Below are 54,667 nucleotides of genomic sequence, written 5' to 3'. Positions count from 1 at the left end.
CGCGCACGGCGGCCTGGTCGGTCAGGTCCAGCTCGGCGCGGGTGCGCGTCACGAGGTTGGCGTGGCCCTCCGCGGCGAGCTGCCGGAGGATCGCCGATCCCACCAGCCCGCGGTGCCCGGCGACGAAGATGCGGCTGTCCTGATGCATGGTCATGGTGTGGTTTCCTGAATCCTTCCTCGCCGTCGCTTGCCCCCACCCCCGACCCCTCCCCCGCTTCGCAAGGGAGGGGAGAGCGTCAGACCCCCTCCCCTGCGAAGCGGGGGAGGGATGGGGTGGGGGCAATGCTCGCTCACTACTCCGCCGCCCGCAGCGGCGCGTCGCCGGCGATGCGCTGGGCGTACCAGTCGACGACGCCCGGCAAGCCCTCCGCCAGCGGGACGCGCGGGCGGTAGCCGAGACGCTCCAGGCGGCCGATGTCCGGGCAGCGGCGGCCGGTGCCGCCGGGGGCGGGCGGGCCGGCGATGACCTCCGCCTCGCGGCCGAAGCAGGCCACCACCCGGCGGGCGAGGTCGCCGACGCTGACCTCCTCCGGATTGCCGACGTGGTAGACGCCGAGGTGCTCGCCTTTGTCGATCACCGTGACGATGCCGTCCACCGCGTCGTCGATGTGCACGAAGGCGCGCGTCTGCGTGCCGTCGCCCTGGATCGGGAAGGCCACCGGGCCGCGCGGCGGACTGAGGGCCATGGCGGCGACGGCGCGGCGCACGAACTCCGGCACCACGTGCTCCCACCCCATGTCGGGGCCGTAGACGTTGTGCGGGCGGAAGATGGCGACGCGGTCGAAGCCGGTGCGTCCCCAGTTCACCGCCAGCAGCTCGGAGATCAGCTTCGACCCGCCGTAGGAATAGCGGGGGTTCAGCACGTCCGGCACCACCAGCGGCACGTCCTCCGGCGTCGGCACCACCGGCGGCGTCTGGTACGCCTCCGACGACGAGGCGAGGACGAGGGTGCCCACGCCCCCGGCCCGGCAGGCGTCCAGCACGTTCAGCATGCCGCGCACGCCGACGTCCAGCACCACCTCCGGCTTCTCGTAGAAGTGCCGGGTGCCGTTGACGGCGGCGAGGTGCAGCACCGCGTCGGTGCCGCGCACCGCGGTGCGCACGGTGTCGGCGTCGCGGATGTCGCCGCCGATGAACTCGACGCTGTCGGCGATGCCGGCGAGCCGGCCCATGTGGCCGCGCGAGTTGTCGTCGAGCACGCGGACGCGGTGCCCGTCGTTCAGCAGGCGGCGGACCAGCGCGGCGCCGATGAAGCCGCTGCCGCCGGTGACGAGATAGTGCGTCATCGCCCCCTCACCCCGCGTGCGCGAAGCGCACCGCCCCGTGGCCGCCCAGCGCGATGTACGCGGTGCCCTCGGGGAGATCGACCTCGCGGCTGTTGAAGTTGTTCCAGAAGTCGTAGATGAAGCCCGGCCGGTCCATGCGGCTCGCCAGATCGGGCAGCGGCATGCTGGTGAAGACCGGGTGGTTGTTGAGGATCACCGCCAGGTTGGCGCCGCGCACGGCGCCGTCCATGCTCGCCGCCGGCTCCAGGCCGAAGGCGCGGATCTGCTCCGGCGCCACCACCGCGTCGAAGCCGCGCCAGCGCGCGGCCGGGAAGCGGGCGCGCAGCTCGTCGAACACCGGCTTCGCCATGGTGCCGCGCAGGTCGTCCGTCTCCGGCCGGCCCTTGAAGGCGAGGCCCATCAGGCTGATCGTCGGCTCCCTGGGGAAGCCCTGCATGGAGTTGGCGAGGCTGTGCAGGAAGCCCGCGACCTCATGCGGCTGGGCCTCGTTGACGTGGCGGCCGGCGGCGGTGATCTCCAGCTCGACGCCGTGCTCGCGGGCGCCCTCGATCAGGATGTGCGGGTCCTTCTCCAGGCACGGGCCGCCGACCGGGCCGGGCAGCGGCAGGTTGGTGCGCGGGTAGCCCAGCTTGCCGGCCCGCACCACCTCCGCCGCGCTGATCTCCAGGCTGTTGCACAGCCGGGCGATCTCGTTGGAGAAGGCGAAGGTGACGTCGCGGTAGGTGTTGTCCACCAGCTTGATCAGCTCCGCCGTCTCCGGCGTCGAGACCTTGACCGTGGTCGGCGTCAGGAAGCCGAAGATCTGCGAGGCGCGCGCCGCCACGTCCATGCTCTCGGCGCCGATGATCTGCGGCAGCTGCTCCAGCTCGACCAGCGCCTGGCCTTCCAGCGTGCGCTCCGGGCAGAAGGCGATGTCGAAGCGCTTGCCCGACGCGTCGAGGATCGGCTTCACGACGCCGCGCGTGGTGCCGAGCTTCACCGTGGAGCGCAGGATGACCATGTCGCCGTCGTTCAGGCATTCGGCCACCTGCCGGGTCGCCGCCTCGATCATGTCGGTGCGCACGCGGCCCATCCGGTCCAGCGGGGTGCCGACCGTGATGATGTAGACGCTGTGCCGGTGCTCGCACTCCGGCGTCCGGCCGAAGCTGAAGCGGCCGCGGCCCAGCACGTGGCGCAGCCGTTCGGCGAGGCCCGGCTCGTGGAAGTGGGGCAGGCCATGGGCCAGCTTGTCCAGGATGTCGCCGCGGATCTCCACGCCGTGCACCTGGAAACCCGCGTCGGCCATCGCCACCGCCAGCGTCATGCCGACATAGCCGAGACCCAGCACGCAGACATTGCGGTCGGGAAAGGAGTTGGGAAGCATTCGTCCGTGGCCCTGCCTAAATTGACGCCATACTCAGAAAGGCGTTGCCCATGCGTCGCCTCGTAGTGCCTCAGCTGCGAACAGCTTTTAGTAGAGGATTGTTCCCACTATTCCAATGAATTAGAAGGTGCCGAAAGAGAAGACAGTTGGATTGTGCAGCTCATTGGGTGGATGATCGACGGTGTTGCAAGAGGAATTCTGAAAATATACTTGCGGTCAAAGCGGCGCGGCCGGGCATCATCCGTCCGCGGGCTTGCCTATCCGGTTGGGATCACCCTCATGCGGAGGCTCCGACCAGCCGGCGCAGGCGCGACACCGCGACCAGCCCGGCGAGCGGCACCACCGCCGCGTAGACCATCGCCATGCAGGTTCCGCCCACCGCCAGCACCGCCAGCGGGTGGCGCGGCACCGCCTGCGGCAGCAGGTGCCCGATCAGCACCCAGCTGGCCACCGCCAGCAGCGCGCAGGCCGCCGCCCGCGCCGCGATTCCCAGGTAGAGCTGCCCGACCGCGCGCCGGTGCAGCCACGCCATGCCGGCGGTGCACACCAGCTCCGACGCCAGCGTGGCGGCGGCGGAGCCCTCCATCCCCCAGCGCGGGATGGCCCAGAGATTGAGCGCCGCGTTGACCGCGCCGCCGGTCAGGATCACCGCCATGTAGCCGGTCTGCCGGTGCCAGACCAGCAGCGGGTTGCCCAGCACCATGTTCAGGTAGATGACGCCCAGCGCCGCCATCAGCAGGCGCAGCGCGTTGACCGCCGGGGCGTAGGCCTCGCCGAAGAACAGCATCAGGATCTCCGGCGCCAGCGTCAGCCCGGTCGCCGAGGCCAGCGCGCCGACCACCAGCATGGTGGTGGCGTAGTCGTGCATGCGCACGCGCATCCGTTCATGGTCGCCATAGGCCGAGGCGAGCTGCGGCAGGAAGCTGTTCATCACGATGTGGCCGGCGGTGGAGGCCAGCATCAGCACCTTGAACGAGGCCGAGTACCAGCCGACCTGCGTCTTGTCGGCCATGAAGCCGAGCATCACCGTGTCGAGGTGCGAGAAGATCGCCCAGGCGAAGACGCTGACCGCCATCGGCGCCGCCGCGCTCAGCATGACGCGCCACGCGCCGAAGTCGAAGCGCGGGCGCGGCGCGCCGAACTCGCGGGTGTAGCGGACCACGACCAGGAGCGCGTTGAACAGCACCGACAGCGCGGTGATGCCGGCGGCGATCACCACGTCCTCCGGCCCGCGCACCAGCGCCAGCGTGGCGATCATGGTGACGACGGCGTTGCCGGCCTCGCGCCCGGCGATGACGCCCATGCGCTCGGTGCCCTGGTAGTAGAAGTCGATGATCAGCGCCTGCCCGAACAGCTGGACGATCTGCACCCACAGCACCGCCTTGACCAGCGTCGGCTTGTCCAGCGCGTGGACGATCAGCGCGTACAGCCCGCCGACCAGGACGGCGAGCAGCACGCGGATGGTCAGCACGTGGTCGACGATCCGCTTCGCCTGGCTGCGGTCGCGGGCGATCTCGCGCACCGCGTAGGTGGACAGGCCGAGATTCACGAACAGCGCGGCGTAGGCGATGAACGCGGTGCCGAAGCCGATGAAGCCGTAATGCTCCGGGCCGAGGTGGCGCGCCGTCCACGCGGTGGCGACCAGACCGAAGGCCATGGTGAGCACCTTGGCGATCGCCAGCGCCCGGATGTTCAGGAAGATGAGCCGTCCGGCGGACATGCGGGTCCTGTCGGTGGTTGAGACGAATTTCCCTCCCCCAGCGGGGCTGGGGGAGGGCTTCGAACGTCAGTTCACGTAGTACCGGCGATACCCGTGGTACCGGCCGCTGTCCGGGAACTCGTACTGGGCGTGGCGGCGGGTATCGACCTGGCTGAACAGCACGCCGACCACGTCGGCGCCGGCCTCCACCAGCTCCTTCAGGCCGGCCATGGCGGTTTCGCGCTTGGTCTTGCCCCAGCGGACGATGAACACCGTCTGGTCGGCCAGCGCGGCCAGCAGCTTGCTCTCCGACACCGCCAGCACCGGCGGCGAGTCGAGGATCACCCGGTCGTACTCCAGGGCGAGGCGCGAGATCAGCTGGTGCATGCGGGCCGAGCCCAGCATGTCCTGCGGCAGCGCCGAGCCGTGGCCGGCGGAGATGACGTGCAGCCCGGTGCGCGGGTCGGTCTGCAGCACGTCCTGCACCGCCGCCTGACCGGACAGCACCTCGTAGAGGCCGCTGCGGTTCTCCAGGCCGAGCATGCGGTGCAGGCCCTTGCGGCGCAGGTCGCAGTCGACGATCACCACCCGCTGCCCGGCGTTGGCGCAGATCCGCGCGAAGCCGCCGGCGACCGAGCTCTTGCCCTCGTCCGGCACCGAGGAGGTGAACAGCAGCACCCGCTGCCGCCCGTCCGGGTTGGCCAGCAGCAGCGTGGTGCGCAGGCTCTGCAGCGCCTCGGTGTAGGAGGACAGCGGCCGGTCGATGACGTACTCGGCCGGGCTGCCGCGCAGCCGGCCCCAGCGGCCGATCATCGGCACGATCCCAAGGCCGCGCACGCCGGTCGCCAGCTCGAACTGGTGCGGGCTGCGGAAGCCGCGCTCGAAGTACTCGACCAGCATGGCCAGCAGCACGCCGACCGCGCCCGACGCGATCAGCGCCAGGATGACGATCAGCTTCTTGTTGGGCTGGCTGGGCAGCAGCGGGATGGCCGCCTGCGAGACGACGCGGGCGTCCGGCTGCTGGATGTCGTTCTGCGAGGTGACCTCCTGGAAGCGGGTCAGCAGCGTCTCGTACATGGTCTGCGAGGTTTCGGCGTCGCGCTCCAGCGTGCGGAGCGTGACGGTGGACTTCTGCTGCTCGTCCACCTTGCCCTGCAGCTCGTCCAGGCTGGCCTTCAGCGACTTTTCGCGGCCGCGCGCCAGCTCGACCTCGTTGTTGAGGCCCTGGACGATCTTGTCGACCTCCATGCGCATCTGGCCCTGCAGGTCGCGCAGCTGGCTCTGCAGGGTCTGGATCGCCGGGTGCTTGCCGCCGTAGCGCTGGTTGGCGTCGGCCATCTGGCGCTGCAGCTCGACCTCCTGCCGGCGCAGCGACTGGATCAGGCCGTTGCCCAGCACGTCGCCGATGGTGCCGACGCTGCGCTGGTTGCGCGTCAGGTTGGTGACCTCGCGCTGCTTGGCCTCCGCCGCCTCGCGCTGGGTGCGGGCGAGGACGTAGTTGGTGTTCAGCTCGGCCAGCTGCTGGGTGCTGATGGTGCGCGCCTCGCCGGACGCGGTCAGGCCGGTGCGGGCGCGGAACGCCTCCGCCGCGTCGCCGGCCTCGCGGGCCTCCTTGCGGACCTCGGCGATGCGCTCCTCCAGCCACTGGGTGGCTCGCTTGGTGGCCTTGAACTTCTCGTCCAGCTGATCGACCAGATACATCTGGGCGATGGTGTTGACGACGGTCGACGCCTTGCGCGGGTCCTCGCTGTCGAAGGTGACGGAGAGCACGTAGGACCGCCCCTGCGGCCGGACGTTCAGGTTGTCGAGCACCGCGTTGACCACCGAGGTCCTGCGGTTCTTCGCCTTCTCCTCCTCGGTCAGCTCGAACACCGGGCGGTTGCCCTGGAGCGTGTCCCGCCACGAATCCGGGATCCAGTTGCGCGGGTTGAGGTAGACGAGCAGCGGGTTGGGCGGCGGCCGCAGGTCGGCGTTGAACTCCGGATCGTTCACCAGGTTCAGCCGGTCGACGATCTTCTCGGCGAAGGTGGGGGACTTCAGCACCGCCACCTCGCTCTGCATCACGCTCATGTCGGCGCCGAGGCCGCCGAGCACCTCCTCGAACTTCGTCACGGAGGTCTTGCGGTGCTCCAGCATCACCAGCGTCTCGGCGGTGTAGAGCGGGGTGAGCTGGAACGCGATCCCCACGGCGGCGCCGGTGCCCAGCAGCATGGTGACGCCGATCAGCAGCTTGTGCCGCCACAGCATGCCGGCGGTGCGGCGCACCGCGTTCACCGCCGCGTCGGAGATGTTGAAGCTGACGTGTCCGCCCGGCCGCCGTGCGGGGTATTCCTGTATCTCCTGCGTCGCCAAAGCCGGTCCTCCCACATCCCTCCGAGGCCGCCGGGGCGGCATAGTCCTGGGGGCATGAACACCCTGGAGAGGGTGCCGTTTCACACGTGTTGCGGTGCATCCGGACAGGCAAGCGCGCCCTTGTGGGTCATCCGTTGGAACCATCGCGCCGTCGGTATGGACCCGTGCGGGACGCTTGCCGATAATGGCCGATCTTTTTCGCGGGGGAGGCTTGGCATGGCGCTGACGGGCACGGACTGGCTGGACGCGTTTCCGGCCCTGGCGCGGCTGGAAGCCGACGCGATGGCCCTGCTGGCGGCCGAGGGCATGCGCGTGCACATGCCGCGCGGCACCGTGCTGTTCCAGGCCGGCGCGCTGTGCCAGAGCTACCTGATGATGCTGGACGGCTCGGTCCGGGTGCAGATGGTGTCGGAGTCCGGGCGCGAGATCGTGCTGTACCGGGTGGCGCGCGGCGAGACCTGCATCCTCACCACCGCCTGCCTGATGACGCGCACCGGCTACAGCGCCGAAGGCGTGGGCGAGACGGACATCGACGCGGTGGGGCTGGGCGCCGCGGGCTTCCACGCGCTGCTGGCGCGCTCGGCGGTGTTCCGCGACTTCGTCTTCGCCTCCTTCGGCAACCGGTTGACCGGCATGCTGGCCCTGGTCGAGGAGGTCGCCTTCGGCCGCGTCGACCTGCGCCTGGCGCGCTTCCTGGTGGAGCACCGGGACGCGGCCGGCGGGCTCGACACCACGCACCAGGCGCTGGCGGTGGAACTCGGCACCGCCCGCGAGGTGGTGAGCCGGCAGCTCAAGGAGTTCGAGCGGCGCGGGCTGGTCGAGCTGACGCGCGGGCGCGTGCTGGTGCGCGACGTGCGCGGGCTGGAGGGGCTGGCGGCGTAGCGTTCAAGCCCTCCCCCAGCGGGGCTGGGGGAGGGTTGGGTGGGGGCTACGGATTCTCGGGAGGCCGCGGCCCCCACCTAACCTCCCCCGCCGGGGGCGGGGGAGGGACTGGGTTCACACCCTCCGCAACGCCAGCACCGCGTTCAGCCCCCCGAACGCGAAGGAGTTCGACAGCGCCACCGTCATCGGCACCTCCCGCGCCGCGTTGGGCACGGCGTCCACCGGGCAGGCGGGGTCCGGTTCGGTGAAGTTGGCGGTTGGCGGGACGATGCTATGCGTTAGCGCCAGCACCGTTGTCACCGCCTCCAGCGCCCCCGCGGCGCCCAGCGCGTGGCCGAACATCGACTTCGACGACGACACCGGCAGCCGCGCCGCCCGCGCGCCGAACACCGCGTGGATCGCCTGCGCTTCGGCCACGTCGTTGGCGGCGGTGGCGGTGCCGTGCGCGTTGACGTAGTCCACCGCGTCGGGATCCAGCCGCGCGTCCTTGAGCGCGGCGCGCATCGCCCGCGCCGCGCCCTGCGGGTCGGGGGCGGTGATGTCGCCGGCGTCCGCGCCCAGCCCGACGCCGGCCAGCTCGGCCAACACCTCGGCGCCGCGGCGGCGGGCGTGCTCCTCGGTCTCCAGCACCAGGACCGCCGCGCCCTCGCCCAGCACCATGCCGCTGCGGTCCTTCGAGAAGGGGCGGCAGGTGTCTGGGCTGGCGATGCGCATCGCCTCCCAGCCCTTGAGCGCGCCGAAGCTCAGGCTGGCTTCGGCGCCGCCGGCCAGCACCACGTCGGCCATGCCGGCGCGCAGCAGCAGCAGCGCCATGCCCAGCGCGTGGCCGGAGGACGCGCAGGCGCTCGACGCGGCGAAGGCCGGGCCGGTGATGCCGTACTCCATGGACAGGTGGGCGGCCGGGGCGCTGAACATCAGGCGCGGGATGGTCAGCGGGTGCAGGCGGTTGGCCCCCTCGCCGTACAGGCGCAGGAAGGCGTCGTCCAGCGTGGTCATGCCGCCCACCCCGATGCCCAGCACCACCCCGGTGCGTTCGGACAGCGGGCCGGCGAAGGACAGCCCGGCCATGCCCACCGCCTCGCGCGCCGCCACCAGGGCGAACTGGCTGGTGCGGTCGAGCAGGTTCAGACGCTTGGGATCGACATGCGCCGCCGGGTCGAAACCGCGCACCTGGGCGGCGACGGGGATGGAGAGTGGCCGGTCGGGCATGCCGGCCAGCGGGCCGATGCCGCTGCGCCCGGCGAACAGCGAGTCCGCGAAGGCCGGCACGCCGATCCCGATGGGCGAGACGACGCCCAACCCCGTTATGACGGCACGCGTCACGCCGCGCGGCTCTCGCCGGCCACGGCCTTGACGGCGCGCAGGATGTCGCCGACGGTGGCGAACTCCTGCCGGGCGTCGTTGGCGTTGAAGGGGATCGCGATATCGAAGCGGTCCTCCAGCGCGAAGACGATCTCGATCACGTCCAGGGACGCGATGGCGAGGTCGGCGAGGCGGGCGTCCGGCGTCAGCCGCGCGCGGTCCACCTGCCCCTTCTCGGCGATGATCTGGAGGACGTCGTCTTCGATGTCCGCGGGGGTTGGGCTCATGCGGCGGCTCCGGCTGTGCCGCCGCAAAGGTTACCGCGATTCCAGGGCCTTGATGCGATTCTTTAGGTCTACCACGTCCGCGAAGAAGCGCTTCAGGCGGCCGAGGTTCTTGTACTGCTCGAACGCCTCGGTGCGCGGCACGGCGGGATAGCCCATCCACACCGTCTTCGGCGGGATGTCGCGCCCGACGCCGGAGTTGGCGGCGACCACCGAATCGCTGCCGATGGTCTTGTGGTCGGCGACGCCGACCTTGCCGGCCAGCACCACGCGGTCGCCGATGGTGACGCTGCCCGCCACGCCGACGTGGCCGCACAGCATGCAGTTGGTGCCGATCACCACGTTGTGGCCGATCTGCACGAGGTTGTCGATCTTGGTGCCGCTGCCGACGCGGGTCGCGGTGACCGTGCCGCGGTCGATGGTGGCGCCGGCGCCCACCTCCACGTCGTCGCCGAGGATCACCGTGCCGATGGAGTTGACGCGGCGGATCAGCACGTTGGTGGCGGTGACCCGGCCGCTGGCCTTGGCGGTCTCGACGCTGCCCGGCTCGGGCGTCACGAAGCTGAAGCCGTCGTTGCCGACCGCCGCGTTGGGATGGATGATGCAGCGCTCGCCCATCTCGACCCGCTCGCCGACCCGGGCCCCGGGGTGGAACAGGCAGTCGCGGCCGGCCACTGCCCCGGCGCCGATGGTGGCGTGCGGCATGACGATGCAGCCGGGGCCGAGCTTCGCCCCGGGGCCGACGTAGGCGAAGGGGCCGACCGACACGCCCTCGCCCAGTTCGGCGTCCGGCGCCACGTAGGCCTGGGGGTGGACGCCGGGCTCGGCGTGCACCGGCTTCTCGAACACGTCCATCAGGCCGGCCATGGCATAGCGCGGGCGCTTCACCAGGATGACGCCGGCGAGGCCGGCCGGCACCTCGACGCCCTCGGCCAGCACGGCGGCGCGCGCCTTCGTGCCGGGCAGCAGCGCCAGCAGCTCCTTGTCCATGGCGAGCGCCAGATCGCCCGGCCCCTCGGCCTCGGACGGGTGGACGGCGCGGGCGATCTCGATGGAGCCGTCGCCCTCGACACGGGCGTCCAGGGCGGCGGCGATCTCGGCGAGCTTCATGGGCGGGGCGCTTCGGGCTGGGAAAACGGTTGGCCAACCCCTAGCACGAAACGCCGGCCGTATCACTCCCCCGTCTGCAGCAGCGCGCCGCGCACGCGGGCCTGACGGAACGACCACAGGAAGCTGCCGGCGCACAGCGCCACGAACACCAGATTCAGCCCGGCCGCCCACGCCATGGACCGCCACTCCAGCGCGTTGTGGAAGACCAGCGCCCGCATGCCCTCGAACACGTGGGTGGAGGGCAGCGCCAGGGCCACCCACTGCAGCCACTCCGGCAGCACCGAGACCGGGTAGTAGACGGCGCTGACCGGCGCCAGCATGAACACCAGGATCCACGCCAACCCCTCCGCCCCCATGCCGTAGCGCAGGATCAGCGCCACCGTGAACAGGCCGAGCGACCAGCCGAACAGCAGCAGCTGCGCGAAGAACAGCCCCAGCGGCAGGCCCATGGAGAACACCGAGTAGCCGAAGAACGGCACCGCCAGCAGCGCCGCCGGCACCACGCCGATGACGGTGCGGATCAGGCTCATCACCATCAGCGAGACGACCCACTCGCCGGGCCGCAGCGGGCTGACGAACAGGTGGCCGAGGTTGCGCGACCACATCTCCTCGAGGAACGACACCGACACGCCGAGCTGCCCGCGGAACAGCACGTCCCATAGCAGCACGCCGGAGATCAGCACCCCCGCCCCCTGCGCCACCCACGAGCTGTTCTGCGCCATGAACTGGTTGATGTAGCCCCACAGGATCATCTGCATGGTCGGCCAGTAGGCCAGCTCCAGGACCCGCGGCCACGATCCGCGCAGCAGGTACCAGTAGCGCAGCACCATGGCGCCGACGCGGCGGGGGGAGAGGTCGAGGGCGTCGGTCAGGGCGTTCATTCCGCCGCCTCCGCCTTCCTGTCCCGCGCGATGTCGAGGAACACCTCCTCCAGCGACGCCCGGCCGTAGCGGGCGATCAGCGCGGCCGGCGCGCCGTGGTCGACGATGCGGCCCTGGCGCAGCATCAGCACGTCGTCGCACAGCCGCTCGACCTCCAGCATGTTGTGCGAGGCCAGCAGGATGGTGGCGCCGGACTCCGCCCGGTAGCGCTCCAGGTAGGTGCGGATCCAGTCGGCGGTGTCGGGGTCGAGCGAGGCCGTCGGCTCGTCGAGCAGCAGCAGCTCCGGCCGGTTGAGCAGCGCCTTGGCCAGCGCCACGCGGGTCTTCTGGCCGGCCGACAGGCTGCCCGACGGGCGCTCCAGGAACTTCGTCAGGTCCAATGCCTCGGCCAGCTCCTCCACCCGGGCGCGCACGCCGTGCAGGCCGTAGAGGTGGCCGTACACCGTCAGGTTCTCGCGCACGGTCAGGCGGTGCGGCAGCTCCACGTAGGGGGAGGAGAAGTTCATGCGCGGCAGCGCCGCGTGCCGATGCCGCGCCATGTCGGCGCCCAGCACCTCCACCGTGCCGGAGGTGGGCAGCAGCAGGCCCAACAGCATGGAGATGGTGGTCGTCTTGCCGGCGCCGTTGCCGCCCAGCAGGCCGGTCACCGAGCCCGGGGCCACCGTGAACGAGACGGAATCCACCGCGGTGACGTCGCCGAAGCGCTTGGTGAGGCGATCTGTCCTAATCGCGGCCTTGATGGGGGGATGGCTCATGGGCGAAGAATATGGCCGTTGATCCCGGAATCACAAACCTGCTGGCCCGCCCCATGACGCTCGCCGCCACCTCCCGCCCGTCGGACCCGTCGCCGGGCGCGCCGTCCGCGCTCCTCCTGCCGCCCGGCATCTGGTCGGCCCAGGACGGGCGGGTGACGCTGCGCACGCTCATCTTCATCCGCTGGATCGCCATTGCCGGGCAGCTCGCCACCGTGGCGATGGTGCACTGGTGGCTGGGATTCCCGTTGCCGGTCGGCCCGGTGCTGGCGGCGATCGGCGCCTCGGTGCTGCTCAACCTCGTGGCGATGGCGCAGCGCGGCGGGCGGCTGCGGCTGGCCGACCGCGACGCGGCGCTGTACCTCGCCTACGACATGCTGCAGCTGACCTTGCTGCTGTACCTGACCGGCGGCCTGTCGAACCCGTTCGCGGTGCTGCTGCTGGCGCCGATCACGGTGGGTGCGGCGATCCTGTCGCGCTACAGCGTGGTGCTGCTGACCGGGTTGGACCTGTTCTGCCTGACCGTGCTGGCGCTCTGGCACTTCCCGCTGCCGTGGGCGGAGCCGACGCCGGTGGTGGCGCCGCTGCTGGCCTTCGGCCTGTGGATGTCGCTGTCGGTGTCGGCGGTGTTCATCGCGGCCTACGTCTTCCGGGTGGCGCACGAGGCCCGCCGCTTCGCCGACGCGCTGGCCGCCACGCAGGTGGCGCTGGCGCGCGAGCAGCGGCTGTCGTCGCTGGGCGCGCTGGCGGCGGCGGCGGCGCACGAGTTGGGCACGCCGCTCGGCACCATCGCCGTGGTCGCCAAGGAGCTGTCGCGCGAGCTGCCGCCGGGCGGCGAGGCGGCGGAGGACGTGCAGCTCCTCATCAGCCAGGTGACGCGCTGCCGCGAGATCCTCGCCGACCTCGCCCGCAAGCCGGAGGCCGACGGCGGCGACCCGTTCGAGCGGCTGCCGCTGACCGCGCTGATCGGGGCGGCCGGCGCTCCGCACCACCTGGGCACCATCGACTTCGTGGTCGAGGCCGCGCCGGCTTCGGACGTCGAGGAGCCGGTGATCCGCCGCAGCCCGGAGATCATCCACGGCCTCGGCAACTTCATCCAGAACGCGCACCAGTTCGCCCAGCGCCGGGTCACCGTGCAGGCGGCGTGGGACCAGGGCAGCGTGGTGGTGGCCATCAACGACGACGGCCCCGGCTTCCCGCAGCAGGTCCTGAGCCGCATCGGCGAGCCCTACATCTCCACCCGCGCCGAGCGCGGAGGGCACATGGGGCTGGGAATTTTCATTGCGCAGACGCTTCTCGAAAAGACCGGAGCGAGCGTATCGTTCACTAATAATCGTGGCGGTGGCGCCCGAGTTGTCGTACGCTGGGAGCGTGCTATCCTAGAACCAAAGGACTAGTGGTGGATAACCCGATGACCTCGGACGAGAGTCCTGTCACGGATGTGACCAAGCTCACGTTCAGCGGCGACGTTACCCGCAGCCTGCTGATCGTCGACGACGACGCGCCGTTCCGCATCCGCCTGGCGCGGGCAATGGAGAAGCGCGGCTTCAACGTGGTTGCGGTGGATTCCGTGCAGGTCGGCATCGAGGTCGCGCAGGAATCCGCCCCGGCGTTCGCCGTGGTCGACCTGCGGCTGGCCGACGGCAGCGGTCTGGACGTGGTGAAGAGCCTGCGCGACGCGCGCCCGGACGCGCGCATCGTCATGCTGACCGGCTACGGCAACATCGCCACCGCGGTGGCGGCGGTGAAGGCGGGCGCCGTGGACTACCTGCCCAAGCCGGCGGACGCCGACGCGGTGGAACAGGCGCTGCTGGCCGACGGCCGGCCGCTGCCGGCCCCGCCGGAGAACCCGATGTCGGCCGACCGCGTGCGCTGGGAGCACATCCAGCGCGTGTTCGAGCAGTGCGACCGCAACGTGTCGGAGACGGCGCGCCGCCTGAAGATGCACCGCCGCACCCTGCAGCGCATCCTCAACAAGCACGCCCCGCGGGCCTGACCTTTCACGGACAAGCAAAAGCCCCCTTCCCGCCGGGAAGGGGGCTTTCTGCCATGCGCGCGTCAGCTTTTGGTGGCGCAGGTCTTCAGGCCGATCAGCGTGTAGGCCGGGCAGAAGCCGAGCACCGCGGTGAGCAGCGGGACCAGGCCGACCCAGCCCCACGGGGTCTGCGGGCCGACGAACACCAGGGCGATCAGGACCAGGCCGACGACGGCCCGCAGCGCGCGATCGACGCCGCCGACATTGCTGCAGAACATGGACAGGGCACTCCGCGAAGGGGTTGAACAGGGTGAGCCCTGTGTACGCCCTGCGGAGAGGGTGCGTCTGTGACGGAGTCACAGGAATGCTGTGTTCATTGCCCCCACCCCGGCCCTCCCCCGCTTCGCAGGGGAGGGGGAAAGCGGCGGAGTTCCCTCCCCTGCGAAGCGGGGGAGGGTTAGGGTGGGGGCAAATGCTGCCGTCCTACTGGAACGCCACCCTTGCGTTCTCCCCCGGGTCCGGCCGCTCGCCGGTCAGCTTGGCCTTGACGTAGCCGTAGGCCCGGACCATGGCGCCGGACGGGCTGTCCCAGTACTCGGCGGAATCCACGGTGACCTTGATCAGCGCGAGGGTCGGGGCGTCCGGCCCCTTCGGGAACCACGTGGTCATGACGTCGCGCCAGAGGTGGCGGATCTTGTCCGGATCGCGCACGATCTCCGCCACGCCGGAGACGGAAACGTAGCTCCGCGCATCCGGATCGGCGTAGGCGAGGTTGACGCGCCAGTGCCGCTCGATCTCCGATGCCTTGTCGGAGCCGACGTCGGTGAAGAACCACAGCGTGGCGTTGTCGAAGCCGGCGTGCGGCAGCGTGCCCATGGGCCGCGAATGCAGGTGCCCGGCGTCGGTCAACGTGGTCATCATGGCGGTCCGCATGCCCTTGATCATTTGCCAGAGCGTGTCGGCCGCCTCGCGTTCGGTGGCCTGTCGGGTCATGGCGAGCCCCTCCTTCGTTAGCCCCAACCGACTCCGGAAAACCGCCGCCGCGCCGCGGAAGTTCCGCTACGTCCGGCGGCGCCGGGCGCGCACGAACTCGACGAACGCGCGCAGGCCGGCCGGCACGTGGCGGCGGCTGGGGTAGTAGAGCGACGGGCCGGGGAAGCGGTCGCTCCACTCCTCCAGCACCTCGACCAGCCGGCCGGCGTCCAGCGACGGGCGCAGGAACCCCTCGAAGGTGTGGACGAAGCCGACGCCGTCCTCCGCCGCCCGCACCGCCATGTCGGCCGAGGTGGCGACCAGCGGCCCCGCGGGCGACAGCTTGACCGTCTCGCCGTCCCGGGCGAACTCCCACGGCGACAGCGCGCCGCTGAGGAAGCGGTGGCGGATGCAGGGGCGCTCCAGCAGCGCGTGCGGCGTCTCCGGCACGCCGCAGCGCGCCAGCAGGTCCGGCGACGCCGCCACCGCGAAGCGCTGCGGCGGCCCCAGCGGCACGGCGATCATGTCCTTGGCCAGCGCCTCGTCGTAGCGCACCCCGGCGTCGAAGCCGGCGGCGAACACGTCGACGAAACTGTTGTCCTCGACGATCTCCAGTCGCAGCCCCGGATGCGCCGCCAGGAACGGCGCCACCAGCGGCGCCAGCACCAGATGCGCGGCGGCCGACGGCACGTTGAGGCGCAGCGTGCCGGTCGGCGTGTCGCGGAAGCCGTTCACCGCGTCCAGCGCCTCGCCGACCTCGTCCAGCGCCGGGCCCAGGCGGTCGAGCAGGCGCTGTCCGGCCTCGGTCGGCGTCACGCTGCGCGTCGTCCGGTTGAGCAGGCGGACCCCCAGCCGCTCCTCCAGGGCGCGCACCGCGTCGCTGAGCGTGGAGGCGGAGACGCCGCGTTCCACCGCGGCGCGGCGGAAGTTGCGGTGGCGGGCGACGGCGGCGAAGGCGTCGAGGTCGGACAGGTCGGGGCGGCGCATTGTTCGGAATTCCGGACAGGTCGTTCGGCTCAATCCGGATTATCGCACGATCCGATGCGAGCCATCATCCCCTCCACGACGAACACCCCATCGGGAGAACGACCATGATCCCCACGCGCACCCTCGGTTCCACCGGCCCCGCGGTCCCGGCCCTCGGCCTCGGCTGCATGGGCATGTCCGACCTCTACGGCCCGTCCGGCCGGGCGGAGAGCATCGCCACCATCCACGCCGCGCTGGAGGCCGGCGTCACCCTGCTCGACACCGGCGACTTCTACGGCATGGGCCACAACGAGATGCTGATCGGCGAGGCGTTGAAGGGCCGGCGCCGCGAGGACGTGCAGATCAGCGTCAAGTTCGGCGCCCAGCGCGACCCGGCCGGGAATTGGATCGGCTACGACGCGCGGCCGTCGGCGGTGCGGACGGCGCTGGCCTACACGCTGCGCCGGCTCGGCGTCGAGTACATCGACGTCTACCGCCCGGCCCGCCTCGACCCGGCGGTGCCCATCGAGGAGACGGTGGGCGCCATCGCCGACATGGTGAAGGCCGGCTACGTCCGCCACATCGGCCTGTCCGAGGTCGGCGCCGAGACGATCCGCCGCGCCGCCGCCGTGCACCCCATCGTCGACCTGCAGATCGAGTACTCGCTGATCTCCCGCGGCATTGAGGACGCGATCCTGCCGGCTTGCCGCGACCTCGGCATCGGCGTCACCGCCTACGGCGTGCTGTCGCGCGGCCTGATCAGCGGCCATTGGTCGAAGGGCAAGGCGGTGCAGAAGGATTTCCGCGCCGTCAGCCCGCGCTTCCAGGGCGAAAACCTGGACCGCAATCTGGCGCTGGTGGACGCACTGCGCGGCGTGGCCGGGCGGCTGTCGGCGACGGTGGCGCAGGTCGCCATCGCCTGGGTGCTGGCACGCGGGACGGACATCGTGCCGCTGGTCGGCGCGCGCCGCCGCGACCGGCTGGCGGAATCGCTGGGCGCGCTGGACCTGACGCTGTCGGCCGGGGATCTGGCGGCCATCGAGGCGGCGGTGCCGAAGGGAGCGGCGGCCGGCGACCGCTACGCCCCGTCGCAGATGGCGCACCTGGACAGTGAGCGCGGGCACGGGTGATTCACCCCCGCTACGCGCCACGCCGGCGGATGGCCCGGCGTCGCGACGTGGTCGAGGCGGGTGAGCGACAGCGTGTCCACCTGGACGCGCAGCGCCGCCTCCGGCTCCAGGCCGAGGGCGAGGGCCAGCGCGGCGCGGACGGTGCCGGCGTGCACCACCGCCACCACGTCGCGGCCGGCGTGCGCGGCGGTCAGCCGCTCCAGGGCGGCGGACACGCGGGCCACCACGTCGGCGAAGCTCTCGCCGCCGGGCGGGCGTTCGCTGGCGGGGGCGCTCCAGAAGCGGCGCGAGGCGTCGGCGTCCACGGCGTCGTAGGTCAGGCCCTGCCAGTCGCCGAAGCTCTGCTCGGCGAGGTCCGGCTCGATCCGCGGCGCGGGGATCCCGAGCGCGGCGGCGGTCTGCCGGGTGCGGCGCAGGTGCGTCGCCAGCCAGACCGCGCCCGGCGGCAGCCCGCCCGCGGCGGTCACCCCACCCACGTCGGCCTCCAGGTCGAGCTGGCCGGTGATGAGCCCCGGCGGTGCCGCGATCGGCGCGTGGCGGACCAGCCACCAGCGGGTGACCATGGTGCTCGTGGCTGCCGTCACCGCAGCGCCACCAGGGTGAGCAGCACGGCGATCTCCACCGCCTGCTGCGCGGCGCCCAGCACGTCGCCGGTGTAGCCGCGCAGGTGCTTGAGCGCCAGCAGCCCGACCGCCGCCGCCGCCGCCAGCGAGGCCAGCGCCACGCCGAGCACCGCCGGCCCGACCGCCGCCAGCGTCACCACCGCGGCCAGCGCCAGCGCCAGCACCACCCGGCGCGACGGCGGGCAGCCGTGGCTGGCGGCGAGGCCGTCCCTGCGGGCCGGCTCCAGCGTCCAGGCGAGCGCCGGCAGCACCGCGCGCGAGCAGGCCGCCGCCGCGACCAGCGCCGCCGCGACCGCCAGCGGCGTCCCCAGCTCGGCCAGCGCCGCCACCCGCAGCGCCACCGCCAGCACCACCGCCAGCACGCCGTAGCTGCCGACCCGGCTGTCGCGCATGATCTCCAGCTTGCGCTCGCGCGTGCGGCCGCCGCCGAAGCCGTCGGCGACGTCGGCCAGCCCGTCCTCGTGCAGCCCGCCGGTGGCCCAGGCCAGCGCCGCAACCGTCAGCACCGCCGCCACCGTGGCCGGCAGGTGCGCGAGGCTCGCCAGCGCGAACACCCCGCCGCCGAACAGCCCCAGCCCGGCGCCGACCAGCGGGTACCAGCCCATGGAGCGCGGGTACAGGTCCGGCTCCGGCGCGTGGCTGAGGCGCAGCGGCAGCCGCGTCAGGAACACGGCGGCGAGCATCAGCTCGTCGAGCCAGGTGGCGCGGTGGCGGGGGCGGTGGGGCGTGGAGTCGGGCATCGGCCCTTCCTAACCCAAAGCGCCGCCATGCGCGAGCGGGTCCTGTGCATGCGCTTTGACGCCCGCGCCGATTCCTGCCAATGTCCCGGCCGCTTTTTCCCCTCAGTTCCGGTTATCCCCATGAGCAATCCGCAGCCCGCCCTGACGTTCGAGGAAATCCGCGCGCTCGTGCGCAACCTGCCCGGTCCCGACCTGGGCGCCGGCACCGCCGCCGTGCAGCGCGAACGCGAACTGACCAAGCCGCCGGGCGCGCTCGGCCGGCTGGAGGAGATCGCGGAATGGCTCGCCACCTGGCAGGGGCAGCACCCGCCGGAGGTGCGCCGGCCGCGCGTCGCGGTGTTCGCCGGCAACCACGGCGTGGCGGCGCGCGGCGTCTCCGCCTTCCCGGCGTCGGTCACCGCGCAGATGGTCGCCAACTTCCAGAACGGCGGCGCCGCGGTGAACCAGCTGTGCGACAGCGTGGACGCCGACCTGCGCGTCTATGAGCTGGACCTCGACAACCCCACCCGCGACTTCACCACCGGCCCCGCCATGGACGAGGAGGAGTGCTGCCGCGCCATGGCCTACGGCATGATGGCCGTGGAGATGGGCGTGCAACTGCTGGCGCTGGGCGAGATGGGCATCGCCAACTCGACCGCCGCCGCCGCCATCGCCTGCGCGCTGTTCGGCGGCGAGCCCGAGCAGTGGGTCGGCCGCGGCACCGGCGTGGACGACGAGGGCTTCCGCCGCAAGGTCGCCGCCGTGCAGGCCGGCCTGGAGGCCAACCCGCAGGCCCGCACCGACCCGTTCGAGGCGCTGCGCTGCCTGGGCGGCTTCGAGCTGGCGGCGATCACCGGCGCGGTGCTGGCGGCGCGCATGGGCCGGGTGCCGGTGCTGCTCGACGGCTACGCCTGCACGGTGGCCGCCGCGGTGCTGTTCAAGGCCGACCGCCGCGCGCTCGACCACTGCATGGTCGCCCACCGCTCGGTCGAGCCGGGCCACACCCGCCTGCTGGAGGCCATCGGCAAGGCGCCGCTGCTCGACCTCGGCATGCGGCTGGGCGAGGGCTCGGGCGCGGCGCTCGCCATCGCGCTGTGCAAGGCCGCCGCCGCCTGCCACGCCGGCATGGCGACCTTCGCCGAGGCGAGCGTCAGTGGAAAGACCGGCTGAACGTCATAGGCGGGTTGCCCGGGTTTTGGCGCTGGGCAATCCGCCTTTCGGCCGGTGATTTCATGGCGTTCACAGAAGCGGGTCAGTATTTATCGATTGCAATCGGAGAAATCATGTTCGCGCCCGTGGGTATTTGATTACTAGGTACGCGTTCATTCTTTCTTTTGGTGTCTGCGGCAATTTGTGCCGTCAGGATGCGGTGACATAACATGGTATTCTGGCCTTCAATCAGGGAGGCCGGCCATGCGGAACATCGGCATTCGGACAAAGTTCTTGCTGCTCTCGCTGGTGACGGTGTTCGCCTTGGTTGTGGTGGGCGCCATTCTGCTGGCGGCCCTGCGCGACGCCCAGGTGGAGGACAGCCGCGACAAGGTGCGCGCGGTGTCCGAGGTGGCGCTGGGCGTGGTGAAGGATTTCGAGGCGCGCGCCGCCCGCGGCGAGATGCCCGCCGACCGCGCCAAGGAAGCGGCGCGCAACGCGCTGCGCGCCATGCGCTACGCCGGTTCCGAATACATCTTCGCCAACGAGCTGGACGGCAACACCGTGGTGAACGGCGGCCGCCCCGACCTGGAAGGCAAGAACATGCTCGGGCTCAAGGATGCGAACGGCGTGTTCGTGATCCGCGAGCTGATCGCCGCGGCGCAGCAGGGCGGCGGCTTCGTCTCCTATCGGTGGCCGAAGCCGGGGGCCAGCGAACCCAGCCCCAAGCTGGGCTACGGCCTGCTGTCGCCGGACTGGAAGTGGATGATCGGCACCGGCGTCTACGTGGACCACATCGACGCCGACTTCCGCGAGCACGCGGTGGAGGCCGCCCTGGCCGGCGGCGCCGTCGCGGCGGCGGCGCTGGCGCTGGCCTGGCTCATCGCCCGCTCGGTCAGCGCGCCGCTGCTGCGCCTGACCGGGGTGATGCGCCGTCTGGCCGAGGACGACCTGGGCGTCGACGTGTCGGACGCCGACCGCGGCGACGAGATCGGCACCATGGCCAAGGCGGTGAGCGTCTTCAAGGACCGCGGCCTGGAGAACCGCCGCCTGCACCGGGAGCAGGAGGAGGCCGAGGCCCGCAACACCGCCGAGCGCCGCACCATGCTGATCCGCCTCGCCGACGAGTTCGAGCGCTCGGTCCGCGGCGTGGTCGAGACGGTCGCCACGTCGGCGCAGAGCATGCATGGCTCGGCCACCGCGCTGTCCTCCACCACGCAGGAGGCGAACCGCCAGGCCGCCGCCGCCGCGGTGGCCGCCGACGAGGCGTCGAGCAGCGTCAACACCGTGGCCGGTGCCACCGAGGAGCTGTCGGCCTCGATCCAGGAGATCGGCCGGCAGGTCGCCTCCTCCGGCAGCGTCGCCACCCAGGCGGTGGAGGAGGCGGAGAAGACCAACGCCCTGATGGCCGGCCTCGCCGCCGCCGCCGACGAGGTGGGCGACGTGGTCAACCTGATCAACACCATCGCCGGCCAGACCAACCTGCTGGCGCTGAACGCCACCATCGAGGCGGCGCGCGCCGGCGAGCACGGCAAGGGCTTCGCCGTGGTGGCCAGCGAGGTGAAGGGGCTGGCCACCCAGACCGCACGGGCGACCGACGAGATCCAGGCGAAGATCGCCGAGATCCAGCAGGCGACCGGCGCCGCGGTGACGGCGATTCGCGACATCACCACGGTGATCGGCCGGATGAACGCCATCTCCAGCGCCATCGCCGCCGCGATCGAGGAGCAGGGGGCGGCGACTCGCGACATCGCCGCCAACATCCAGCAGGCCGCCATGGGTGCCCGCACCGTGTCCACCAACATCAGCGGCGTGAACCGCGCCTCGGCGGAGGCTGGCACGGCGGCGGATGCGGTGCTCGGCGGGTCGGGCGAACTGGCCGACGCGGCGGAGCGGCTGCGCGGCGAGGTCGGGCGCTTCCTGTCGGGCATCCGGGCGGCGTAGGCACTCGCCTTTTGTCAAGCCACTATACCAGTGGAAACCGGTTGAATTGCGTTGGTATGCTGACCCCACGAAATATGGGGGTATCTGCCGTGAAGAGCATGAGCATCCGGGTCAAGTTTCTGCTGCTGTCGCTGGTGACGGTGCTGTCGGTGGCGGTGATGGGCGCGGTTCTGTTGCGGGGGCTGTGGGGTGCCCAGGTGCAGGACAGCCGGGTGCGGGTGCATTCGATCGTCGAGACGGCGGTCGGCATCGTGAAGGACCTGGAGGCGCGCGCCGCCAAGGGCGAGATGCCCGCCGACGCCGCCAAGGAGGCGGCCCGCCGCTCGCTGCGCGCCATGCGCTACGCCGGCGGCGAGTACATGTTCGCGCAGGACGTCGACGGCTACCTGGAGGTGAACGGCGGCCGGCCGGACCTGGAGGGCAAGAACGTCATCGACCTCAAGGACCCGACCGGCTTCATGTTCGTGCGCGCCATGATCGATCAGGCGCGCCGGGGCGGCGGCTTCGTCGAGTACGTCTGGCCGAAGCCCGGCGGCAGCCAGCCCAGCCCGAAGCTCGCCTACGCCGTGCTCTCCAACGACTGGAAGTGGGTGGTCGGCACCGGCGTCTACGTCGACAACATCGAGGCCGACTTCCGCACGCACGCGTGGGAGGCCGGCCTGATCGGCGCCCTGGTGGCGGCCGCCGGCCTGGCGCTGGCCTACGCCATCGCGCACTCGGTCAACGCGCCGATGATCCGCCTGTCCGGGGTGATGCGCCGGCTGGCCGAGGACGACCTGGGCGTCGCGGTGCCCGACACCGACCGCGGCGACGAGATCGGCACCATGGCCAAGGCGGTCGCCGTCTTCAAGGACCGCGGCGCCGAGAACCGCCGCCTGCGCCAGGAGCAGGAGGAGGCCGGGGCCCGCAACGCCGCCGAGCGCCGCGCCATGCTGATCCGGCTGGCCGACGAGTTCGAAAGCTCCGTGCGCGGGGTTGTCGAGGCGGTCGCCGCCTCGGCGCAGAGCATGCGCGGCTCGGCCACCGCGCTGTCCTCCACCACGCAGGAGGCGAACCGTCAGGCCGCCGCCGCGGCGACCGCGGCCGACGTGGCGACCAGCAGCGTCAACACCGTGGCCGGCGCCACCGAGGAGCTGTCGGCCTCGATCCAGGAGATCGGCCGGCAGGTCGCCGCCTCCGGCAGCGTCGCCACCCAGGCGGTGCAGGAGGCGGAGAAGACCAACGCCCTGATGGCCGGGCTGGCGGCGGCGGCCAACGAGGTCGGCGATGTGGTCAACCTGATCAACTCCATCGCCGGGCAGACCAACCTGCTGGCCTTGAACGCCACCATCGAGGCGGCGCGCGCCGGCGAGCACGGCAAGGGCTTCGCCGTGGTCGCCAGCGAGGTGAAGGGGCTGGCCAACCAGACCGCCAAGGCGACCGAGGAGATCCAGGCGAAGATCGCCGAGATCCAGCAGGCGACCGGCGCCGCGGTGACGGCGATCCGCGACATCACCGAGGTGATCGGCCGGATGAACGCCATCTCCGGCACCATCGCCACCGCCGTCGACCAGCAGGGCGCCGCGACCCGCGACATCGCCGTCAACATCCAGCAGGCGGCGACCGGCGCCCGCGCGGTGTCCGGCAACATCACGGGGGTGAACCGCGCCTCGGCGGAGGCCGGCACGGCGGCGGACGCGGTGCTCGGCGGCTCCGGCGAACTGGCGACCGCGGCCGAGCGGCTGCGCACCGAGGTGGCGCGCTTCCTGTCGGGCATCCGGGCGGCGTGAGGCTCCCGGTTCCCGCTATTTCGCCGCCACCTGCCCGGCGGCGGCGCGGGCGTTGCGGGCGTTGACGGTGCAGGTGTACTCGTAGCGGAAGGCGCGGCCGGGGCGGTGCTGGCCGCGCACGATGCCGGCGAGGAGTGCCGCCTGCCCGGCGCAGCGCGCCTCGGACGGGTAGGGGGTCGGGGCGCGGAGCGTCTCGCACGCGCTCCCCGCCATGCAGACGACCACGACCAGATGGAACATGGGCCCTCCCCGCGGCCTCGTTGGCGTGCCGGATGGAACGCGCGGGCAGGCGGGTGGGTTCAGCGAATCCCGATGGGCTACAGAAGATTATCCGCGAAATCGCCGATCAGGGCCGACAGGAAGAGGTCCAGCATCACCAGCCCCGCGGCGGTCGGGCCGTTCACCTCCAGCGCGGTGCGCAGCACGAACCACTGGTAGGCCATCATCGCCAGCATGACGCCGAACACCAGGGCGCTGCCCAGCCCGGCCGGCAGCAGGCCGATCTTGCTGAGCACGACGGCCGGCAGGTAGGCGCCCATCTGCACCACCGCCGCCCAGTTGTTGGCCGCGACCGCCCCGGACCAGCGCCCCGACCGGTCGAGCAGCGCCGCCACGCGGTGCAGCGCCAGCGGGAAGGCGGTCCAGTTGACGACGTAGGCGATGCCCTCGACCAGCACCACCTGCATCAGCGGCGCCTCGATCCCCTGGTCGGCCAGCCGGATCGCCAGCAGCAGCGCGTAGGCCGGCAGCACCAGGACCGCGGCGTAGAAGGACTTGAGCGCCCCCTCCGGCGTGCGGTCGATGAACTGGAGGCCGGCGGGGTCGAGGCGGGCGAGCCGGTAGGCGCCGAACACCGAGGTGGCCACGTCGCGAGCGGTCAGCGTCATGCACGCCCTATCGGGTCAGGGAAGCCGGGCGAAGACATCCCGGAGGATCGCCCCATAGATGTCGGTGAGCCCGGCCAGGTCGTCGAGGGCGACGTGCTCGTCCACCTTGTGCATGGTCTGCCCGACCAGCCCGAATTCGACAACGGGGCAATGGTCCTTGATGAAGCGCGCGTCCGAGGTGCCGCCGGTGGTCGAATACTCCGGCCGGCGGCCGGTGACCGTTTCCGCGGCCTCGGCGACCAGCTCGGTCAGCGGGCCGGGCGGCGTCAGGAAGGACTCGCCGCTGGTGCTCATCACCAGCTCGTAGGCGCCGCCCACCGAATCGAACTTGCCGCGCAGCCACGCCTCGATGGAGGCGGGGGTGTGTGCGTCGTTGAAGCGGATGTTGAAGACGGCCGCGCCCTGCGCCGGGATCACGTTGGTCGCCGGGTTGCCGACGTCCACCGTGGTCAGCGCCAGGGTCGAGGCCTGGAAGTGCTCGGTGCCCTCGTCCAGCGGCTCCCCGGTGATCGCCACCAGCATGCGGGCCAGCCGCGGCAGCGGGTTGTCGGCGAGGTGCGGGTAGGCGGTGTGGCCCTGCGCGCCGTAGACGGTCAGCCGGCCGGTGGTGCTGCCGCGCCGGCCGATCTTGATCATGTCGCCGAGCTTGGCGGGGTTCGTCGGCTCGCCGACCACGCAGGCGTCCAGGCGCTCGCCGCGCGCCTTCAGCCAGTCCAGCACCTTCTTCGTTCCGTTGACCGCCACGCCTTCCTCGTCGCCGGTGATCAGCAGGCTGACCGAGCCCTGTGGCGGGCGCCCGGCCTCCAGCTCGCGCGCCACCGCGGCGACGAAGGCGGCGACGGCGCCCTTCATGTCGGCGGCGCCGCGGCCGTACAGCTTGCCGTTCAGAACGGCGCCGCCGAACGGGTCCACCGACCACGCCTTCAGGTCGCCGGGCGGCACCACGTCGGTGTGCCCGGCGAAGCAGACGTTCTTTCCGCCCGTGCCGAGGCGCGCGTAGAGGTTCTCCACCGGTGCGGTGCCCGGCTCCTCGAAGCGCAGGCGGTGGCAGGTGAAGCCGAGCGGCGTCAGCGCCGCCTCCAGCACGCCGAGCGCGCCCGCGTCCTCCGGCGTCACGCTGGGGCAGCGGATAAGGGCCTGGGCGAGGGCGACGGGGTCGGTGGGGTTCATGGACAGTCTCCCAAGCCCCTCTCCCTCAGGCGGGAGAGGGGGGAGGGGCTTCATTCGGCGATCAGTCGCGCAGCAGGTCGTTGATCGAGGTCTTCGAGCGGGTCTTCTCGTCCACGCGCTTGACGATCACGCAGCAGTACAGGCCCGGGCCCGGCGTGCCGTCGGGCAGCGGCTTGCCCGGGATGGTGCCGGGCACCACCACCGAATAGGCCGGCACCCGGCCGACGAACGACTCACCCGTGGCGCGGTCGATGATCTTGGTGGAGGCGCCGATGTAGCAGCCCATGGAGACCACGGCGCCGCGCTCGACGATCACGCCCTCGGCCACTTCCGATCGGGCGCCGATGAAGCAGTCGTCCTCGATGACCACCGGGCCGGCCTGCAGCGGCTCCAGCACGCCGCCGATGCCGACGCCGCCGGACAGGTGCACGTTCTTGCCGATCTGCGCGCAGGAGCCGACGGTGGTCCAGGTGTCGACCATGGTGCCGGAGTCGACGTAGGCGCCGACGTTGACGAAGCTCGGCATCAGGATGACGCCCGGCGCGATGTAGGCCGAGCGGCGCACGACGGATCCCGGCACGGCGCGGAAGCCGGCGGCCTGGAACTGGCCCTCGTGCCAGCCCTCGAACTTCGGCATCACCTTGTCGTACCAGGACGAGCTGCCGGGGCCGCCGGAGATCGCCTCGTTGCCGTTCAGGCGGAACGACAGCAGCACCGCCTTCTTCAGCCACTGGTTCACCTGCCAGACGTCGCCGACCTTCTGGGCGACGCGCAGGTCGCCGGAATCGAGGCCGGACAGCGCCTCGTCCACGGCGCTGCGCACGTCGCCGTTGGTGGCGGTGGACAGCGTGTCGCGGGCATCCCAGGCGGCGTTGATGGCGGATTCGAGGCGGGCGTTCGGCATGGCGGGTTCCGGTCGGGTGGACGGTGAAGCGGCCATTCATGGGCCGGGCGCCGCGGCCTTGTCAACAACGCCGGGGGCGGCGACACCCGGCCATGGGCTTCCCGCACGGCCCGTCGGACGGCTTCGCGGCGTGATTGATTTGTATTTTTAGCGAAGGAATATGAACATTTTTGCATGGTCGTTGCGCGGGTTGCGGATTCCGCTTGCAGTTTTTTTTCGCCAACGAAATAGTACGCCGGCCGCACAGTGCGGCAGGCCCGAGTTGGGGGAGGAACGAAAAGCAACGGGCGAAAAACGCCGGCAGCCACGCGGAACGCAGGCGCCAGGCGGCCCGAATAAAGCCCCGGAACACCGGAGGCGCACCGAAAACCGAATTTTCGGGGGGAAACGCGGGGGCGGGAAGCGAGGGCTTCCCGCCCCTTCGCGTTTTAGGGCCGCGTTTGCGCCCGGCGTGGCCTTGACGGTGCGGTGCCGCCGCGCCACCTCTGGCGCATGGACGACGAGAACCCCTGCATCGGCATCTGCATCATCGACGAGGACGGCCGCTGCGAAGGCTGCGGCCGCACCGAGGACGAGATCTACGGCACCCCCGACGCCGCCGAGGCGGAATCGCCGCTTGTCGGCTGAGCGGCGCACGCCGGCCATCGCGGGATGACGGCCGGGAGGGCCGCGCTTGCAAAGCCGCCCTGATCTGCGGTAGGATTTTAGTCGCAAGAAGCCATCGTGCGCCCAGATCCATAGGCGCTGAGTTCAGCGTTTGGCGGCCGATTTCGGTGTCCAGTCACTGTCCCAAATCGTCATCCCCGCGAAGGCGGGGATCCATACGTTCCACAGCCACTCGCTTCGGAAATTATGGATCTCCGCCTTCGCGGGGATGAGGGTTTGGGAGTGTCAGGGCGTCCGCCCGGCCGTATGAGACGCTCCCCTGGTTGGCGTTTCATAGCGTTTCACGGCGTCTCATCCGTCACGCCGCCGGCACCGCCTCCAGCCAGGCGATCAGGTCGTCGGCGACGTGGTCGATGTGGCCGCCGGTGCCCACCCCGCCCCCCGAAGCACCGAGATCCGGCCGCGCCCAGTCGGCTTCGCTGCGCACCCACACCGTGGTCATGCCCATGGCGTGCGCCGGGGCGAGGTTGCGGGCGATGTCCTCCACCATGCAGGCGCGCTTCGGGTCGATGCCGTGCCGCTCCACCAGCGTGGCGTAGGGGCGCGGGTCGGGCTTGGGGACGTAGCCGGCCTCGACGATGCCGAACACCGTGTCGAAATGCCGCGCGATGCCCAGCCGCGCCGTGACGTTGCCGGCGTGCGTCACCGAGCCGTTGGTGTAGATCACCTTGCGCCCCGGCAGCCGTTCCAGCGCCTTGTCCAGCCGCGGCGACGGCTCCACCGGCGTCACGTCGATGGCGTGCACGTAGTCGAGGAACGGCTCGGGATCCACGTCGTGCTCGACCATCAGGCCGCGCAGCGTGGTGCCGTGCTCGCGGAAGAAGCGCTTCTGCATCGCCCGCGCCTCGTCGTGGGGGATGCCGAAATGCCGGGCGATGAACTCGCCGATGCGGCGGTCCACCTGGGCGAACAGGTTGCAGGACGCCGGGTACAGCGTGTTGTCCAGATCGAAGATCCAAACCCGGATTTGAGACAGGGGGATCTGGGGGAGGGGCAGGGTCATGCGCTGAACAATGGGGGAGCGGAGGCCGCCGGGCAAGGCTGCGTCGCCGCAGGCCGGACGATCCGCCGTCGATTGCGTGTGCGCTCTATTATCGTTAGCATTTGCGCTATATCCTTCGTCCATGCCCACACCGCCCCCCGTGGTCCAGACCTTGCCTCCGCCCGCCCTGCCGGCCGCCGACACGGCGCCGTCTTCCGTCGTCGCCGGCTACCCCGGCCCGGCCTTCCGCCTCACCGCCGACCTGCGGGTGGCGGAAGCCAACGCCGCCGCACAGGAGTTGCTGGAGGGCGACCCGCGCTGGCTGCCCGACGTGCTCGGCTGGCTGACCACCTCCAGCGTGGCGCCGGGGCTGCGCTCGGTGCCGGTGCAGATCCCGCGCGGCGGCATGGTGGTGGAGTGGGCGGCGGTGCCGCTGGGCGAGGCCGGCACGCTGCTGCTGGGCCGCGACGCCACGCTGGAACGCCAGCTGCGCCACACCCTCACCGAGTCGCGGCGGCGCTACAAGGACCTCGTCGAGGTCTCCAGCGACTTCGCCTGGGAGACCGGGCCGGACGGCCGCTTCGTCTTCGTCACCACAAAGGGGGCGCTCGGCTACGGGCCGGAGGCGCTGATCGGCCGCGACCCGCACGAGCTGGCGGTGGAGGAGTGGGAGGACATGCCGCTCCCCTTCGACGCCCGCCGCCCGGCCGATCAGGCGGAACTCTGGTTGAAGCGCGCCGACGGCACGCCGGCCTGCGTCGTCGCCTCGGCGCTGCCGCTGTACGACGCGCAGGGGCAGTGGGCGGGCGCCCGCGGCGTCTGCCGCGATGTCACCGAGACGGTGACCCGCTCCGCCGAGCTGGCCCGCGTGCGAAACCGCGAGAAGCTGCTGGCGCACATCGTCCACACCCTGCGCAACCGGCTGGACGCCACCGAGGCGCTGGCGGTGGCCGCCGCCGAGACGGCGCGGGCGCTGGGCGCCGAGGGCTGCCGCATCTACCGCGCCGGCGAGGACGGCCCGATGACGCTGGCCATCGACGTCGGCGGCGACGCCGCGCCCGACGAGATCGCGCCCGATGCGCTGGCGCCGCTGCTGAGCCAGGCGGCGGCGACCGACGACCCGGTGCTCGGCATCCTCGGCAGCACCCGCGTGCTGGCGGCGCGCACCGAGTACCAGCAGGCGGTCAACGGCGCCGTGCTGGTCTGGCGCGGCGACTACGCCGACCCCTGGGACGACGAGGACCGCCAGCTGATCGGCGGCGTCGCCGACCAGCTGGGCATCGCGCACGCCCACTGGGCCTACCAGGAGCGGCTGCGCCGCCTGTCGGAGCGCGACGGCCTGACCGGCCTGTTCAACCGCCGCACCTTCTTCGAGCGGATGGAGGAGCAGCTGGCGACGCGCGAGACCGGGCCGTCGGCGCTGCTCTACGTCGATCTCGACAACTTCAAGGCGGTCAACGACCTGCACGGCCACCAGCAGGGCGATCTGGTGCTGAAGTCGATCGGCAATCTGCTGACCAGGGGTGTGCGGCCGGGCGACCTGCCGGGCCGGCTGGGCGGCGACGAGTTCGTGCTGTGGCTGGGCCGCACCGACGAGGACCGCGCCCGCACCGTGGCCGAGCGTCTGCTGGCCGGAATCAAGGGCCTGAGCCACCTGTCGGCCAGCCCGGAAAAGCCGCTGGGCCTGTCCATCGGCATCGCCGTGCACCGTCCCGGCACCGGCGAGTCGGTGCAGGAGTTGACGGACCGCGCCGATTCGGCGATGTACGCCGCCAAGGGGCGCGGCAAGGGCAACTTCGCCTTCGCGCCGCCGCACATCACCGTTCCCAGCGCCGCTTCTTCCGCGGAGACCACGCCGTGACCCGAGATTCCTCGGCCCTCGACCCCAGCGACTTCAACGCCGCCAAGACGATGGTCCAGAGCCCGGACCCGGCGGTGCGCCGCCGCGTCGCCGAGCACCCGCAGGCGCGGGCGGAGCTGCTGTACTACCTGGCCGCCGATTCGGCGCCGGAGGTGCGGCAGGCCATCGCCACCAACGCCGGCACGCCGCGCCAGGCCGACCTTCTGCTCGCCGCCGACGCCGACCAGCACGTGCGCGGCTCGCTGGCCCGCAAGGTGGCCGGGCTGGTGCCCGACCTGCCGGAGGGCCAGTTCTCGCAGATCGAGAAGATGACGGTCGAGTGCCTGGAGACGCTGGCCCGCGACCAGGCGACCGAGGTGCGCACCATCCTGGCCGACGCGCTGAAGGACCTGCCGAACGCGCCCTACGCCATCATCAACGCGCTGGCCCGCGACGTCGAGCTGTCGGTCTGCGGCCCGGTGCTGCAGCACTCGCCGATCCTCACCGAGGAGGACCTGCTCGACATCATCATGATGGGGCCGGTGGCGGGGGCGCTGTCGGCCATCGCATGGCGGCGCGACGTCTCTCCCTCGGTGGCCGACGCCATCGCGCGCTCGGACGACGAGGCGGCGGTGACCGCGCTGCTCGCCAATCCCTCGGCGCAGATCCGCGAGGAGACGCTGGACCGCATCATCGACGACGCGCCGCGGCACGAGCCCTGGCACGGCCCCCTGGTGCGCCGGCCGAAGCTGCCGGCGCGCGCGGTGGCGCGGCTGGCCAGCTTCGTCGCCGACAACCTGCTGAAGGTGCTGCAGCAGCGCGACGACCTCGACCCCGAGGCGGCGCGCCGGCTGGCCGAGGCGGTGCGCGAGCGCGTGGCGTCGGGCGAGGTGAAGCCGCGCGGCGGCCCGGTCGACCTGTGGGCCGACGAGGTGGTGGAGGAGAAGCCGGCCGAGCGGCCGACCGACCGCGCCGCCCGCCTGAACAAGGACGGCAAGCTGACCGAGAAGCTGCTCGACGGCTCGCTGTCCGAGGGCGACCGCGCCTTCGCCATGGCCGGGCTGGGGGAGCTCGCGGGCGTGCCGCTGGGCACGGTGGACCGCATCATCACCACCCACAGCCCACGCGCCGTGATCGCGCTGGTCTGGCGGGCCGGCCTGTCGATGCGCTTCGCCAAGCAGGTGCAGCTGCGGCTCGCCCAGATTCCGCCAAAGTCGGCGCTTAATGCTCGGGACGGCGTCCACTTCCCGATGAGCGAGGACGAGATGCGCTGGCAGCTTGAATTCTTCGGCGTCGAGGACAAGAAGTAGACGCCCGCCGCAACCTCGGGCTTGACCATGCGCAGAATTCTGTTCGCCGTCTTCCTGCTCTCCGCCGTCCCGGCCGTCGCCGCGCCCCCGGCGCAGGCACCGCAATCCCCGGCGCAATCCCCAGCGCAATCCCAGGCCCCGCAGCCGAGCGAGGAGGAGCGGCAGGTCGCCGCCGTGTTCGAGACGGCGCGCAGCGCGCTCCGCCAGGGCAAGGGCGCGGCGGTGGTGCCGCTGCTCTCGCAGGCCACCGTGCAGAAGCTGGAGACGGTGCGCGTCGCGGCGCGCAACGGCGACCAGGTCGCGATCGGCCGGCTGGAGCCCGGCGAGAAGTTCGCCGCCATGGGCCTGCGCCGCCACCTGCCGCCGGCCGAACTGCGCCGCATGAGCCTGGGCGACGTCGCCGACCACGCGATGAAGCAGGGCTGGCTCGGCCCCAACGTGATCGCGCGGAGTTCGCTGGGGCCGGTGCGGGTGAGGGGCGACCGCGCCTCGGCGCTGCTGCTGGTGGACAACCGGCCGGCGCTGGTGCCCGCCGACTTCGTGCGCGAGGCCGGCGGCTGGCGCATCGACCTGACCAACGTCTTCAGTTACGGCGGGCAGATGCTGCGCGGCTTCGCCGCGATGTCCGGCAAGACCGAGGACGCGTACATCAGCGACATCCTCGCCCGCCTGCCGGCGGGCGGCAAGCCGTCGGGAAAGCTGCCGCTCGCCCAGCCCTCGGGCGCGGAGGAGACGCCGCGCGCCGCCCGCACCGACAAGGTCACCCGGGAGCCGCTGCCGGCGCCGCGGTAAGGGAATTTGAGCCCTCCCCCGCCTCCGGCGGGGGAGGGAGGGACCCGCGAAGCGGGAGGGTGGGGGCTACGGCCTCGCCCAGGAGCCGTTGCCCCCACCCTGACCACCGGTCGTCCGCAAGTCGGGCGACCGCGTTCCGCCTCTGATCGCCTTCGGCGCTCATTGCCTCCGGCACCGGCTCCACGCCCCCAGCAGGGCTGGGGGAGGGAAAAAGATGGCGGACCCACGACCAGGTCAGCCCGGCCTTCTCCGCGCAGGTGTAGTGCCAAGGCCGCCCCTCGCGATCGCCGGCCCAGTGCGGCTCGCCGCAGCGCACCGGCTGGCCGCAGGCGAAACAGTGCGGGCGCCCGTTTCGTGGTGGGAGTGTTTCGTCCATCGCGCCGTACCCCTCTCTCCGGTCCGCCGTGCAGTGCTTTTGTCGGGAGCATGAGCGCGGGCGCGGCGCCGGCCAACGGTGTGGGAGGGGAGGGGAACGGCCGGACCCCCTCCGTGGGAGTATACCATCCCGCCGAGCCGGCCGGCGTCGGTACCCTGCACGCGCGCTTTCCCAGCTTGAATCAATGGCTTACCATTGACGCTCGCAAGGTCTGCGGCCACCGGCGGCGGTTTCGCTTCCAGGCGGATGTGGCGACGGCGCCACAGCGCGCGTTGCCATTATGTCGCGGCTCCGCCCGATGGCGCGACTCGGACGACGGTTGCGCGGAATCCAGGTCTTGCGTTAGACTCGCCCCGCACGCACTACGCCTTGGTGCCGCTGATGACCGCTCCCGATGGATTCCCGATGGACGCGCTGGACCGCCGGTCCGACGTGCACAGGGCCTCCGTTGTCGACGCGTTCGCCGCCGCGGGCGTCTCGCTGCCGGTGCGCGGTGTGCTGCACAGCATCTCCTGTCCCGCGGTGTTCCGCACGGCCGTGCTCGACCTCGCGGCGCGGCGCGGCTGCGACGCCGCGGCGCTGGCCGGCGCGGCGCTGCTGCTCGGCGCCGGAACGGAGCCGGACCCCGGCGCCGGGGACGCGGTGCTCGACCTGCGGCTGGATACGGTCCACGACCACGGCGCGATCCGCCGGGCGCTCGCCACCGCGCTGGCCGCGGCGGACGGCTGGAAACTGGTGCCCTCGGCCGAGGCGTCGCGCCTGGAAGGCCGGCTGGAGACGCTGGAGTACCGCAACAAGGCGCTGGCCTCTGCGCTGGAGCGCGTGTCGTTCCAGCCGCTGGAGGGCGGGCTGACGCAGGTGCGCGACGCCGCCTCGCTGTTCGGCTTCGTCAACGAGTGGTGCTTCGACGAGGACCGCGTGGTGCGCCGCTTCCGCGAGCTGGCGCCGGTCTACCACCCGGACACCGGGATGGTCGGGTGCCGCCAGCGGATGGCTCAGCTGATCGAGGCGCGCAACCTGCTGATCAAGCACGTGCGCACCGCCTACCGCTCCGGGGACTGGACGGCGCGGCGGTGACGGGCGGCGCTTAAGGCAGCTCGATCCGGCCGTCGGCGGCGAGCGGGAAGAACGGGTTCCAGGCGACCTCCCAGGGGTGCCCGTCGGGATCGGCGAAATAGCCGGAATGCCCGCCCCAGAACACATCCTGCGCCGGCTTCAGGATGCGGCCCCCGGCCGCCTCGGCCTCGGCCAGCACGGCGGCCACATCCTCGCGCCGGCGCACGTTGTGGGCCAGCGTGATGCCGCCAAAGCCGCTGCCCGCCGCCGGCAGATGGGCGTCCTCGGCCAGCGCGTCGCGGCCGTACAGGGCGAGCACGACTCCGCCCGCCGGGAAGAAGGCCACGCTGTCCTGGCTCGCCGGCGAGGCGACGAAGCCCAGGCGTTCGTAGAAGGCGCGGCTGCGCGCCACGTCGGCGACGCCCAGGGTGACCAGGGACAGCCGCGGTTCCATGGCGGGGCTCAGCGGTTCAGGCCGATGACGTCGTCGAGGACGGCGTCGGTGAAGTTGGCGGCCTCGATGTCGGCGCCGGTCAGGTCGGCGCCGGTCAGATCGGCCTCGGCCAGGTTGGCGCCGCGCAGGTCGGCGCCCACAAGGTTGGCGCCGCTCAGGTTGACCTTGTGCAGGTCGGCCCCGGTCAGCGTCGCCATGCCCAGGCGGGCGCGCTGCAGGTTGGCGCGCCAGACGTGGCCGCTCATGGTCTGGATGTGGACGGGGCCGAGCTTGGCGTTGGTCAGGTTGGCGTTGGACAGCGTGGCGCGTTCGAAGTTGATGCCGCGCAGGTCGGCGCCGGAGAAGTTCGCCTTGCGCAGGTCGGCCAGCGACATGTCGGCGATGGCCAGCGACGCCCCGGCCAGCGAGGCGCCGCGCAGCGTGATGCACTGCAGGATGCCGGCCGACAGGTTGACGCCGTCCAGCGCCTTGCCCGACAGGTCGAGCGCGGAGAGGTCGGCACGCTTGCCCTCCTTGCCGCCGCTGTCGATCCAGGCGAGGTGCGCGGCGATGATCGCCTTCAGCTCCTCGTCGGCGTTCTCCAGCACCTTGGCGGTGACCGCCCCGGCGAGGTTGGGCGAGCGCAGCTGGCCCGAATCGAGGATGGCGCCGATCAGGTTGGTGTTGGTGAAGTTGGCCCGTCCGATCGCCGCTCCGGTCAGCACCGCGCCGGACAGCCGGGCGCCGGACAGGTTGGCCTCCGACAGGTCGGCGTCGGTGAGGTCGCAGCCGGTCAGGTTGGCGTTGGTCAGGTTGGCGCGCTGGAACTTGGTGCCGCGCAGGATGGAGTCGGTCAGGTCGGTCTGCATGACGAAGGAGTTGGCCAGCTTCGCCCGCGACAGGTCGGCGTTGCGCATGGTGGCGGCGGTCAGCTCGGCGTTCAGCACGTTGTCGAAGGCGTGCTCGCGCACGTCGCCGCTCTCGGTGTAGTGCAGCAGCGTGCCGTCGCGCAGGTCCACCTCGACCAGGATCGCCTCGCTCAGCACGGCGCCGCGCAGGCAGGCGCCGCGCAGGTCGGCGCGGCGCAGGTCGGCCTTCTCCAGGTTGGCCAGCCGCATGTCGGCGGCGTACAGGTTGCAGTTCTGCAGGTTGGCGCCGGTCAGGCGCGCGCTGAACAGCTTGGCGCCGGAGAGGTCGGCGTCGGAGAGGTCGATGCCGGAGAGGTCGAGGTGCGACAGGTCGCGCATCTTCAAATTGGCGCGCACGCCGCCCGGCTGGCTTTTCCGGAAAGCTTGGTGGCGCATCAGGATGGCGTTCAGCTGGCTCTGCGTGAGCTTGGTGCGCGGCGAGTTCGAACCGAAACCTTGCGATGTCGACATCGCGGCGAGCCTTTGCATGGTGAGGCGGGAAGCTTGCGCTCAAGCCCCGAATAAAGCGTTAACCGGACTTGAGAATTTATTCAAATCAAGGCGGTAAGACCACACGGACATTGGGCCTATTGACGACCGGCCGAAACGGTGGGCCGGATTGCCGGCCGGATTGGTTGACTCCGCACGCGCGTATCCGTATTGTCGCGCCTCCAGCCACCGTCGATGTCTCGACGCCGTGCCCATGGGCACCCGCCAGTCCGCGAGTTTCGCGCACTGGCTTGAAAGCGTTTGGGGCCATGTGTGTTCGAGATTGCGGCGGGGCGCTTTGGAGCTTTGAGGACCCGATGTTCGAAGGCCTGACCGGACGCCTGGGCGACATCTTCGACAAGCTGCGCCGCCGCGGCGCGCTGACCGAGGAGGACGTCTCCGCCGCGCTGCGCGAGGTGCGCGTCGCGCTGCTGGAGGCCGACGTCGCCCTGCCGGTGGTCAAGCAGTTCGTCACCCAGGTCAAGGAGCGGGCCGTCGGCCAGGAGGTGCTGCGCTCCGTCACGCCGGGCCAGCAGGTCATCAAGATCGTCCACGACAGCCTCGTGGAGATGCTGGGCGCCGGCGAGGAGATCAACCTCAACGCCGCAGCACCCGTGCCGGTCCTGATGGTCGGCCTGCAGGGCTCGGGCAAGACGACCTCGACGGCCAAGATCGCGCTGCGCCTCAAGACCAAGGAGCGCAAGAAGGTCCTGATGGCGTCGCTGGACGTGCGCCGTCCGGCCGCGCAGGAGCAGCTGAAGGTCCTGGGCGAGCAGATCGGCGTCGCCACGCTGCCCATCCTGATGGGCCAGGGCCCGGTGGACATCGCCCGGCGGGCGCTGGAGACCGGCCGCCTCGAAGGCTACGACGTGGTGATGCTCGACACCGCGGGGCGCCTCGCCATCGACGAGGAGCTGATGGCCGAGGTGGTCGCCGTGCGCGACGCCACCAAGCCGGTCGAGACGCTGCTGGTCGCCGACGCGATGACCGGCCAGGACGCGGTGACGGTCGCCACCAACTTCAACGACAAGGTCGGCATCACCGGCATCGTGCTGACCCGCGTGGACGGCGACGCCCGCGGTGGTGCTGCGCTGTCCATGCGCCAGATCACCGGGCGGCCGATCAAGCTGCTGGGCGTCGGCGAGAAGATCGACGCGCTGGAGCCCTTCCACCCCGACCGCATCGCCGGCCGCATCCTCGGCATGGGCGACGTGGTGTCGCTGGTCGAGAAGGCGGTCGAGACCATCGACCAGGAGGAGGCCGAGAAGCTCGCCCGCAAGTTCGAGAAGGGCCAGGGCTTCGACCTCGACGACATGGCCAGCCAGCTCAAGCAGCTGCGCAAGATGGGCGGCATGTCGGGGCTGATGGGCATGCTGCCGGGCATCGGCAAGATCAAGAACCAGCTCAAGGACGCCAACATCGACGACAGGATGATCAAGCGCCAGGAGGCGATCATCTCGTCGATGACCAAGAAGGAGCGCAAGAACCCCGAGGTGATCAAGGCGTCGCGCCGCAAGCGCATCGCCGCCGGTTCGGGCACGTCGGTGCAGGAGGTCAACAAGCTCCTCAAGCAGTTCGACGACATGCGCACCATGATGAAGCAGGTCCAGAAGCTGGGTAAGAAGGGCATGCTGCGCGGCGGCCTCGGCAACCTGCTGCCCAAGGGGCTGGGCGGGTTCGGCGGCGGCAACCCGTTCGGCGGTGGCGGGAAGGGGCCGTTCGGATGATCGACCACATCTCGCTGCCCGTGGCCGACATCGGACGCGCCAAGGCGTTCTACGACGCCGTGCTGGCGACCGTCGGCTACCGCCGCATGATGGATTACGGGCAGGCCGCCGGCTACGGCGACCAGCACCCGCATTTCTGGATCGGCGTGCCGGCCGAGGGCGAGGCCGAAGGCGGCTGCCCCGGCGTGCACATCGCCTTCCGCGCCGAGGACCGCGAGTCGGTGGACGCCTTCCACGCCGCGGCGCTGGCGCACGGCGGACAGGACAACGGCGCGCCGGGCCTGCGGCCGCGCTACCACCCCGACTACTACGCCGGATTCGTCATCGACCCGGACGGAAACCGGATCGAGGCGGTCTGCCATCTCCCCGCCTGACCGGCGGATTTCGTTTAACCACCTGAGAAGAAGAGAGTTTCCGACTATGGCTCTGAAGATCCGTCTGGCCCGCGGTGGCGCCAAGAAGCGCCCGTTCTACTCGATCGTCGTCGCCGACGCCCGCAGCCCGCGTGACGGCCGCTTCATCGAGAAGATCGGCACCTACAACCCGATGCTGCCGCGCGAGGACGAGAAGCGCATCCAGTTCGACGCCGAGCGCGCCAAGCACTGGCTGTCGGTCGGCGCCCAGCCGACGGACCGCGTCGTGCTGTTCTTCGCCAACGCCGGCCTGGTCGAGAAGCCGGCCATCCGCGAGACCCCGAAGAAGTCCGCCCCGAAGGCCAAGGCCCAGGAGCGCGCCAAGGCCGCTGCCGCCGCCGCGGCTGCCGCCGGCGAGTAAGGTCCAGGGGCATTGCCCCCACCCCTTACCCCTCCCCCGCTTCGCAGGGGAGGGGAATAAAGCTCCCTCCCCTGCGAAGCGGGGGAGGGCTGGGGTGGGGGCAAGAGTTCGCGAAACGCCATGTCCACCAAGGTCTGCATCGGCCAATTCGCCGGTTCGCACGGCGTCCGGGGTCTCGTGAAGCTGCGCAGCTTCACCGGGGATCCCAAGGCCGTGGTCGCGTACGGCCCGCTGACCGACGAATCCGGCCGGCGCACCTTCAAGGTGTCGCTGAACGGCACCGTGAAGGACCTGTGGCTCGCCCGCGTGGAGGGAATCGCCACCCGCGAGCAGGCGCAGGACTTGGCCGGCGTACGCCTGTACGTCGACCGCGCGGCGTTGCCGGACACTGGGGACGAGGACGAGTTCTACCACGCCGACCTGATCGGCCTGCGGGCCGAGACGACGGGGGGAGAGCCGTTCGGCACGGTGCTGGCGATCTACGATTTCGGCGGCGGCGACGTGCTGGAGATCCGCACGGAGGCCGGCGCCACGGAGCTGTTGCCGTTCACCAAGGCCTGCGTGCCGGTGGTGGACGTGCACGGTGGACGGGTCGTCGTCGATCCGCCCGCGGTGGTGGAAGCCAGGCCCGACGGCAAGGGTGAAGAGGAGTCGGAGCCGTGAATCACGGCGCCGCCGGCCCGCTCGCCTGGACCGTCAAGGTGCTGACCCTGTTCCCGGAGATGTTCCCCGGGCCGCTGGGTCACAGCCTGGCCGGCAAGGCGCTGGAAAATGGCGTGTGGTCGCTGGAATCAGTGGACATTCGTGATTTTGCGCGCGATAAACACCGCTCCGTTGACGACGCCCCCTTCGGCGGGGGCGCGGGTATGGTGATGCGGCCGGACGTCCTGGACGCCGTCTTCACCGAAACCTGCGGACCGCCGGGTGTGGAAGGGCGCGGCCGGGTGATCTACCTGTCGCCGCGCGGCCGGGTCCTGGACCAGGCCCTGGTCAAGGAGCTGGCCGCGACCCCGGTCGTGACGCTGCTCTGCGGCCGCTACGAGGGGGTCGACGAACGGGTGCTGGAAGCGCACGGGGTCGAGGAGGTCAGCCTCGGCGATTTCGTGCTGTCCGGCGGCGAGCCGGCCGCGCTTGCCCTGATCGATGCCGTGGTGCGCTTGCTGCCCGGCGTCATGGGGAACGTGGCGACGGCCGACGACGAGAGTTTCGAACGGGGGTTGCTCGAATACCCCCACTACACGCGGCCCGCCGTCTGGAGCGACGGGCTGGGTGTGGAGCGGACGGTGCCGGAGGTTCTTCTCTCTGGCCACCACGAGAAGGTTCGCGCCTGGCGGCTCGCCGAGGCGGAGCGGATCACCCGGGCCCGGCGGCCCGACCTGTGGTCCCGCTACGAAGCGAGTCGTCCGGTGCCGGAGAAACGGGCCCGCAGACGCAGGCCGAGTGGAACGACGGAGTGACGGTCCGCCGCGAGGCGCGCCGAGGAAAAGGGGTAGTGTCATGAACCTGTTGCAGCAGCTCGAGCAGGAGCAGATCCAGAAGGTCCTTGGCGACAAGGCCATCCCGGAATTCTCGCCGGGCGATACGCTCCGCGTGAACGTGAAGGTCGTCGAGGGCACGCGCGAGCGCGTCCAGGCCTATGAGGGCGTTTGCATCGCCCGCAAGAACGCCGGCGTGAACTCCTCGTTCACCGTGCGCAAGATCAGCTACGGCGAGGGCGTGGAGCGCGTGTTCCCGCTGTACAGCCCGCGCATCGACTCGATCGAGCTGGTCCGCAAGGGCGACGTCCGCCGCGCCAAGCTGTACTACCTGCGCGATCGCCGCGGCAAGTCGGCCCGCATCTCGGAGCGCACCACCGGCCGCGGCATGAACAAGCCCGCCGCCGCCGCGGAGTAATCCGCCCGGTCTTGGTGAAAGTTACCGGCGCCCGCCGTGGGGAAACCTGCGGCGGGCGTTCGGCGTTGGGCGCGTGTCTGCGCCTTGGGGACAACAGGGGCTACACGGATTTCACGGATTGAGGCACGGATTACACGGATCTGTTTTGCTTGCGCGGCATCGGCTTGCGGGCCAGCGGGCACGCCGCAAGAACAAAAGAAAGTCCGTGTAATCCGTGCCTCAATCCGTGAAATCCGTGTGAACCGGGTTGTCCCCGCAAAAACCGCGCCTTTACCGCCGCGTCAGCGAATTGGTGTGCGCTTCCTTCAGCGTCGCCGGCTCGTTCATGTCGCCGACCACGCCGGGCGTGCGCGTCTCGGGGTCGGCGGGGCTGGAGCCGAGTTCGCCCATCGCCTGCGCCGCCTGCGCGGTGCGGCGCAGTCCCAGGCGGTCGATCACCTGCGCCACGCCGTGGACCCGTGCCGCCAAGTCCGCTGCCCGGTGGCCCTGCTCCACCGAACCGACGCTGCCGGTCAGCGTCACCGCGGCGTGGTGGACCGTCACCTCCAGGTCGTGCGCATCGACGTACTCGTCGTCGGTCAGGTGCTGGGTGACCTCGCGGCGGATGCGCGCGTCGTCGTCCGATTCCTCGTGCCTGAACATGGGTCTGTCTCCCCCGGCTGCCACCATACGGAAACCAACGGTGCGGTGGCGGGGTCGGTTCCTTTCGTGTTTGACAACGCCTCGCAACCGGCCCAGCATGGCGCCTCGTTCCAGGGGGGTCCCGTAGGGGGCTGAGATACCACCGGCCAAGGCCCAGACAGGGTCCCGGCGACGTGGTGACCCTTCGAACCTGATCCGGCTCATACCGGCGAAGGGAGGGAACCGCTGCGGGCGCCGAAGCACCACCACACCCGCACCTTCTTCCGCACCTGTGACCGGATCTCCTCGACCACGAAGGAGACCGAGCGTGCCCAGAGACCTCACCGATCCCAACTTCTCCGTTTCCACCGGGCCGCTGCCCGCCTCGCAGAAGGTGTACGTGCCGGGCGAGCGGGGTGTACGCGTCGCCATGCGCGAGATCTGCGTCGGCGGCGGCGAGCCGCCGGTGCGGGTGTACGACGCCTCCGGCCCCTACACCGATCCCGAGGCCGCGGTGGACATCCGCAAGGGCCTGCCGGCCCTGCGCGAGGCGTGGATCCACGGCCGCGGCGACGTGGAGGCATACGACGGCCGCGCCGTCCGCCCCGAAGACGACGGCCTGCGCCCCGACGAGGCGCGCAACCTCGACGTCCATCCCGGCTCGGAACGCCGTCCGCTGCGCGGCAAGCCGGGCCGCGCGGTGACGCAGATGGCGTATGCCCGCGCCGGCATCGTCACGCCGGAGATGGAGTACGTCGCCATCCGCGAGAACCTCGGCCGCGCCGTAGCCCTGGAGCAGGCGCGCGACGGCGAATCGTTCGGCGCCAGCATCCCCGATGTCATTACGCCGGAGTTCGTGCGCGACGAGATCGCTCGCGGCCGGGCCATCATCCCCTCGAACATCAATCATCCGGAAGCCGAGCCGATGATCATCGGCCGCAACTTCCTCACCAAGATCAACGCCAACATCGGCAACTCCGCCGTGGCGTCCTCGATCGGCGAGGAGGTGGAGAAGATGGTGTGGGCAATCCGCTGGGGCGCCGACACGGTGATGGACCTGTCCACCGGCCGCAACATCCACACCACGCGCGAGTGGATCATCCGCAATTCGCCCGTGCCCATCGGCACCGTGCCGATCTACCAGGCGCTGGAGAAGGTCAACGGCAAGGCCGAGGACCTGACCTGGGAGATCTTCCGCGACACGCTGATCGAGCAGGCCGAGCAGGGGGTGGACTACTTCACCATCCACGCCGGTGTGCGCCTCGCCCACATCCCGCTGACCGCCAGGCGGGTGACCGGCATCGTCTCGCGCGGCGGTTCGATCCTCGCCAAGTGGTGCCTGGCGCACCACAAGGAGAACTTCCTCTACACGCACTTCGAGGACATCTGCGCGATCATGAAGGCGTACGACGTCAGCTTCTCGCTGGGCGACGGCCTGCGCCCGGGTTCGATCGCCGACGCCAACGACGCCGCGCAGTTCGCCGAACTGGAGACGCTGGGCGAACTCACCAAGATCGCCTGGAAGCACGACGTGCAGACCATGATCGAAGGCCCCGGCCACGTGCCGATGCACAAGATCAAGGAGAACATGGACAAGCAGCTCAAGCTGTGCGGCGAGGCGCCGTTCTACACGCTGGGGCCGCTGGTCACCGACATCGCGCCGGGCTACGACCACATCACCAGCGGCATCGGCGCGGCGATGATCGGCTGGTTCGGCACGGCGATGCTCTGCTACGTCACGCCGAAGGAGCACCTGGGGCTGCCGGACCGCGACGACGTCAAGGTGGGCGTGGTGACCTACAAGATCGCTGCGCACGCCGCCGACCTCGCCAAGGGCCACCCGGCGGCGCGGGAGCGTGACGACGCGCTGAGCCGCGCGCGCTTCGAGTTCCGCTGGCGCGACCAGTTCCACCTGTCGCTGGACCCGGAGACGGCGGAACGCTTCCACGACCAGACGCTGCCGGCCGAAGGGGCCAAGGTGGCGCACTTCTGCTCGATGTGCGGGCCGAAGTTCTGCTCGATGAAGATCACCCAGGAGGTGCGGGACTACGCCAACTCCGGCATGGCCGAGATGGCGGAGACGTTCCGGTCCCAGGGCGGGGAGATCTACCGCGCGGCGGAATGACCTTTTGTCCCTCTCCCGTCTCCGGCGGGGGAGGGACCTATTTCGCCCGTGCCGTCAGCGCGATCCCCGCGGCGATCAGCCCGACGGCGAGCAGCACGCCGACGCTCAGCGGCTCGCCGAAGATCGCCGCGCTCTCCAGCAGCGCGGTGATCGGCACCAGGCAGACGATCTGCCCGGCCTGGGCGGCGGGCATCACCGCCAGCGCCTTCGACCACCACCAGTAACAGAGCGCCGTGCCGATCAGCCAGTTGTAGATCAACGCGCCGAGCAGCGCCGGCGCCCAGGTGACCGGCTGCCCGGCTTCCAGGGCGAGCGCCACCGGGGTCATGACCGCCGCGCTGACCGCGATCTGCCAGAAGGTCTGCGTCCAGAACGGCGTCCGCCACACCCGTCGGCGGTACAGGCTGGCCGCCGTCGCCCAGCACAGCGCCGAGCCGAGCAGCAGCCCGTTGCCGAGCAGCACGCGGCGGTCGCTCCAGTCCAGCAGCGCCGGGTTGAAGAACACCAGCACCCCGGCGAAGGCCAGCAGCCCGCCGAGGATGCGCTGGCCCGACGGCCGCTCGCGGGCGATCAGGAAGGCGAGCGGCAGCGCCCAGATCTGCATGGTGTAGACCAGCACGGCAGCGCGCCCCGGCGGCACCCATTGCAGGCCGGCGGTGCTCAGGCCCAGCATGCCGCCGATCTGCAGGAAACCGATGACGCCGAGCAGCGCGCGCTCGCCCGCCCTGGGCAGCAGCGGCGCCCGCAAGGCCGGCAGCAGCGCCGCCAGCAGCAGCGCCGACCCGCTCATGCGCAACGCGTTGAAGGTGAAGGGGCCGATGTTGGGCAGCGCCGCCTTCATCACCAGCCAGTTGGTGCCCCAGAACAGCACCACCGCGCCGAGCTGCGCGTAGATCGCCGCGCCCGGCGTGGCGCGCGCCGTGGCCGCCGCCTGCTCCGTCATGCCGCCTCCCGTTTCCTCCGGCGCATGGTACCCGGCGCGGCGGCGGAGGCGTCATGCGCGCTCAGCGCGTCAGCATCGCGCTTTCCTTGCCGCTCACGAAGAACACCCGCGCGTAGGTCTTGAGCAGGGCGTCGGTCAGCGCCTGCACCTCGGGGCTGCGCGTCGCCTTGGGATGGGCGGGATCGACGTGCAGGACGCAGCTGTCCGGCGCGTCGTTGAACGCCGCCAGCGCGTGGATGCGGTCGGGGCGGAACTCTTCGGGGAAGGCCTCGTCCATCAGCCAGAAGCACTGGAAGTTCCGGCAGGACGGCGGCCGCTCCTCGTACACGGTGCAGCCCTTGCCCTGGTCGCACGAGGCGCACCAGCGCGCCGAGGGCTTCTTCAGCTCGGGCACGCCCATCAGCTTGCAGCACAGGGTGCAGTCCCCGCAGGTGCGGGACGGGGTCGCGGCAATGTCGGTCATGGGCGGGGTTGCACCACACAAGTTGGTCCGGCGTCAAACGGAAAGCCGGCGGCTACCCCGCAATCACATGAACAGGACCTGCATGCCCAGCCAGCCGACCAGCGCCAGGATCACCAGCATCACCATGGTGGTGGCGATCAGGATGTTGCTCTGGCGGATGCGGCGGCAGCGCGGGCAGCCCGGCTCGTCGGCGGGGTAGGTCAGGTCGCAGCGCGGGCAACGCGCCCTGTCGTCTGTGGTAGGGGCTTCGGTCACGGGGGCAGGCTCCGTAAGGACGGCGGGACGCTAGCATAGGGTTCCGCCCTGCGGAAGGTCCGCTTGTCCCGCGGCGCCCAGATGGCTATTGTGCGCCCCTCGGACCGGAAACCGATGCCGTTCGCCTGCCAGAGAGAGCCGTTACGATGTCCAAGCCGCGCACCCTGTTCGACAAGATCTGGGACAGCCACGTCGTCCACCGCCAGGAGGACGGCACCTGCATCCTCTACATCGACCGCCACCTGGTCCACGAGGTGACCAGCCCGCAGGCGTTCGAGGGGCTGCGCACCGCCGGGCGCAAGGTGCGCCGGCCGGAGCTGACCATGGCGGTGCCGGACCACAACGTGCCGACCACCGACCGCGCCAAGGGCATCGTCGAGGAGGAGAGCCGCATCCAGGTCGAGGCGCTGGACACCAACGCCCGCGACTTCGGCGTGCGCTACTTCCCGATGGACGACGTCCGCCAGGGCATCGTGCACATCGTCGGCCCCGAGCAGGGCTTCACGCTGCCCGGCACCACCATCGTCTGCGGCGACAGCCACACCGCCACGCACGGCGCCTTCGGCGCGCTCGCCTTCGGCATCGGCACGTCCGAGGTGGAGCACGTGCTGGCCACCCAGACGCTGCTGCAGAAGCCGGCCAAGAACATGCTGGTCCGCGTCGACGGCGAACTGCCGGCCGGCGTGACCGCCAAGGACATCGTGCTGGCGATCATCGGCAAGATCGGCACCGCCGGCGGCACCGGCCACGTCATCGAGTTCGCCGGCGAGGCGATCCGCGGCCTGTCCATGGAAGGCCGCATGACGGTCTGCAACATGGCCATCGAGGGCGGCGCGCGCGCCGGCCTGATCGCGCCGGACGAGAAGACCTTCGAGTACGTCAAGGGCCGCCCGCTGGCCCCGAAGGCCGGCGCCTGGGAGCAGGCGGTCGAGCAGTGGAAGACGCTGCCCAGCGACGAGGGCGCGGTGTACGACACCACGGTGGTGCTGAACGCCGCCGAGATCGTCCCGCAGGTCACCTGGGGCACCAGCCCGGAGGACGTGCTGCCGATCACCGCCAGCGTGCCGAACCCGGCCGACGTCGCCGACCCGGGCAAGCGCGCCGCGGTCGAGCGCGCGCTGGCCTACATGGGCCTGACGCCGGGCCAGAAGCTGACCGACGTCAAGGTGGACACGGTGTTCATCGGCTCGTGCACCAACGGCCGCATCGAGGACCTGCGGGCGGCGGCCGAGGTGGCGAAGGGGCGCAAGGTGGCCGCGGGCATCCGCGCGCTGGTGGTGCCGGGTTCCGGTCTGGTCAAGGAGCAGGCGGAGCAGGAGGGCCTGGACACGGTGTTCACCGAGGCCGGCTTCGAGTGGCGGGAGCCCGGCTGCTCGATGTGCCTGGCGATGAACGCCGACCGTCTGGCGCCGGGCGAGCGCAGCGCTTCCACCTCGAACCGCAACTTCGAGGGCCGGCAGGGCCGCGGCGGCCGCACCCATCTGGTCAGCCCGGCGATGGCCGCCGCCGCCGCCATCACCGGCAAGCTGACGGACGTGCGCGAGCTGCACTGAACGGTTCCGGCGCTTCGGCGACGGGACGGGAAGGGGGCCGCAAGGCCCCCTTTCGCGTTTCCAGTCCCGGTGCCATATTGATGGGGCCGCCGCACGAGAGGACGCCATGTCCAGCCGACCGCAGCCCAAGCCGTCCGCCGACGACCTGCCCGAGGACGTTTGGGGCGAAGAGGTTTCCGAGGCCGACCTGACGCCGGAGGAACTGGAGGACATCCGCGCCTCCGAGGAGGACATCGCGGCGGGTCGGACCTTCTCCAACGAAGAGGCCATGGCCATTCTGGGCGAAGTCGTCGACCAGATTGCCGCTGGCACCTTCGATCCCGCGAACTTCCCGGAATTTGAAGCCAAGTTGCGGTCCTATCGTCGATGAAGGTCCGGTGGGCCGACAAGGCACTGACCGAGGCCTATCGAATCTTCGCGTATATCCTGCCGGACAATCCAACCGCCGCCCGGGCGGTCTACGATGCTGCGTTCGTCACGGCCAACACACTCGTGCGATTTCCGTATCGGTATAGGGATCGGGGCGGCGGCTATCGCCGCGTGCCGGTGGCGCATTACGACTACTGCATCCTTTACGGCGTCCGTCAGGCCGTGGATGGCCCGTACGTCTCCATCGAGTCCGTCCGCCACGCCGCGCGCCGTCCCCAGCCCCGCTGAAGCCTCGCCCTCTGGCGCGGCGCGCGCAAATGCGCGACAGTGGCACGGACGGCCCGTGTCCTGGACACGCAAGAAGCGCAGGGAGGATCGCCCGCGATGATCACGCTCTACACATCCCCGACGCCCAACGGGCACAAGGCCTCGATCCTGCTGGAGGAGCTGGGGCTGAAGTACCGCGTGCACCGGCTCGATCTCGCGGCCGGGGAGACCAAGTCGCCCGACTACCTGAAGATCAGCCCGATCGGCAAGATGCCGGCCATCGTCGAGGAGCTGCCGGGCGGCGTGCAGCGCCGGCTGTTCGGCTCGGGCGCCATCCTCATGCACTTCGCCGAGCACACCGGCCGCCTGCTGCCGCAGGGCGAGGCGCGTGGCGAGGCGCTGTCGTGGATGATGCTGGGCATCTCCGACCTCGGCCCCACCGCGATGGACATGTTCCGCTTCTCGGTCCGCGCGCCGGAGAAGATCCCCTACGCCATCGACCTGTTCAAGAGCGAGCTGCTGCGCTGCTACCAGGCGCTCGACAACCGGCTGGCGGAGGAGGAGTACCTTGCCGGCGAGTACTCGGTCGCCGATATCTCGTGCTTCACCTTCATCGCCGTGGCGGCGTCCATGGGCGGGCGGCTGCTGGAGCGGTACCCGCACATCAAGCGCTGGCACGACACCATCATCGCCCGCCCCGCCGTGCAGCGCGGTCTGGCGGTTCCGGAGTAGGCAAGAGGCCCCATGCCCGTCATCAACCGCATCGCCGAGTTTCACGCCGACATGACCGCGTGGCGGCGCGACATCCACGCGCACCCGGAACTGGCCTACGAGGAGCACCGCACGGCCGACCTCGTGGCGGCGAAGCTGGAGGCGTTCGGCATCGCGGTGCACCGCGGTTTGGGCGGCACCGGCGTGGTCGGCACGCTGACGGGGCGGGGCGGGGGCGGCCGCGCCATCGGCCTGCGCGCCGACATGGACGCGCTGCCGATGCCGGAGTCCAACGACTTCGCGCACGCCTCCACCACGCCCGGCAAAATGCACGCCTGCGGCCACGACGGGCACACCACCATGCTGCTGGGCGCGGCGCGCTATCTGGCGGAGACGCGCAACTTCGACGGCACCGTGCACTTCATCTTCCAGCCGGCCGAGGAGGGCAAGGCCGGCGCCCGCGCGATGATCGAGCAGGGGCTGTTCCGGCAGTTCCCCATGGAGCGGGTGTTCGGCATGCACAACTGGCCCGACCTGCCGCCGGGCACCATGGCGGTGCACCCGGGCGCGGTGATGGCGGCGGCCGACCAGTTCACCATCACGGTGGAGGGGCGGGGCAGCCACGCCGCCATGCCGCACCTGGGCGTCGATCCGGTGCTCGTCGCCGCGCACATCCTCACGGCGGCGCAGAGCCTGGTCAGCCGCGGCACCGACCCGCAGGACGCCGCGGTGGTGTCGGTGACCTGGGTGCAGGCCGGGACGACCTTCAACGTCATCCCCAACGAGGCGCTGCTGCACGGCACCATCCGCACCTTCCGCCCGGAGACCCGTACCCGCGTCCACGAGCAGTTCGCCCGACTGGCGTCCAGCGTCGCGCTGGGCTTCGGCGCCACGGCGCGGCTGGAGATCCGCCCCGGCTATCCGCCCACCGTCAACAGCGAGGCGGAGGCGAGGGTCGCCGCCGAGGTGGCGGCCCGTGTCGTCGGCGCGGCCAACGTCACCTGGAACCCGCCGCCCAGCATGGGCGCGGAGGACTTCGGCTACATGCTGCACGAGACGCCGGGGGCCTACGTCTGGCTGGGGCAGGGCGGCAGCGGGCTGGGCTGCACGCTGCACAACCCGCACTACGACTTCAACGACGAGATGCTGCCGGTGGGCGCCAGCTACTGGGCGACGCTGGTGGAGACGGTGCTGCCGCGGAGCTGAGTGGAACAGTTTGGAACGCCGTGGAACAGTGTGCATGGGGTGTTCAGTTCACGTCCCGCCGCGGCGTCTCCTGTCTCCAGACAACATGCCCATAAATAGGAAAATTGTCAACGGGAGCTTCCGCTCCTCGGGTCCAGCGCGTCCTGCAACCCGTCGCCCAGCAGGTTGACGGCGATCACCGTCACGAAGATCAGCAACCCCGGCCACACCGCCAGCATCGGTGCGGTGGAGACCAGTTCCTGCGCGTTGGTCAGCATGTTGCCCCAGCTCGGCAACGGCGGCTGGATGCCGAGGCCGAGGAAGCTCAGCACCGATTCCAGCAGGATGACGTTGCCCACCGTCAGCGTCACCGCCACCACCGCGGGGGCGGCGACGTTGGGCAGGATGTGCGCCAGCATGATGCGCCGGCTCCCCGCCCCCAGCGCCACCGCCGCCCGCACGTAGTCGCGCCGGCGCGCCGACAGCGTCGCCCCGCGCACCAGCCGCGCCACCGTCGTCCAGCCGAACAGCGCCACCAGCACGACGATGCGGCCCAGGCTGGCGTCCTCGCCGGAAACCCAGTCCTCCGGGACGCCCAGGCGCGTCGGGTCGATGGCGGACAGCACGATCAGCAGCGGCAGCAGCGGCAGCGCGATCAGCACGTCGGTGAGCCGCATGAGGGCGTCGTCCACCCGCCCGCCGAAATAGCCGGCCAGCAGCCCGATCGCCGTGCCGATCACCGCCGAGGCGAGCGCCGCCGCCAGCCCGACGAACAGCGACACCCGCCCGCCGTACAGCAGCCGCACCAGCACGTCGCGTCCAAGCTCGTCGGTGCCCAGCGGGTGCTCGAACGAGGGTGGGGCGTAGCGGTCGAGCAGGCTGACGGCGGTCTGGTCGACGCCCAGCGCGGATTCGACGAGGGGGGCGGCGAGGGCGGCCAGGGCGAGCAGCGCCAGCACCACGGCGCTGATGGTGGCGAGGCGGTGGCGGGTGAAGCGCCCGGCGAAGCGGCTCCTCACGACCGGCCCCTCATGAGCGGACGTCCTTGAAGGTGATGCGCGGGTCGAGCGCCGCGTACGCCATGTCGGCCAGCAGGTTGCCGGCCAGTGTCGTCGCCGTCGCCAGCAGCAGCGCCACCAGCGCCACGTTGAGGTCGTTGCCCATGATCGAGTCGTAGATCAGCTTGCCCATGCCCGGCCACGCGAACATGGTTTCGGTCACCAGGGCGCCGGAAAACAGCGTGCCGAACTCCAGCGCCACGATGGTGACGATGGGGATCAGCGCGTTGCGCAGCGTGTGCCGCCACACCACCTGGCCCTCCTCCAGCCCCTTGGCGCGGGCGGTGCGGACGTAGTCCTGGCGCAGCTCCACCAGCATGGATGCCCGCACGTAGCGGGTGTAGCCGCCGACGCTGGCCAGCGTCAGCGTCGCCACCGGCAGCACGAAGTGCGGCAGCCGCGCCAGCCAGCCGTCCTCGCCCACCGGCCCCATGCCCGACGCCGGCAGCCAGCCCAGCGTCACCGCGAACAGCAGGATCAGCAGCAGCGCCAGCCAGAACGGCGGTACCGAGATGCCGGCGAAGCAGAACAGGTTCACCGCGTCGTCGAGCAGGGAATACGGACGCCGCGCCGCCAGCACGCCGAGCGGCAGCGCGATGGCGACGGCCAGCACGAACGACGCGCCCAGCAGCAGCAGCGTGTTGCCCAGCCGCGGCAGCAGCACCGCCGGCACCGGCTGTGCGAACAGCCGCGAATAGCCGAAGTCGCCGGTCAGCGCCGCGCCCAGCCAGTTGGCGTAGCGCTCCCACAGCGGCCGGTCGAGCCCGTACAGCGCCTTCAGCCGCGCCGCATCCGCCGCCGTCGCCTTCGGGTTGCCGGCGAGCATCAGGTCCACCGGGTCGCCCGGCATCAGGGCGATCAGCACGGTGACGAGCATGCTCATCAGCAGCAGCACGAACAGCGCCTGGAGCAGGCGGGAGGCGAGGAAGCGGGTCATCGCGACTAGTCCCTCCCCCCGCTCCGCGGGGGGAGGGAAGGGGCCCATGAAATGGGAAGGGTGGGGGCAACGGCCTTTCCGGAAAGCCGCTGCCCCCACCCAACCCTCCCCCATCGGGGATGGGGGAGGGCAAACGCGTCCGCCCCCATCACTCCTTCACCTTCCAGGTCTCGATCCACAGCATGGTCGACGCCTCGTGCCCGGTCGGGACGATGCCGTCGATCCACTTCGGCAGGATGTGCGGGTCGGCGCGGAAGAACAGCGGCAGCGACGGCAGCTCGTCGGCGTAGATCTGCTGCAGGCGGGTCCACAGGCGCTTGTTGGCCGCCGGCTCGCACACCGTCTCCAGGTCGTCGAGGATCCTGTCCATCTCGGGGTTCTTGAAGTTCATGTAGTTCTGCCCCGACCAGTTGTTGGCCGCCGTCGGGACCATGGTCGAGTGGAAGGTCGTGCGCGGGATGTTCTCCGGCGAGGAGATCCAGGCGAACAACGCCATCGCCTTGTGGCGGCGCTCGTGCAGGGTCTGGCCGAAGAAGACGCGCGCCGGCTCGTTGGCGATGCGCACCTCGACGCCGGCCTGCTTCCACTGCGCCTGCAGCACCTGCTGCAGCAGCTCGCGCGCGCGGTTGCCGGCGGTGGTCATGAACTCCAGCGACAGCTTTTCCCCCTTGGCGTTCACGCGGGTGCCGCCGCGCTTCTCGCCCCAGCCGGCCTCGTCCAGCAGCTTCGCCGCCTCCTTGGGGTCGTAGGGGTAGTGGCGGAAGTCCTCGACGTACACGCGGTCGAGCGGGTTGACCTGGTTGTGCGCCACCGGCTGCCGGTTCTCGAACAGCTGTCTGGAGATCGCGCCGCGGTCCACCGCGAGCAGCAGCGCCCGGCGTACCCGCGCGTCGGCCAGGACGGGATTGTCGAGGTTGAGGTCGATGTGCTCGAACACCAGGCCGGGCTTGAAGATCACGCTGTACTTGGCGCCGTTCTTCTTCTCGAAGGCCAGCGCCTGCTCGAACGGCAGGCCGGCCTCGCCGGGGATCAGGTCGAGCCCGCCGGACAGCAGGTTGGCCTCCAGCGCCGCGGTGTTCTCGATGGCCTTGACGACGATGCGCCGGAACGGCGGCTTAGGCCCCCACCAGCTGGGGTTCGGCTCCAGCACCACGTGCGCGCCGCTCTCGATGGCGGTGATCCGGTAGGGGCCGTACCACAGGCCGGGGTTGGTGGTGTCGGTCTCGTACCTGGAGCGCTGGCGGTAGGCGGCCGGGTCGGAGTCGAACACCGCCTTCTCCAGATGCGCCGGCAGCACGGCGAAGTCGTTGATCTCCGCGTAGGTGCACAGCGGCTTGTCGCGGTGGATGGTGAAGGTCTTGTCGTCCTTCGCGTCGACGCCGACGATGTCGCGGGTGAACAGGTCGGCGTTGGTGAAGCCGCTCTGCGGGTGCCGGCCGACCTCCCAGGTGAACAGCACGTCCTTCGTGGTGATCGGCGTGCCGTCGCCCCACCTGGCGTCCGGGTGGATGGTGTAGGTGACGGCGTAACCCTGGCGGCCGTCGGCGCGCGTCTCCAGCGCCGCGGTGCCGGCCTCGACGCTGGGCAGCGCGGTGCACAGCAGGCAGCCCAGCTTCCAGTCGGCGTCGTAGACGGTGAAGGGCCGGCGCGTGGCGTCGAGGATGAAGTGCTTGGCCGACATCGGCTCGATGGAGGGGTGCCAGTTGGCCGGGAACTGGCTGATGCCGATGGTCAGCGTGTCGCGCGCCGCGAAGGCCGGGGCGGCGGCGAGATTGACGATGAGGCCGGCGGTGAGCGCGAGGACGGCAAGAACGTGTCGCATCGTTCCCCCTGTTTGGACCTTCTGAACTATGGGGGCCGTCACGGTTGCGGTAAAGCACTTGACCGATGCTGCGGTGCGGTCGACCATCGCCGCCCGTTTTTCGCCCGAAGCAGGAGACCGCCGCATGGCCGGCACCGTGACCGTGGAGCGCGACGGCGTCGTCGCCACCGTGCTGCTCAGCAACCCCGGCAGGCTGAACGCCTTCGACAAGCCGCAGTGGCTGGCCCTGCGCGACGCCATGACGGAGCTTTCGGCCGACGGGGCGGTGCGCATCATCGTGCTGCGCGGCGCGGGCGGGGCCTTCAGCCCCGGCGCCGACATCTCGGAGTTCGAGAGCGAGCGCGGCAGCCCCGAACAGGCGATGGCCTACGGCGAGCTGATGGACGCGGTGATGTTCCAGATCCGCGACTGCCCGACCCCGACGCTGGCCGCCATCGACGGGCCGTGCACGGGAATCGGGCTGGCGGTGGCGCTGGCCTGCGACCTGCGGGTCTGCACCGAATCCAGCCGCTTCGGCGTGCCGGTCAGCCGGCTCGGCATCTCCATGGCGCTGCCGGAGCTGAAGCTGCTGTTCGACGTGGTCGGCCGGCCCTTCGCGCTGGAGATCCTGCTGGAGGGCCGGGTGTTCGCCGCCGGCCTCGCGCGCGAGATGCGGCTGGTCAACCGCGTGGTGGCGGACGGCGAACTCGACGCCGAGGTCGCGGCGACGGCCAGGCGCATCGCCGACGGCGCCCCGCTGGCGGCGCGCTGGCACAAGGCGTTCGTCGGCCGCGCCGCCGACCCGGCGCCGCTGACCGACGCGGAACTGGCCGAATGCTACAAATGCTTCGGCACCGAAGATTACCGCGAGGGCTACCGCGCCTTCCTGGAGAAGCGCAAGCCGGTGTTCGGCGGCCGGTGAGCGGCAATTCCAGCGGCTTTACGGGCTTTCCGCACAGTATTGCACAGCTTTTACGCCGATCTCCGTCGGTTGGACGTGCGTTCGTGTTGCGTTAACGGTATAACGGAAGTCGGCGTACTATGCGCCGAGCCAATCAAAAGAAGAGCGGGGGCCGGTTCTCCGCCAACGCCGAACAGGACAGGATGATGGACTGGGACAAGCTTCGGGTGTTCCATGCCGTGGCCGAAGCAGGGAGCTTTACGCACGCCGGCGAATCTCTCAACCTGAGTCAGTCGGCGGTCAGCCGGCAGATCAGCGCGTTGGAAGAGAGCCTCGGCGTGCCGCTGTTCCACCGCCACGCGCGCGGGTTGATCCTCACCGAACAGGGCGAGCTGCTGCACCGCACCGCCCGCGACGTGTTCGCCAAGCTGTCGATGACCGAGGCGATGCTCACCGAGAGCAAGGAGACCCCCAAGGGCCCGCTCAAGGTGACGACCACGGTGGCCTTCGGGTCGACCTGGCTGACGCCGCGCATCCAGGAATTCCTGTCGATCTACCCGGACATCCAGCTGACGCTGCTGATCGACGACACCGAGCTGGACCTCGCCATGCGCGAGGCGGACATCGCCATCCGCATGAACACGCCGCGCCAGCCGGACCTGATCCAGCGGCACCTGATGTCGATCCGCTTCCACATCTACGCGCACCAGAGCTACATCAAGAAGCGCGGGCTGCCGAAGACCGCGGCCGAGCTGGCCGAGCACGACATCATCACCTACCCGCCGGACGTCCGCGCCCCGGTGCCGAACGTCAACTGGATCCTCGATGTCGGTGAGGGCGTGGCGCGCTCGCGCCGCCCGGCGCTGCAGGTCAACAGCGTCTACGCCATCTACCGCGCGGTGGAAAGCGGGCTGGGCATCGCCGCGCTGCCCGACTTCCTGGTGGAGAACGCCCGCGACTTCGTGCGGGTGCTGCCCGACGTCACTGGCCCCAAGGTCGACGCCTACTTCGTCTACGCGGAGGAGCTGCGCCATTCCAAGCGCATCGCCGTGTTCCGCGATTTCCTCGTGCGCAAGGTCGCCGAGAGCCACTTCTGATACCAGCCAGCGCCCACGCCCGGCCCTCTCCCGCGAAGCGGGCGAGGTGCGCGGGCGCGCACCCGTCCGGTCGGCGTCCGGCACAATCGCATAAAAGTTTACGCATCCTTAATCGGCGCGGCTTGCAGCCGGTCGAGGCGTCGAGAAAGATTGCATTTTAACCAAAAGCGCCTGAATCGACTCGGAGTCCGGAGGCGAATCGAAGGGGTGGTGACGGTGGCCGCCAGCCGCGTGAAGACCGCATGCTTCTTTGGTGGAACCCCGATTGGAAGTCGGATTCCGGCAAGGATTCCAGCCCCTTGCAAGCCATGCGGAGGACGCATGGTAGCATTAATGAATTGTAAATAGCGCACGCCGCGCGAAATGCTCAAATTTGGGGCGTTGGGTGTTGCGACGCAGCATCCGGCGTTTCATCCCGGGGTCGCACCCGGGGCCGGGCTTCGGTCCGGTGTCTCCCAGACGTGAAGCCTCCCTGTTCAACTTCGCCGCTAGGTCAATGACTTAGCGGCAAATTTTTTGCCTGCGCGAGGCGGGCGGGAGAGGCGGCGGCGGCAGCCATGCGCAGCCTTGCGGCCGAGTCGACGAGCAAACAATTGCATGTGCTAAGGGAGTGGGGTTATCCTTTTTTGTGTTCAGCGAGAAAATTTCGCTGACCTGAAGGAGCGGCAAAATGGTTAACTCCGTCAACACCAATCAGAGCGCCATCGTTGCGCTCAAGTCCCTCAACAACACCGTCACCGAACTCAACAAGACCCAGAAGCGCGTCACCACCGGCTACAAGGTGGCCGATGCGGTGGACGACGGCGCGGCCTTCGCGGTTGCCCAGTCGCTGCGGTCGGAGAAGGGCGTTCTCAACGCCGTCAACAGCCAGCTCAACGTCGCCAAGGGCGCCACCGCGGTGTTCAGCTCCGCGGCGACCAACGTGTCCGACGGACTGGCCCGGGCCCGCGAGACGCTGACCAAGCTGGCCGACCAGAACCTCAACACCGACATGCGCACGAAGTACAACAACGACT

Annotated in this window: 55 protein-coding genes, 1 pseudogene and 1 riboswitch (1 of these 57 cut by a window edge); of the genes and pseudogenes, 27 read left to right on the top strand and 29 right to left on the bottom strand. The window is 70.7% G+C overall.

Annotated elements, in window-relative coordinates; all coding sequences use genetic code 11:
• From TSO221_RS19750 to TSO221_RS19730, 5 genes are all read right to left on the bottom strand, one after another.
• On the bottom strand, positions 1-148 hold the 5' portion of the coding sequence (locus tag TSO221_RS19750) for a GDP-L-fucose synthase (protein ID WP_109120284.1). Its footprint begins 806 nt before the window's first position; only the first 148 of its 954 coding nucleotides appear in the window; the start codon lies at positions 146-148; the stop codon falls past the left edge of the window.
• A 145-nt stretch (positions 149-293) separates the two neighbouring features.
• Positions 294-1,286, bottom strand: a complete 993-nt coding sequence (locus TSO221_RS19745) for an NAD-dependent epimerase/dehydratase family protein (RefSeq protein WP_109120229.1) — start codon at positions 1,284-1,286, stop codon at positions 294-296.
• 7 nt (positions 1,287-1,293) lie between these two features.
• The gene (locus tag TSO221_RS19740) at positions 1,294-2,649 is read right to left on the bottom strand and encodes a nucleotide sugar dehydrogenase (RefSeq protein WP_109120228.1); all 1,356 of its coding nucleotides are present in this window, start codon (positions 2,647-2,649) and stop codon (positions 1,294-1,296) included.
• A gap of 277 nt (positions 2,650-2,926) precedes the next feature.
• The gene (locus TSO221_RS19735; protein ID WP_109120227.1) at positions 2,927-4,369 is read right to left on the bottom strand and encodes a flippase; all 1,443 of its coding nucleotides are present in this window, start codon (positions 4,367-4,369) and stop codon (positions 2,927-2,929) included.
• A gap of 66 nt (positions 4,370-4,435) precedes the next feature.
• Positions 4,436-6,700: a polysaccharide biosynthesis tyrosine autokinase gene (locus TSO221_RS19730; RefSeq protein ID WP_211099134.1), complete on the bottom strand. Its 2,265-nt coding sequence runs from the start codon at positions 6,698-6,700 to the stop codon at positions 4,436-4,438.
• A gap of 216 nt (positions 6,701-6,916) precedes the next feature.
• Here TSO221_RS19730 and TSO221_RS19725 point away from each other — a divergent pair, with 216 nt between their 5' ends.
• Entirely contained in the window at positions 6,917-7,582 is a 666-nt protein-coding gene (locus TSO221_RS19725) for a Crp/Fnr family transcriptional regulator (RefSeq protein WP_109120225.1), read from the top strand.
• A gap of 114 nt (positions 7,583-7,696) precedes the next feature.
• On the opposite strand, the gene TSO221_RS19720 is transcribed toward TSO221_RS19725, so the two are convergent.
• From TSO221_RS19720 to TSO221_RS19700, 5 genes are all read right to left on the bottom strand, one after another.
• The gene (locus TSO221_RS19720) at positions 7,697-8,905 is read right to left on the bottom strand and encodes a beta-ketoacyl-[acyl-carrier-protein] synthase family protein (RefSeq protein WP_109120224.1); all 1,209 of its coding nucleotides are present in this window, start codon (positions 8,903-8,905) and stop codon (positions 7,697-7,699) included.
• Positions 8,902-9,171: an acyl carrier protein gene (locus TSO221_RS19715; protein ID WP_109120223.1), complete on the bottom strand. Its 270-nt coding sequence runs from the start codon at positions 9,169-9,171 to the stop codon at positions 8,902-8,904. Before TSO221_RS19715 ends, TSO221_RS19720 begins: the two co-directional genes overlap by 4 nt.
• A gap of 30 nt (positions 9,172-9,201) precedes the next feature.
• Positions 9,202-10,278 carry a UDP-3-O-(3-hydroxymyristoyl)glucosamine N-acyltransferase gene (gene lpxD, locus TSO221_RS19710; protein WP_109120222.1) on the bottom strand — a complete coding sequence of 359 codons (1,077 nt, stop codon included), beginning with the start codon at positions 10,276-10,278 and terminating at the stop codon, positions 9,202-9,204.
• 62 nt (positions 10,279-10,340) lie between these two features.
• Positions 10,341-11,159 carry an ABC transporter permease gene (locus TSO221_RS19705; RefSeq protein WP_109120221.1) on the bottom strand — a complete coding sequence of 273 codons (819 nt, stop codon included), beginning with the start codon at positions 11,157-11,159 and terminating at the stop codon, positions 10,341-10,343.
• A complete protein-coding gene (locus TSO221_RS19700; protein ID WP_109120220.1) occupies positions 11,156-11,914 on the bottom strand; it encodes an ABC transporter ATP-binding protein in 759 nt (252 codons plus the stop codon). Before TSO221_RS19700 ends, TSO221_RS19705 begins: the two co-directional genes overlap by 4 nt.
• An 11-nt stretch (positions 11,915-11,925) precedes the next feature.
• Between TSO221_RS19700 and TSO221_RS19695 the strand changes: the two genes are divergently transcribed.
• Complete coding sequence (locus tag TSO221_RS19695; protein ID WP_247878138.1) at positions 11,926-13,308, top strand: ActS/PrrB/RegB family redox-sensitive histidine kinase; 1,383 nt, start codon at positions 11,926-11,928, stop codon at positions 13,306-13,308.
• A 14-nt stretch (positions 13,309-13,322) separates the two neighbouring features.
• Positions 13,323-13,907: an ActR/PrrA/RegA family redox response regulator transcription factor gene (locus tag TSO221_RS19690; protein ID WP_247878137.1), complete on the top strand. Its 585-nt coding sequence runs from the start codon at positions 13,323-13,325 to the stop codon at positions 13,905-13,907.
• A 62-nt stretch (positions 13,908-13,969) separates the two neighbouring features.
• Here the strand turns inward: TSO221_RS19690 and TSO221_RS19685 are convergent, their stop codons facing one another.
• The 3 genes from TSO221_RS19685 to TSO221_RS19675 all read right to left on the bottom strand — a co-directional run bounded on the left by TSO221_RS19685 (position 13,970) and on the right by TSO221_RS19675 (position 15,845).
• Entirely contained in the window at positions 13,970-14,164 is a 195-nt protein-coding gene (locus TSO221_RS19685; protein WP_109120219.1) for a DUF2892 domain-containing protein, read from the bottom strand.
• 205 nt (positions 14,165-14,369) lie between these two features.
• Positions 14,370-14,879 carry a pyridoxamine 5'-phosphate oxidase family protein gene (locus tag TSO221_RS19680; protein ID WP_109120218.1) on the bottom strand — a complete coding sequence of 170 codons (510 nt, stop codon included), beginning with the start codon at positions 14,877-14,879 and terminating at the stop codon, positions 14,370-14,372.
• 66 nt (positions 14,880-14,945) lie between these two features.
• Positions 14,946-15,845 (bottom strand): LysR family transcriptional regulator, encoded by a 900-nt coding sequence (locus tag TSO221_RS19675; RefSeq protein WP_109120217.1) that lies wholly within the window; start codon positions 15,843-15,845, stop codon positions 14,946-14,948.
• 107 nt (positions 15,846-15,952) lie between these two features.
• Between TSO221_RS19675 and TSO221_RS19670 the strand changes: the two genes are divergently transcribed.
• The gene (locus tag TSO221_RS19670) at positions 15,953-16,954 is read left to right on the top strand and encodes an aldo/keto reductase (RefSeq protein WP_199229547.1); all 1,002 of its coding nucleotides are present in this window, start codon (positions 15,953-15,955) and stop codon (positions 16,952-16,954) included.
• Here TSO221_RS19670 and TSO221_RS19665 read toward each other — a convergent pair.
• Together TSO221_RS19665 and cobS are read right to left on the bottom strand one after the other, a co-directional pair.
• A complete protein-coding gene (locus tag TSO221_RS19665; RefSeq protein ID WP_247878136.1) occupies positions 16,903-17,538 on the bottom strand; it encodes a histidine phosphatase family protein in 636 nt (211 codons plus the stop codon). The genes TSO221_RS19670 and TSO221_RS19665 overlap by 52 nt on opposite strands.
• Complete coding sequence (gene cobS / locus TSO221_RS19660) at positions 17,535-18,317, bottom strand: adenosylcobinamide-GDP ribazoletransferase (RefSeq protein WP_109120215.1); 783 nt, start codon at positions 18,315-18,317, stop codon at positions 17,535-17,537. Before cobS ends, TSO221_RS19665 begins: the two co-directional genes overlap by 4 nt.
• A 120-nt stretch (positions 18,318-18,437) precedes the next feature.
• Here cobS and cobT point away from each other — a divergent pair, with 120 nt between their 5' ends.
• The 3 genes from cobT (at position 18,438) to TSO221_RS19645 (ending at position 23,158) form a co-directional block, all read left to right on the top strand.
• Positions 18,438-19,466: a nicotinate-nucleotide--dimethylbenzimidazole phosphoribosyltransferase gene (cobT, locus tag TSO221_RS19655; protein WP_109120214.1), complete on the top strand. Its 1,029-nt coding sequence runs from the start codon at positions 18,438-18,440 to the stop codon at positions 19,464-19,466.
• A gap of 243 nt (positions 19,467-19,709) precedes the next feature.
• Complete coding sequence (locus TSO221_RS19650; RefSeq protein WP_109120213.1) at positions 19,710-21,389, top strand: methyl-accepting chemotaxis protein; 1,680 nt, start codon at positions 19,710-19,712, stop codon at positions 21,387-21,389.
• A 98-nt stretch (positions 21,390-21,487) separates the two neighbouring features.
• Positions 21,488-23,158, top strand: coding sequence for a cache domain-containing protein (locus tag TSO221_RS19645; protein ID WP_158284143.1), 1,671 nt, complete (start codon positions 21,488-21,490; stop codon positions 23,156-23,158).
• Between the two features lie 15 nt (positions 23,159-23,173).
• Here TSO221_RS19645 and TSO221_RS19640 read toward each other — a convergent pair whose 3' ends face one another.
• From TSO221_RS19640 to dapD, 4 genes are all read right to left on the bottom strand, one after another.
• A complete protein-coding gene (locus tag TSO221_RS19640) occupies positions 23,174-23,398 on the bottom strand; it encodes a hypothetical protein (protein ID WP_109120211.1) in 225 nt (74 codons plus the stop codon).
• Positions 23,399-23,475: 77 nt separating this feature from the next.
• The gene (locus TSO221_RS19635; RefSeq protein WP_109120210.1) at positions 23,476-24,045 is read right to left on the bottom strand and encodes a hypothetical protein; all 570 of its coding nucleotides are present in this window, start codon (positions 24,043-24,045) and stop codon (positions 23,476-23,478) included.
• Positions 24,046-24,060: 15 nt separating this feature from the next.
• Positions 24,061-25,215 carry a succinyl-diaminopimelate desuccinylase gene (gene dapE / locus TSO221_RS19630; RefSeq protein WP_109120209.1) on the bottom strand — a complete coding sequence of 385 codons (1,155 nt, stop codon included), beginning with the start codon at positions 25,213-25,215 and terminating at the stop codon, positions 24,061-24,063.
• A 61-nt stretch (positions 25,216-25,276) separates the two neighbouring features.
• Positions 25,277-26,119 carry a 2,3,4,5-tetrahydropyridine-2,6-dicarboxylate N-succinyltransferase gene (gene dapD / locus TSO221_RS19625; protein ID WP_109120208.1) on the bottom strand — a complete coding sequence of 281 codons (843 nt, stop codon included), beginning with the start codon at positions 26,117-26,119 and terminating at the stop codon, positions 25,277-25,279.
• Between the two features lie 468 nt (positions 26,120-26,587).
• Between dapD and TSO221_RS19620 the strand changes: the two genes are divergently transcribed.
• Positions 26,588-26,746 carry a DUF1289 domain-containing protein gene (locus TSO221_RS19620; RefSeq protein ID WP_199229541.1) on the top strand — a complete coding sequence of 53 codons (159 nt, stop codon included), beginning with the start codon at positions 26,588-26,590 and terminating at the stop codon, positions 26,744-26,746.
• 337 nt (positions 26,747-27,083) lie between these two features.
• On the opposite strand, the gene TSO221_RS19615 is transcribed toward TSO221_RS19620, so the two are convergent.
• Positions 27,084-27,788, bottom strand: a complete 705-nt coding sequence (locus tag TSO221_RS19615; RefSeq protein WP_109120207.1) for a pyrimidine 5'-nucleotidase — start codon at positions 27,786-27,788, stop codon at positions 27,084-27,086.
• Positions 27,789-27,939: 151 nt separating this feature from the next.
• Between TSO221_RS19615 and TSO221_RS19610 the strand changes: the two genes are divergently transcribed.
• The 4 genes from TSO221_RS19610 to TSO221_RS19595 all read left to right on the top strand — a co-directional run bounded on the left by TSO221_RS19610 (position 27,940) and on the right by TSO221_RS19595 (position 33,162).
• The gene (locus TSO221_RS19610) at positions 27,940-29,628 is read left to right on the top strand and encodes a diguanylate cyclase (protein WP_247878135.1); all 1,689 of its coding nucleotides are present in this window, start codon (positions 27,940-27,942) and stop codon (positions 29,626-29,628) included.
• Positions 29,625-30,917 (top strand): DUF2336 domain-containing protein, encoded by a 1,293-nt coding sequence (locus TSO221_RS19605; protein ID WP_247878134.1) that lies wholly within the window; start codon positions 29,625-29,627, stop codon positions 30,915-30,917. Before TSO221_RS19610 ends, TSO221_RS19605 begins: the two co-directional genes overlap by 4 nt.
• A 27-nt stretch (positions 30,918-30,944) precedes the next feature.
• Positions 30,945-31,709, top strand: coding sequence for a hypothetical protein (locus TSO221_RS19600; RefSeq protein ID WP_247878133.1), 765 nt, complete (start codon positions 30,945-30,947; stop codon positions 31,707-31,709).
• Positions 31,710-32,466: 757 nt separating this feature from the next.
• Positions 32,467-33,162, top strand: coding sequence for a hypothetical protein (locus TSO221_RS19595; RefSeq protein ID WP_109120278.1), 696 nt, complete (start codon positions 32,467-32,469; stop codon positions 33,160-33,162).
• A 10-nt stretch (positions 33,163-33,172) separates the two neighbouring features.
• On the opposite strand, the gene TSO221_RS19590 is transcribed toward TSO221_RS19595, so the two are convergent.
• Together TSO221_RS19590 and TSO221_RS19585 are read right to left on the bottom strand one after the other, a co-directional pair.
• Positions 33,173-33,595 carry a VOC family protein gene (locus TSO221_RS19590; RefSeq protein ID WP_109120205.1) on the bottom strand — a complete coding sequence of 141 codons (423 nt, stop codon included), beginning with the start codon at positions 33,593-33,595 and terminating at the stop codon, positions 33,173-33,175.
• Between the two features lie 8 nt (positions 33,596-33,603).
• Complete coding sequence (locus TSO221_RS19585; protein ID WP_109120204.1) at positions 33,604-34,953, bottom strand: pentapeptide repeat-containing protein; 1,350 nt, start codon at positions 34,951-34,953, stop codon at positions 33,604-33,606.
• A gap of 335 nt (positions 34,954-35,288) precedes the next feature.
• Here TSO221_RS19585 and ffh point away from each other — a divergent pair, with 335 nt between their 5' ends.
• From ffh to rplS, 6 genes are all read left to right on the top strand, one after another.
• The gene (gene ffh, locus TSO221_RS19580; RefSeq protein WP_109120203.1) at positions 35,289-36,698 is read left to right on the top strand and encodes a signal recognition particle protein; all 1,410 of its coding nucleotides are present in this window, start codon (positions 35,289-35,291) and stop codon (positions 36,696-36,698) included.
• The gene (locus TSO221_RS19575) at positions 36,695-37,072 is read left to right on the top strand and encodes a VOC family protein (protein ID WP_109120202.1); all 378 of its coding nucleotides are present in this window, start codon (positions 36,695-36,697) and stop codon (positions 37,070-37,072) included. Before ffh ends, TSO221_RS19575 begins: the two co-directional genes overlap by 4 nt.
• A 46-nt stretch (positions 37,073-37,118) precedes the next feature.
• Complete coding sequence (rpsP, locus tag TSO221_RS19570) at positions 37,119-37,472, top strand: 30S ribosomal protein S16 (RefSeq protein WP_109120201.1); 354 nt, start codon at positions 37,119-37,121, stop codon at positions 37,470-37,472.
• Positions 37,473-37,592: 120 nt separating this feature from the next.
• Complete coding sequence (rimM, locus tag TSO221_RS19565; protein WP_109120200.1) at positions 37,593-38,135, top strand: ribosome maturation factor RimM; 543 nt, start codon at positions 37,593-37,595, stop codon at positions 38,133-38,135.
• A complete protein-coding gene (gene trmD / locus TSO221_RS19560) occupies positions 38,132-38,929 on the top strand; it encodes a tRNA (guanosine(37)-N1)-methyltransferase TrmD (protein WP_109120199.1) in 798 nt (265 codons plus the stop codon). Before rimM ends, trmD begins: the two co-directional genes overlap by 4 nt.
• A 40-nt stretch (positions 38,930-38,969) precedes the next feature.
• On the top strand, positions 38,970-39,365 hold the full coding sequence (rplS, locus tag TSO221_RS19555) for a 50S ribosomal protein L19 (protein ID WP_109120198.1): 396 nt from the start codon (positions 38,970-38,972) through the stop codon (positions 39,363-39,365).
• A gap of 270 nt (positions 39,366-39,635) precedes the next feature.
• Here the strand turns inward: rplS and TSO221_RS19550 are convergent, their stop codons facing one another.
• Positions 39,636-40,007: a BON domain-containing protein gene (locus tag TSO221_RS19550; protein ID WP_158284142.1), complete on the bottom strand. Its 372-nt coding sequence runs from the start codon at positions 40,005-40,007 to the stop codon at positions 39,636-39,638.
• 102 nt (positions 40,008-40,109) lie between these two features.
• A riboswitch (TPP riboswitch) is annotated at positions 40,110-40,242 on the top strand.
• Positions 40,243-40,314: 72 nt separating this feature from the next.
• Here TSO221_RS19550 and thiC point away from each other — a divergent pair.
• A complete protein-coding gene (gene thiC / locus TSO221_RS19545; RefSeq protein WP_109120196.1) occupies positions 40,315-42,111 on the top strand; it encodes a phosphomethylpyrimidine synthase ThiC in 1,797 nt (598 codons plus the stop codon).
• A gap of 37 nt (positions 42,112-42,148) precedes the next feature.
• On the opposite strand, the gene TSO221_RS19540 is transcribed toward thiC, so the two are convergent.
• From TSO221_RS19540 to TSO221_RS19530, 3 genes are all read right to left on the bottom strand, one after another.
• The gene (locus TSO221_RS19540; protein WP_109120195.1) at positions 42,149-43,054 is read right to left on the bottom strand and encodes an EamA family transporter; all 906 of its coding nucleotides are present in this window, start codon (positions 43,052-43,054) and stop codon (positions 42,149-42,151) included.
• Between the two features lie 61 nt (positions 43,055-43,115).
• Complete coding sequence (locus tag TSO221_RS19535; protein ID WP_109120194.1) at positions 43,116-43,517, bottom strand: hypothetical protein; 402 nt, start codon at positions 43,515-43,517, stop codon at positions 43,116-43,118.
• A 63-nt stretch (positions 43,518-43,580) separates the two neighbouring features.
• Entirely contained in the window at positions 43,581-43,772 is a 192-nt protein-coding gene (locus tag TSO221_RS19530; protein WP_109120193.1) for a hypothetical protein, read from the bottom strand.
• 146 nt (positions 43,773-43,918) lie between these two features.
• Between TSO221_RS19530 and leuC the strand changes: the two genes are divergently transcribed.
• The 5 genes from leuC to TSO221_RS19505 all read left to right on the top strand — a co-directional run bounded on the left by leuC (position 43,919) and on the right by TSO221_RS19505 (position 47,878).
• Positions 43,919-45,325 carry a 3-isopropylmalate dehydratase large subunit gene (gene leuC / locus TSO221_RS19525; protein WP_109120192.1) on the top strand — a complete coding sequence of 469 codons (1,407 nt, stop codon included), beginning with the start codon at positions 43,919-43,921 and terminating at the stop codon, positions 45,323-45,325.
• 106 nt (positions 45,326-45,431) lie between these two features.
• On the top strand, positions 45,432-45,695 hold the full coding sequence (locus tag TSO221_RS19520; protein ID WP_109120191.1) for a hypothetical protein: 264 nt from the start codon (positions 45,432-45,434) through the stop codon (positions 45,693-45,695).
• Positions 45,692-45,982, top strand: coding sequence for a type II toxin-antitoxin system RelE/ParE family toxin (locus tag TSO221_RS19515; RefSeq protein ID WP_109120190.1), 291 nt, complete (start codon positions 45,692-45,694; stop codon positions 45,980-45,982). Before TSO221_RS19520 ends, TSO221_RS19515 begins: the two co-directional genes overlap by 4 nt.
• A gap of 96 nt (positions 45,983-46,078) precedes the next feature.
• Positions 46,079-46,693 carry a glutathione binding-like protein gene (locus TSO221_RS19510; protein ID WP_109120189.1) on the top strand — a complete coding sequence of 205 codons (615 nt, stop codon included), beginning with the start codon at positions 46,079-46,081 and terminating at the stop codon, positions 46,691-46,693.
• Between the two features lie 12 nt (positions 46,694-46,705).
• A complete protein-coding gene (locus TSO221_RS19505; RefSeq protein WP_109120188.1) occupies positions 46,706-47,878 on the top strand; it encodes a M20 aminoacylase family protein in 1,173 nt (390 codons plus the stop codon).
• 107 nt (positions 47,879-47,985) lie between these two features.
• Here the strand turns inward: TSO221_RS19505 and TSO221_RS19500 are convergent, their stop codons facing one another.
• The 3 genes from TSO221_RS19500 to TSO221_RS19490 all read right to left on the bottom strand — a co-directional run bounded on the left by TSO221_RS19500 (position 47,986) and on the right by TSO221_RS19490 (position 51,674).
• Positions 47,986-48,876: an ABC transporter permease gene (locus TSO221_RS19500; protein ID WP_109120187.1), complete on the bottom strand. Its 891-nt coding sequence runs from the start codon at positions 48,874-48,876 to the stop codon at positions 47,986-47,988.
• Positions 48,877-48,886: 10 nt separating this feature from the next.
• On the bottom strand, positions 48,887-49,852 hold the full coding sequence (locus TSO221_RS19495; RefSeq protein ID WP_109120186.1) for an ABC transporter permease: 966 nt from the start codon (positions 49,850-49,852) through the stop codon (positions 48,887-48,889).
• A 148-nt stretch (positions 49,853-50,000) separates the two neighbouring features.
• Positions 50,001-51,674 carry a peptide ABC transporter substrate-binding protein gene (locus TSO221_RS19490; protein WP_109120185.1) on the bottom strand — a complete coding sequence of 558 codons (1,674 nt, stop codon included), beginning with the start codon at positions 51,672-51,674 and terminating at the stop codon, positions 50,001-50,003.
• A gap of 124 nt (positions 51,675-51,798) precedes the next feature.
• Between TSO221_RS19490 and TSO221_RS19485 the strand changes: the two genes are divergently transcribed.
• The 3 genes and pseudogenes from TSO221_RS19485 to TSO221_RS19475 all read left to right on the top strand — a co-directional run.
• Positions 51,799-52,575, top strand: a complete 777-nt coding sequence (locus TSO221_RS19485; RefSeq protein WP_109120184.1) for an enoyl-CoA hydratase-related protein — start codon at positions 51,799-51,801, stop codon at positions 52,573-52,575.
• 185 nt (positions 52,576-52,760) lie between these two features.
• Entirely contained in the window at positions 52,761-53,651 is an 891-nt protein-coding gene (locus TSO221_RS19480) for a LysR family transcriptional regulator (RefSeq protein ID WP_109120277.1), read from the top strand.
• A 670-nt stretch (positions 53,652-54,321) separates the two neighbouring features.
• Positions 54,322-54,667: pseudogene (locus TSO221_RS19475) on the top strand (flagellin); the annotation flags it as partial.

This window comes from Azospirillum sp. TSO22-1 (genome assembly GCF_003116015.1).
In the GTDB taxonomy this organism is placed as follows: domain Bacteria; phylum Pseudomonadota; class Alphaproteobacteria; order Azospirillales; family Azospirillaceae; genus Azospirillum.
The sequence above is the reverse complement of the archived record's forward strand: the minus strand, read 5'-3'. Positions and strand labels throughout refer to the sequence as shown.

Bases quoted from the DNA above. Each gene is read 5' to 3' on its own strand.
- dapE (WP_109120209.1), bottom strand. From the start codon at position 25,215: ATGAACCCCACCGACCCCGTCGCCCTCGCCCAGGCCCTTATCCGCTGC.
- TSO221_RS19490 (WP_109120185.1), bottom strand. From the start codon at position 51,674: ATGCGACACGTTCTTGCCGTCCTCGCGCTCACCGCCGGCCTCATCGTC.
- ffh (WP_109120203.1), top strand. From the start codon at position 35,289: ATGTTCGAAGGCCTGACCGGACGCCTGGGCGACATCTTCGACAAGCTG.
- TSO221_RS19745 (WP_109120229.1), bottom strand. From the start codon at position 1,286: ATGACGCACTATCTCGTCACCGGCGGCAGCGGCTTCATCGGCGCCGCG.
- TSO221_RS19540 (WP_109120195.1), bottom strand. From the start codon at position 43,054: ATGACGGAGCAGGCGGCGGCCACGGCGCGCGCCACGCCGGGCGCGGCG.
- TSO221_RS19550 (WP_158284142.1), bottom strand. From the start codon at position 40,007: ATGTTCAGGCACGAGGAATCGGACGACGACGCGCGCATCCGCCGCGAG.
- rpsP (WP_109120201.1), top strand. From the start codon at position 37,119: ATGGCTCTGAAGATCCGTCTGGCCCGCGGTGGCGCCAAGAAGCGCCCG.
- TSO221_RS19510 (WP_109120189.1), top strand. From the start codon at position 46,079: ATGATCACGCTCTACACATCCCCGACGCCCAACGGGCACAAGGCCTCG.
- TSO221_RS19575 (WP_109120202.1), top strand. From the start codon at position 36,695: ATGATCGACCACATCTCGCTGCCCGTGGCCGACATCGGACGCGCCAAG.
- lpxD (WP_109120222.1), bottom strand. From the start codon at position 10,278: ATGAAGCTCGCCGAGATCGCCGCCGCCCTGGACGCCCGTGTCGAGGGC.
- TSO221_RS19735 (WP_109120227.1), bottom strand. From the start codon at position 4,369: ATGTCCGCCGGACGGCTCATCTTCCTGAACATCCGGGCGCTGGCGATC.
- TSO221_RS19650 (WP_109120213.1), top strand. From the start codon at position 19,710: ATGCGGAACATCGGCATTCGGACAAAGTTCTTGCTGCTCTCGCTGGTG.
- TSO221_RS19505 (WP_109120188.1), top strand. From the start codon at position 46,706: ATGCCCGTCATCAACCGCATCGCCGAGTTTCACGCCGACATGACCGCG.
- TSO221_RS19480 (WP_109120277.1), top strand. From the start codon at position 52,761: ATGGACTGGGACAAGCTTCGGGTGTTCCATGCCGTGGCCGAAGCAGGG.
- TSO221_RS19675 (WP_109120217.1), bottom strand. From the start codon at position 15,845: ATGCGCCGCCCCGACCTGTCCGACCTCGACGCCTTCGCCGCCGTCGCC.
- rplS (WP_109120198.1), top strand. From the start codon at position 38,970: ATGAACCTGTTGCAGCAGCTCGAGCAGGAGCAGATCCAGAAGGTCCTT.
- TSO221_RS19640 (WP_109120211.1), bottom strand. From the start codon at position 23,398: ATGTTCCATCTGGTCGTGGTCGTCTGCATGGCGGGGAGCGCGTGCGAG.
- TSO221_RS19725 (WP_109120225.1), top strand. From the start codon at position 6,917: ATGGCGCTGACGGGCACGGACTGGCTGGACGCGTTTCCGGCCCTGGCG.
- TSO221_RS19590 (WP_109120205.1), bottom strand. From the start codon at position 33,595: ATGGAACCGCGGCTGTCCCTGGTCACCCTGGGCGTCGCCGACGTGGCG.
- TSO221_RS19695 (WP_247878138.1), top strand. From the start codon at position 11,926: ATGGCCGTTGATCCCGGAATCACAAACCTGCTGGCCCGCCCCATGACG.
- TSO221_RS19520 (WP_109120191.1), top strand. From the start codon at position 45,432: ATGTCCAGCCGACCGCAGCCCAAGCCGTCCGCCGACGACCTGCCCGAG.
- TSO221_RS19700 (WP_109120220.1), bottom strand. From the start codon at position 11,914: ATGAGCCATCCCCCCATCAAGGCCGCGATTAGGACAGATCGCCTCACC.
- leuC (WP_109120192.1), top strand. From the start codon at position 43,919: ATGTCCAAGCCGCGCACCCTGTTCGACAAGATCTGGGACAGCCACGTC.
- TSO221_RS19495 (WP_109120186.1), bottom strand. From the start codon at position 49,852: ATGACCCGCTTCCTCGCCTCCCGCCTGCTCCAGGCGCTGTTCGTGCTG.
- TSO221_RS19585 (WP_109120204.1), bottom strand. From the start codon at position 34,953: ATGTCGACATCGCAAGGTTTCGGTTCGAACTCGCCGCGCACCAAGCTC.
- TSO221_RS19595 (WP_109120278.1), top strand. From the start codon at position 32,467: ATGACCGCTCCCGATGGATTCCCGATGGACGCGCTGGACCGCCGGTCC.
- TSO221_RS19635 (WP_109120210.1), bottom strand. From the start codon at position 24,045: ATGACGCTGACCGCTCGCGACGTGGCCACCTCGGTGTTCGGCGCCTAC.
- TSO221_RS19680 (WP_109120218.1), bottom strand. From the start codon at position 14,879: ATGACCCGACAGGCCACCGAACGCGAGGCGGCCGACACGCTCTGGCAA.
- TSO221_RS19600 (WP_247878133.1), top strand. From the start codon at position 30,945: ATGCGCAGAATTCTGTTCGCCGTCTTCCTGCTCTCCGCCGTCCCGGCC.
- cobT (WP_109120214.1), top strand. From the start codon at position 18,438: ATGAGCAATCCGCAGCCCGCCCTGACGTTCGAGGAAATCCGCGCGCTC.
- TSO221_RS19715 (WP_109120223.1), bottom strand. From the start codon at position 9,171: ATGAGCCCAACCCCCGCGGACATCGAAGACGACGTCCTCCAGATCATC.
- TSO221_RS19690 (WP_247878137.1), top strand. From the start codon at position 13,323: ATGACCTCGGACGAGAGTCCTGTCACGGATGTGACCAAGCTCACGTTC.
- TSO221_RS19645 (WP_158284143.1), top strand. From the start codon at position 21,488: ATGAGCATCCGGGTCAAGTTTCTGCTGCTGTCGCTGGTGACGGTGCTG.
- dapD (WP_109120208.1), bottom strand. From the start codon at position 26,119: ATGCCGAACGCCCGCCTCGAATCCGCCATCAACGCCGCCTGGGATGCC.
- TSO221_RS19740 (WP_109120228.1), bottom strand. From the start codon at position 2,649: ATGCTTCCCAACTCCTTTCCCGACCGCAATGTCTGCGTGCTGGGTCTC.
- TSO221_RS19685 (WP_109120219.1), bottom strand. From the start codon at position 14,164: ATGTTCTGCAGCAATGTCGGCGGCGTCGATCGCGCGCTGCGGGCCGTC.
- TSO221_RS19535 (WP_109120194.1), bottom strand. From the start codon at position 43,517: ATGACCGACATTGCCGCGACCCCGTCCCGCACCTGCGGGGACTGCACC.
- TSO221_RS19615 (WP_109120207.1), bottom strand. From the start codon at position 27,788: ATGACCCTGCCCCTCCCCCAGATCCCCCTGTCTCAAATCCGGGTTTGG.
- cobS (WP_109120215.1), bottom strand. From the start codon at position 18,317: ATGCCCGACTCCACGCCCCACCGCCCCCGCCACCGCGCCACCTGGCTC.
- TSO221_RS19705 (WP_109120221.1), bottom strand. From the start codon at position 11,159: ATGAACGCCCTGACCGACGCCCTCGACCTCTCCCCCCGCCGCGTCGGC.
- rimM (WP_109120200.1), top strand. From the start codon at position 37,593: ATGTCCACCAAGGTCTGCATCGGCCAATTCGCCGGTTCGCACGGCGTC.
- TSO221_RS19485 (WP_109120184.1), top strand. From the start codon at position 51,799: ATGGCCGGCACCGTGACCGTGGAGCGCGACGGCGTCGTCGCCACCGTG.
- TSO221_RS19515 (WP_109120190.1), top strand. From the start codon at position 45,692: ATGAAGGTCCGGTGGGCCGACAAGGCACTGACCGAGGCCTATCGAATC.